This is a genomic window from Loigolactobacillus iwatensis (assembly GCF_003950295.1).
Lineage (GTDB): Bacteria > Bacillota > Bacilli > Lactobacillales > Lactobacillaceae > Loigolactobacillus > Loigolactobacillus iwatensis.
Genome location: NZ_RHNP01000001.1, coordinates 114,600 through 172,270, shown reverse-complemented (window position 1 = coordinate 172,270; position 57,671 = coordinate 114,600). Strand labels below are relative to the sequence as shown.

The 57,671-nt window shown below is 40.9% G+C and carries 51 protein-coding genes (1 of these 51 only partly in view); 41 read left to right on the top strand and 10 right to left on the bottom strand.

The window, feature by feature from the left end; genetic code table 11:
- Both EKM98_RS00790 and hemH read left to right on the top strand, forming a co-directional pair.
- Positions 1-1,669 carry the 3' portion of an oleate hydratase gene (locus tag EKM98_RS00790; RefSeq protein ID WP_068279503.1) on the top strand. It extends 11 nt beyond the left edge of the window, so 1,669 of the gene's 1,680 nt are visible here — the last part of the coding sequence; the start codon falls outside the window, past its left edge; its stop codon occupies positions 1,667-1,669.
- A 312-nt stretch (positions 1,670-1,981) separates the two neighbouring features.
- The gene (gene hemH / locus EKM98_RS00785) at positions 1,982-2,944 is read left to right on the top strand and encodes a ferrochelatase (protein ID WP_068279506.1); all 963 of its coding nucleotides are present in this window, start codon (positions 1,982-1,984) and stop codon (positions 2,942-2,944) included.
- Here hemH and EKM98_RS00780 read toward each other — a convergent pair.
- Both EKM98_RS00780 and lpdA read right to left on the bottom strand, forming a co-directional pair.
- Positions 2,886-3,413: a GNAT family N-acetyltransferase gene (locus EKM98_RS00780; RefSeq protein WP_068225974.1), complete on the bottom strand. Its 528-nt coding sequence runs from the start codon at positions 3,411-3,413 to the stop codon at positions 2,886-2,888. The two genes, hemH and EKM98_RS00780, sit on opposite strands and share 59 nt — an antisense overlap.
- 72 nt (positions 3,414-3,485) lie before the next feature.
- Complete coding sequence (lpdA, locus tag EKM98_RS00775; RefSeq protein ID WP_082918555.1) at positions 3,486-5,378, bottom strand: dihydrolipoyl dehydrogenase; 1,893 nt, start codon at positions 5,376-5,378, stop codon at positions 3,486-3,488.
- 103 nt (positions 5,379-5,481) lie between these two features.
- Between lpdA and EKM98_RS00770 the strand changes: the two genes are divergently transcribed.
- A complete protein-coding gene (locus tag EKM98_RS00770; protein ID WP_068225975.1) occupies positions 5,482-5,883 on the top strand; it encodes an organic hydroperoxide resistance protein in 402 nt (133 codons plus the stop codon).
- A 448-nt stretch (positions 5,884-6,331) separates the two neighbouring features.
- Here the strand turns inward: EKM98_RS00770 and EKM98_RS00765 are convergent, their stop codons facing one another.
- Together EKM98_RS00765 and EKM98_RS00760 are read right to left on the bottom strand one after the other, a co-directional pair.
- Positions 6,332-9,760 (bottom strand): beta strand repeat-containing protein, encoded by a 3,429-nt coding sequence (locus tag EKM98_RS00765; RefSeq protein ID WP_125979776.1) that lies wholly within the window; start codon positions 9,758-9,760, stop codon positions 6,332-6,334.
- A gap of 47 nt (positions 9,761-9,807) precedes the next feature.
- Positions 9,808-12,954, bottom strand: coding sequence for a KxYKxGKxW signal peptide domain-containing protein (locus tag EKM98_RS00760; protein WP_125979774.1), 3,147 nt, complete (start codon positions 12,952-12,954; stop codon positions 9,808-9,810).
- Between the two features lie 612 nt (positions 12,955-13,566).
- Here EKM98_RS00760 and EKM98_RS00755 point away from each other — a divergent pair.
- From EKM98_RS00755 to EKM98_RS00735, 5 genes are all read left to right on the top strand, one after another.
- A complete protein-coding gene (locus EKM98_RS00755) occupies positions 13,567-14,580 on the top strand; it encodes a lipoate--protein ligase (protein ID WP_125979772.1) in 1,014 nt (337 codons plus the stop codon).
- A gap of 77 nt (positions 14,581-14,657) precedes the next feature.
- Positions 14,658-15,272 (top strand): histidine phosphatase family protein, encoded by a 615-nt coding sequence (locus EKM98_RS00750; RefSeq protein WP_125979770.1) that lies wholly within the window; start codon positions 14,658-14,660, stop codon positions 15,270-15,272.
- Between the two features lie 363 nt (positions 15,273-15,635).
- Positions 15,636-15,968: a PTS lactose/cellobiose transporter subunit IIA gene (locus EKM98_RS00745; protein WP_125979769.1), complete on the top strand. Its 333-nt coding sequence runs from the start codon at positions 15,636-15,638 to the stop codon at positions 15,966-15,968.
- Between the two features lie 410 nt (positions 15,969-16,378).
- Positions 16,379-16,777 (top strand): Spx/MgsR family RNA polymerase-binding regulatory protein, encoded by a 399-nt coding sequence (locus EKM98_RS00740; protein ID WP_125979767.1) that lies wholly within the window; start codon positions 16,379-16,381, stop codon positions 16,775-16,777.
- 381 nt (positions 16,778-17,158) lie between these two features.
- Entirely contained in the window at positions 17,159-18,151 is a 993-nt protein-coding gene (locus EKM98_RS00735) for an aldo/keto reductase (protein ID WP_125979765.1), read from the top strand.
- Positions 18,152-18,254: 103 nt separating this feature from the next.
- On the opposite strand, the gene EKM98_RS00730 is transcribed toward EKM98_RS00735, so the two are convergent.
- Complete coding sequence (locus tag EKM98_RS00730) at positions 18,255-18,701, bottom strand: Hsp20/alpha crystallin family protein (protein ID WP_125979763.1); 447 nt, start codon at positions 18,699-18,701, stop codon at positions 18,255-18,257.
- 578 nt (positions 18,702-19,279) lie between these two features.
- Between EKM98_RS00730 and EKM98_RS00725 the strand changes: the two genes are divergently transcribed.
- The 16 genes from EKM98_RS00725 (at position 19,280) to EKM98_RS00650 (ending at position 35,701) form a co-directional block, all read left to right on the top strand.
- Positions 19,280-20,524, top strand: a complete 1,245-nt coding sequence (locus EKM98_RS00725; protein ID WP_125979833.1) for a betaine/proline/choline family ABC transporter ATP-binding protein — start codon at positions 19,280-19,282, stop codon at positions 20,522-20,524.
- Complete coding sequence (locus EKM98_RS00720) at positions 20,521-21,153, top strand: ABC transporter permease (RefSeq protein ID WP_125979761.1); 633 nt, start codon at positions 20,521-20,523, stop codon at positions 21,151-21,153. The genes EKM98_RS00725 and EKM98_RS00720 overlap by 4 nt, the downstream gene beginning before the upstream one ends.
- Before the next feature lie 14 nt (positions 21,154-21,167).
- Entirely contained in the window at positions 21,168-22,091 is a 924-nt protein-coding gene (locus tag EKM98_RS00715) for an osmoprotectant ABC transporter substrate-binding protein (protein ID WP_125979831.1), read from the top strand.
- Positions 22,091-22,753, top strand: coding sequence for an ABC transporter permease (locus EKM98_RS00710; RefSeq protein ID WP_125979760.1), 663 nt, complete (start codon positions 22,091-22,093; stop codon positions 22,751-22,753). The genes EKM98_RS00715 and EKM98_RS00710 overlap by 1 nt, the downstream gene beginning before the upstream one ends.
- A 709-nt stretch (positions 22,754-23,462) precedes the next feature.
- On the top strand, positions 23,463-23,951 hold the full coding sequence (purE, locus tag EKM98_RS00705) for a 5-(carboxyamino)imidazole ribonucleotide mutase (RefSeq protein ID WP_125979758.1): 489 nt from the start codon (positions 23,463-23,465) through the stop codon (positions 23,949-23,951).
- Positions 23,932-25,065: a 5-(carboxyamino)imidazole ribonucleotide synthase gene (gene purK / locus EKM98_RS00700; RefSeq protein ID WP_125979757.1), complete on the top strand. Its 1,134-nt coding sequence runs from the start codon at positions 23,932-23,934 to the stop codon at positions 25,063-25,065. Before purE ends, purK begins: the two co-directional genes overlap by 20 nt.
- Position 25,066: 1 nt before the next feature.
- On the top strand, positions 25,067-25,798 hold the full coding sequence (gene purC, locus EKM98_RS00695) for a phosphoribosylaminoimidazolesuccinocarboxamide synthase (protein WP_125979755.1): 732 nt from the start codon (positions 25,067-25,069) through the stop codon (positions 25,796-25,798).
- Positions 25,798-26,061 (top strand): phosphoribosylformylglycinamidine synthase subunit PurS, encoded by a 264-nt coding sequence (gene purS / locus EKM98_RS00690; protein ID WP_125979754.1) that lies wholly within the window; start codon positions 25,798-25,800, stop codon positions 26,059-26,061. Before purC ends, purS begins: the two co-directional genes overlap by 1 nt.
- Complete coding sequence (gene purQ / locus EKM98_RS00685; RefSeq protein WP_125979752.1) at positions 26,058-26,741, top strand: phosphoribosylformylglycinamidine synthase subunit PurQ; 684 nt, start codon at positions 26,058-26,060, stop codon at positions 26,739-26,741. Before purS ends, purQ begins: the two co-directional genes overlap by 4 nt.
- Positions 26,734-28,953: a phosphoribosylformylglycinamidine synthase subunit PurL gene (gene purL, locus EKM98_RS00680; RefSeq protein ID WP_125979750.1), complete on the top strand. Its 2,220-nt coding sequence runs from the start codon at positions 26,734-26,736 to the stop codon at positions 28,951-28,953. Before purQ ends, purL begins: the two co-directional genes overlap by 8 nt.
- Positions 28,938-30,398: an amidophosphoribosyltransferase gene (purF, locus tag EKM98_RS00675; RefSeq protein ID WP_125979749.1), complete on the top strand. Its 1,461-nt coding sequence runs from the start codon at positions 28,938-28,940 to the stop codon at positions 30,396-30,398. Before purL ends, purF begins: the two co-directional genes overlap by 16 nt.
- Positions 30,385-31,398: a phosphoribosylformylglycinamidine cyclo-ligase gene (gene purM / locus EKM98_RS00670; RefSeq protein WP_125979747.1), complete on the top strand. Its 1,014-nt coding sequence runs from the start codon at positions 30,385-30,387 to the stop codon at positions 31,396-31,398. The genes purF and purM overlap by 14 nt, the downstream gene beginning before the upstream one ends.
- On the top strand, positions 31,399-31,983 hold the full coding sequence (gene purN, locus EKM98_RS00665) for a phosphoribosylglycinamide formyltransferase (protein WP_125979745.1): 585 nt from the start codon (positions 31,399-31,401) through the stop codon (positions 31,981-31,983).
- Position 31,984: 1 nt separating this feature from the next.
- The gene (purH, locus tag EKM98_RS00660) at positions 31,985-33,514 is read left to right on the top strand and encodes a bifunctional phosphoribosylaminoimidazolecarboxamide formyltransferase/IMP cyclohydrolase (protein WP_125979743.1); all 1,530 of its coding nucleotides are present in this window, start codon (positions 31,985-31,987) and stop codon (positions 33,512-33,514) included.
- A gap of 17 nt (positions 33,515-33,531) precedes the next feature.
- Complete coding sequence (purD, locus tag EKM98_RS00655; RefSeq protein ID WP_125979741.1) at positions 33,532-34,788, top strand: phosphoribosylamine--glycine ligase; 1,257 nt, start codon at positions 33,532-33,534, stop codon at positions 34,786-34,788.
- Between the two features lie 463 nt (positions 34,789-35,251).
- Complete coding sequence (locus EKM98_RS00650; protein ID WP_125979740.1) at positions 35,252-35,701, top strand: hypothetical protein; 450 nt, start codon at positions 35,252-35,254, stop codon at positions 35,699-35,701.
- 111 nt (positions 35,702-35,812) lie between these two features.
- Here the strand turns inward: EKM98_RS00650 and EKM98_RS00645 are convergent, their stop codons facing one another.
- The gene (locus EKM98_RS00645; RefSeq protein WP_125979738.1) at positions 35,813-37,861 is read right to left on the bottom strand and encodes a glycosyltransferase family protein; all 2,049 of its coding nucleotides are present in this window, start codon (positions 37,859-37,861) and stop codon (positions 35,813-35,815) included.
- 203 nt (positions 37,862-38,064) lie between these two features.
- Between EKM98_RS00645 and EKM98_RS00640 the strand changes: the two genes are divergently transcribed.
- The 3 genes from EKM98_RS00640 to EKM98_RS00630 are packed head-to-tail and all read left to right on the top strand — an operon-like array spanning position 38,065 to position 42,561.
- Entirely contained in the window at positions 38,065-39,357 is a 1,293-nt protein-coding gene (locus tag EKM98_RS00640; protein ID WP_164512639.1) for a glycosyltransferase 87 family protein, read from the top strand.
- On the top strand, positions 39,354-40,469 hold the full coding sequence (locus EKM98_RS00635) for an acyltransferase (RefSeq protein ID WP_125979734.1): 1,116 nt from the start codon (positions 39,354-39,356) through the stop codon (positions 40,467-40,469). The genes EKM98_RS00640 and EKM98_RS00635 overlap by 4 nt, the downstream gene beginning before the upstream one ends.
- A gap of 4 nt (positions 40,470-40,473) precedes the next feature.
- Positions 40,474-42,561, top strand: a complete 2,088-nt coding sequence (locus EKM98_RS00630; protein WP_125979732.1) for a glycosyltransferase family 39 protein — start codon at positions 40,474-40,476, stop codon at positions 42,559-42,561.
- Between the two features lie 74 nt (positions 42,562-42,635).
- Here EKM98_RS00630 and EKM98_RS00625 read toward each other — a convergent pair whose 3' ends face one another.
- A complete protein-coding gene (locus EKM98_RS00625) occupies positions 42,636-43,151 on the bottom strand; it encodes a peroxiredoxin (RefSeq protein ID WP_125979730.1) in 516 nt (171 codons plus the stop codon).
- A 361-nt stretch (positions 43,152-43,512) separates the two neighbouring features.
- On the opposite strand from EKM98_RS00625, the gene EKM98_RS00620 reads away from it, so the two are divergent.
- The 9 genes from EKM98_RS00620 to EKM98_RS00585 all read left to right on the top strand — a co-directional run bounded on the left by EKM98_RS00620 (position 43,513) and on the right by EKM98_RS00585 (position 51,799).
- Entirely contained in the window at positions 43,513-44,700 is a 1,188-nt protein-coding gene (locus EKM98_RS00620) for an ABC transporter substrate-binding protein (RefSeq protein WP_125979729.1), read from the top strand.
- Positions 44,701-44,966: 266 nt separating this feature from the next.
- Positions 44,967-45,845 (top strand): branched-chain amino acid ABC transporter permease, encoded by an 879-nt coding sequence (locus tag EKM98_RS00615; RefSeq protein ID WP_125979727.1) that lies wholly within the window; start codon positions 44,967-44,969, stop codon positions 45,843-45,845.
- Between the two features lie 9 nt (positions 45,846-45,854).
- Positions 45,855-46,808 carry a branched-chain amino acid ABC transporter permease gene (locus tag EKM98_RS00610; protein ID WP_164512638.1) on the top strand — a complete coding sequence of 318 codons (954 nt, stop codon included), beginning with the start codon at positions 45,855-45,857 and terminating at the stop codon, positions 46,806-46,808.
- The gene (locus EKM98_RS00605) at positions 46,809-47,585 is read left to right on the top strand and encodes an ABC transporter ATP-binding protein (protein ID WP_125979723.1); all 777 of its coding nucleotides are present in this window, start codon (positions 46,809-46,811) and stop codon (positions 47,583-47,585) included.
- The gene (locus tag EKM98_RS00600; protein ID WP_068279568.1) at positions 47,585-48,292 is read left to right on the top strand and encodes an ABC transporter ATP-binding protein; all 708 of its coding nucleotides are present in this window, start codon (positions 47,585-47,587) and stop codon (positions 48,290-48,292) included. The genes EKM98_RS00605 and EKM98_RS00600 overlap by 1 nt, the downstream gene beginning before the upstream one ends.
- A 4-nt stretch (positions 48,293-48,296) precedes the next feature.
- A complete protein-coding gene (locus EKM98_RS00595; RefSeq protein ID WP_125979721.1) occupies positions 48,297-48,944 on the top strand; it encodes a CBS domain-containing protein in 648 nt (215 codons plus the stop codon).
- Between the two features lie 254 nt (positions 48,945-49,198).
- Positions 49,199-50,068 (top strand): ribonuclease H family protein, encoded by an 870-nt coding sequence (locus EKM98_RS00590; RefSeq protein ID WP_125979720.1) that lies wholly within the window; start codon positions 49,199-49,201, stop codon positions 50,066-50,068.
- Positions 50,069-50,359: 291 nt separating this feature from the next.
- Positions 50,360-50,521 carry a hypothetical protein gene (locus tag EKM98_RS12035; RefSeq protein WP_156520006.1) on the top strand — a complete coding sequence of 54 codons (162 nt, stop codon included), beginning with the start codon at positions 50,360-50,362 and terminating at the stop codon, positions 50,519-50,521.
- A 207-nt stretch (positions 50,522-50,728) separates the two neighbouring features.
- Positions 50,729-51,799, top strand: coding sequence for an LCP family protein (locus tag EKM98_RS00585; RefSeq protein ID WP_125979718.1), 1,071 nt, complete (start codon positions 50,729-50,731; stop codon positions 51,797-51,799).
- A 76-nt stretch (positions 51,800-51,875) separates the two neighbouring features.
- On the opposite strand, the gene tpx is transcribed toward EKM98_RS00585, so the two are convergent.
- Together tpx and EKM98_RS00575 are read right to left on the bottom strand one after the other, a co-directional pair.
- Positions 51,876-52,361, bottom strand: a complete 486-nt coding sequence (tpx, locus tag EKM98_RS00580) for a thiol peroxidase (protein WP_125979717.1) — start codon at positions 52,359-52,361, stop codon at positions 51,876-51,878.
- An 86-nt stretch (positions 52,362-52,447) separates the two neighbouring features.
- Positions 52,448-53,041 (bottom strand): hypothetical protein, encoded by a 594-nt coding sequence (locus EKM98_RS00575; protein WP_125979715.1) that lies wholly within the window; start codon positions 53,039-53,041, stop codon positions 52,448-52,450.
- Between the two features lie 330 nt (positions 53,042-53,371).
- Between EKM98_RS00575 and EKM98_RS00570 the strand changes: the two genes are divergently transcribed.
- The 5 genes from EKM98_RS00570 (at position 53,372) to EKM98_RS00550 (ending at position 56,693) form a co-directional block, all read left to right on the top strand.
- Positions 53,372-53,911 (top strand): GNAT family N-acetyltransferase, encoded by a 540-nt coding sequence (locus tag EKM98_RS00570; RefSeq protein ID WP_125979713.1) that lies wholly within the window; start codon positions 53,372-53,374, stop codon positions 53,909-53,911.
- A 361-nt stretch (positions 53,912-54,272) separates the two neighbouring features.
- Complete coding sequence (locus EKM98_RS00565) at positions 54,273-55,571, top strand: Y-family DNA polymerase (RefSeq protein WP_125979712.1); 1,299 nt, start codon at positions 54,273-54,275, stop codon at positions 55,569-55,571.
- Positions 55,564-55,899, top strand: a complete 336-nt coding sequence (locus tag EKM98_RS00560) for an acetyl-CoA carboxylase (protein ID WP_125979710.1) — start codon at positions 55,564-55,566, stop codon at positions 55,897-55,899. The genes EKM98_RS00565 and EKM98_RS00560 overlap by 8 nt, the downstream gene beginning before the upstream one ends.
- Complete coding sequence (locus EKM98_RS00555; protein WP_125979709.1) at positions 55,896-56,276, top strand: hypothetical protein; 381 nt, start codon at positions 55,896-55,898, stop codon at positions 56,274-56,276. The genes EKM98_RS00560 and EKM98_RS00555 overlap by 4 nt, the downstream gene beginning before the upstream one ends.
- 126 nt (positions 56,277-56,402) lie before the next feature.
- Complete coding sequence (locus EKM98_RS00550; RefSeq protein WP_125979707.1) at positions 56,403-56,693, top strand: LSm family protein; 291 nt, start codon at positions 56,403-56,405, stop codon at positions 56,691-56,693.
- 85 nt (positions 56,694-56,778) lie between these two features.
- Here EKM98_RS00550 and EKM98_RS00545 read toward each other — a convergent pair whose 3' ends face one another.
- Positions 56,779-57,633: an aldo/keto reductase gene (locus EKM98_RS00545; RefSeq protein WP_125979706.1), complete on the bottom strand. Its 855-nt coding sequence runs from the start codon at positions 57,631-57,633 to the stop codon at positions 56,779-56,781.
- Between the last annotated feature and the right edge of the window lie 38 nt (positions 57,634-57,671).

Here is a 57,671-nt window from a genome sequence, read left to right as displayed (position 1 = left end):
AGCTTATATGATCGGTACTGGAATCGGTAATTTAGCTGCAGGTATCTATTTGATTCGTGATGGTGGTTGGCGTGGTGATCAGATTACTATGTTTGGCCTGAATAAACATGGTGCTAACGATGGTGATACGGTCGCTGCCTATGAGGATGAGTACGGGATTACACCACTTGGAAACAGCCAGGGCTATTTGGCCGAGGGTGGTCGAATGTTAAATGAGGAGACGTACGAAAATCTTTGGGATCTATTGCGGGAAGTTCCGTCATTAGATAATCCTGGTCAATCAGTAACGGATGATATTTTAGATTTCGATCACGCACACCCAACGCATGATGTTGCCCGTTTAATGGATAAGTTTAACGGTATTCGGAATAAAGGTGACCGCCAGGATTATAATCATATGCAGTTTAATAATCACGATCGTTATTTGTTAAGCAAATTAATGTTGTTACCTGAAAGCAAAGAGCAAGAATTAAATGACGTGAGTATTAAGCAATGGTTCAAAACTAGTCAGCATATTTTTCAGACTAATTTCTGGTATATGTGGCAAACTACCTTTGCGTTTAAGAAGGAAAGTTCTGCGATGGAATTACGCCGTTATATGAACCGGATGATTCTTGAATTTAGTCGGATTAATACACTTGCCGGAGTCACCAGAACGCCTTACAACCAGTATGAAAGTATTATATTACCAATGCGCAAGTATCTAACTGATCGTGGTGTTCAGTTTGTGAATAACCGTAAAATCACGGCGTTCCAATTTAAAGACACACCACTTCGTGACGATATCATCGTGACCGGTTTAGAATACGAAGAAGTTGATAATGACAACCAAAAGGGCAGTGTCTCGATTGAAGAAAATGATCTTGTCTTTGATACTAACGGTGCCATTACTGACAGTACTTCAATTGGTGATCTAGATACGCCAATTAAGGAAAATATGGAGTATGCGCCGAGTGCTCAATTGTGGAAACAGGCCACCGAACACTTTTACGATTTAGGTCATCCTGACAAGTTCTTTAACGACCGATCGCAAAGTGAGTGGATGAGTTTTACAATCACAACCAGTGATCACTACTTGCTGAACCAGGTAACGCGGATTACGCAGCAACAACCTGGCAATGCCCTAAATACTTGGATTGATAGTAACAACTTGATCTCAATTGTTGTTCATCATCAGCCTCATTTTAAGGCGCAAAAAGAGAATGAAACTGTCTTTTGGGGCTACGCAATGTATCCACGGCGGCAAGGGGATTACGTTAAGAAACCATTTATCGAGATGACTGGCCGTGAAATGTTGCAGGAATTACTGGGTCACCTAGCAGAAGTCGATAGCAGTAAAGATAATATTCGGCAACACACGGATAAAATTATGGCCAGTATTATTAACGTTATTCCAGTTTACATGCCGTATGCCAGTGCCCTCTTTAATCGCCGGGCAGTTGGTGACCGACCAGCCGTTGTACCGAAGCATTCCAAGAACTTAGCTTTCATTGGTCAATTTGCGGAAATGCCATTTGATATGGTCTTTACTGAACAATATTCATTCCGTTGTGCCCAGCGCGCCGTTTACCATTTCTTGGGCATTCCTGCTAGTGAGTTAACACCATTACACCATTATGAAAAAGATCCAAAAGTAATGGCACGAGCAACCAAGACAATGTTCCGTTAAAAATGGGTAAAGTGATGTTAGGTAGTTAATTTTATACGGAAACTACCTAACGAATTACGTTCTAATTAGCGCGTGGTTTGAAATTATTTGTTGCAGAAATTGTGACACTAAAGAGGTCGGGACAAAAATCCTGGCCTCTTATTTGTTTGATCATTGCACTAGAACGTGCGCCAAAAGTCTGGATTTAGCTGTAGTTACGCAGTAAACCCAAAACCGACTTTTGTCCCACTTTCTTTATCCGAAGTAGGTCATTCACTAATACCGGGCCAGTTTAATTTATGGGATAATTGAATACCTAAGGAGTTGTGAATTGTGAAAAAGGGAATTTTATTAGTTAACTTGGGAACACCCACTGCACCAGAAGCGAAGCCAGTCCGTGTTTATTTAAGTCGCTTCTTAGCCGATCAGCGGGTCATTGATACACCACGTTTTTTATGGTGGCCGATTTTACATGGTATTATTTTGCGTTTTCGACCGCGACATTCGGCGGCGCTTTATAAAAAAATTTGGTCGGCGGAGGGATCACCATTATTACTATACACGCAGCAGCAAACACAGCAATTACAAGAATTACTGCCTAACTATGTTGTTCGTTTTGCTATGTGTTATAGTGCACCATCCGTACCCACAGCGCTCAGTGAACTAGCTAATCAGGGCGTTGATGAGTTAACGGTTATTCCGCTATACCCGCAATATTCAGGGACGACAACTGGTTCGGTTTTTGATCAGGTAATGACTTATTTTCAAAATAGTTCCAATATTCCGCAGTTATATTTTCAACAAAGTTTTTTCCATGAACCACTCTATATAGCAGCCTTGGCCAATCAAATCAAACTAGAATTAAAAAATCAGTCGTATGATCAACTGATTTTCTCTTATCACGGTATTCCGCAAAAATATGCTGATAACGGGGATCCATACCCACAACAATGCACTGAAACAACGCAGCAAATTATGCAATTGGTCGGCGATCAGCCATACCAGCAAAGCTATCAATCTAAATTTGGTCCTAGTCAGTGGCTATTACCGGCAACGGATCAGACGTTAAAAAATTTGGCCAGTAATGGCTGTAAAAGTGTTTTAGTTATTACACCAAGTTTCGTAGCGGACTGTTTGGAGACACTACAAGAGATTAACCGCGAAAACCGGCAGTACTTTATGGAAAGTGGTGGGCAACGCTTTACCTATTTACACCCACTTAACGGTAGTACAGACTTTACCGCGATATTGGCAAAGCTTGCAGTGAATAATGAACGTGTTCAGCAGACTCATTAATTAGTGACTTAAACCCAACTCGCTCAAGTAATTTTTGAGCGGGTTTATTTTTTTTCGTTGTAATTGCGGTTAATTCAGTTAATTTAAGTTCTTCAAAACTAAATTGAACGATGTGCTGTAAAACTTCCGTCATGACGCCTTGCCGTTGAAATTGAGCTAATAGTTCATAGTGGACACTGGCCGATGTGGTTGTTTCACTAAAGGGTCCTAATTCAAAAGTACCTAGAAAAGTATTACTTTTGCGATCTTGAATTGCCCAGATCAACATTTCATTGCGCATAACGCGGCCCATTGCAGAATTAACGTAACGGGCCGTGTCCATAATTGTCGAGTCAGGTTGACGATCCGCTGCCTGAGCAATGGATTTGTCGTGACGCAATGCGAAAATCTCTTTGATGTTACTCCCAGTCAACCAGTCAAGCGTGTAGTGCGCGGTCATAATTGGGTGGTACTTTTCAAATATTGTCATTGGTTATTCAGCTCTTTCTTCAGGTAGTCTAATTGTGTTTATGCTACCGCAGATTATAGTGTAAATAAACATTTAGATATTTATTGGAAGGTCGAGACCGACCTCGGCCGCATCAACAATTGTTTCGGCAAGCGTTGGGTGAGCGTGAATTGTGTTAGCAACGTCATCTAAGGTCAGTTCGTTTTCAATCACTGTAGTGAGCTCGGCAATTAATTCACTGGCGTTGGGACCAACAATTTGCGCGCCAATAATTTGGTTAGTTTTATCGTCAAAAATAAGTCGTAAAAAGCCTGTGGTGACATTTAACGTTAAGGCCCGGCCATTAGCGCCAAATGGGAATTGTGCGGTTGCGGCGTGATAGCCAGCCTCGATAGCCGCTTTTTTCGATAAACCAGTAACGGCCATTTCAGGATCGCTATAAACAATTTCAGGTAGTGCCTTGTAGTTAACGTGAGTTTCCTTACCGGCCAAAATGGCCCCCAAAACACGAGCCTGATTTGTTGCCCGGTGTTCTAGCATAATTCCCGGCGTAACATCACCAATTGCAAAAATGTGTTCGCGGTTAGTTTGGCACTGGTCATTAATTATAATTTTGTTTTGTTTAGTTAGGTTAAGCCCTAGGTTTTCTAAACCAAGATCTTCAGTATTGGGCAAACGACCAACAGTGACTAGTAAATAGTCGCCATTAATTATTTGTTGCTCCCCATTCTTTTCATAAGTGACTGTGACCGCTGTTTTTGTGTTTTCGACCTTTTTAATTGGTGCCTCAGTAATTATTTCCACGCCTTTACGTTGCAGGTTAGCCGTAACTACTTTAACAAGACTTTCGTCAAATTTAGATAAGAGTCGCTTGGAGTGTTGAATAATTGTGACCTTAGCGCCTAGATCTGCATAGGCCGAGGCTAGCTCGGTACCGATGTAGCCACCACCGTCAACCAATAAATGTTCTGGAATCTTAGGCAAACTAAGCGCGCTCGTTGAATCAATAACGCGCTTTTCAAACGGAAAATCTGCTAATGGTCGCGGTCGCGAGCCTGTTGCAATTACAGCGCGCTTAAAAGCTAGAATAGTCGTTTTAGTTCCACTAACTAAGCGTAAATGATGCAAATCAAGAAAATCTGCGTTACCATAACGTAAATCAACCTGATGTTCTTTAATTAAATCCTGAACGCCACCGACTAATTTATCAACAATACTTTGTTTCCACTGTTGGGTTTTAGTGTAGTCCAGATTCTTTTTACCACCCTGCGTCATACCTAATTGCTCATCACTAGCCATAGCGGCAAAACGATGACCAGCGTTAATTAAAGCCTTTGAGGGAATACAGCCAATGTTTAGGCAAGTTCCGCCAACTTTATTTTTTTCAATGAGGGTTACTTGTTCACCTAACTCACTGGCGCGGATTGCTGCCGTATAACCACCAGGGCCAGCCCCGATAATAACGGTGTCGATATTCTCGGCTTCAGGATAGTCTTTTTCTTTGGCCGGTTGTTTGCTGAAGAGATTACGAAAATTAATTTGGTTATCAATATCCGTCTTTTTAATCATTTTTGCGGTGTTACCTAACACAATTTTACTAAGATCAACATTATTATGAAGTGCATAACAGCGTAACGCTGGTGTTATGTTAACGCCGGCTAGAGTTTTTGCCTCTGCCTTTGCGGCGTCATCCCGGGCCTTTTGCGCTAATTGCGTTTGTTTCTTTAAGTTAGCAGCCAGGTTTTGACCAGGTTCCTCGTCAATTTCAAATAGAACATCAGTGTAACTGAAGGGTTCACCTTCCTGGATATTTATTTTTTTTACTGTACCGGCTAAGGGTGCCTTTAGATCGAGGACCAATTTGTGGCCCTCTAATTCCAACATGTCCTGATTAAAATCTAGATGCTCGCCGGCCTTAATTCGCCAAGCGATAACAGTACCATCAACGGATTTAGTATAAAGATCGGCCAAACGTAATGAACGCATAAAAAGCACTCCTTTTTTTAATAAAATGTAAAGGCTATCATTGATAATTTGATATAAATTGTGTACAATATAATTATACGATAACTAAAGGGGGAATTCAATTTTGAACAAACTTTACACAACAGTTATGACGAACGAAGGTGGCCGTGAAGGTCAAGTATGGTCCAATGACAAGAAATTAGACTTAAAGATTACGGCCCCAGGCGAAGGTAAGGAAGGTACGAACCCAGAACAGCTCTTTGCTGCAGGCTATGCATCTTGTTTTAATAGTGCACTGAGTGTCGCTTTAGAACAAGGCAATGTTTCCGGTAAGAGCACAATTCGTGCTGAAGTTTCATTATTCCAAGGTGATGGCCCTGATTTTAAGATTGCAGTTAAATTAATCGGCCACATTGATGGTTTAGACAAAGAAGAGGCAGCAAAGTATATGCAGATTGCCCACCAAATTTGTCCTTATTCAAAGGCAACTAGTGGTAATGTTGACGTTGAATTAGTAACTGAATAATTTTAGCCTGGCGTGTATCAAAGTTTTGGTAAAATAACTTTGGTGCACGCTTTTTTGCTTAATTAAAATTCTGATGAACAGCATTTGATTATTTTCTACTATCCTATTAAGAAAACTTGCGCTTTTTAAATAACTAAGTGTGCACCTTAGCAAGTGACTCGTCGGTTATTATTTAGGCAGTCTTTTAATCGAGAAGCTTGCTTTTTTCTTTGATTTGAAATACAGAGATCGGTTAAATTACATAAAATCGTCAGTTCGATTGACGTTGAAAATGTATTACGTGCCGGGTTTCATTGCTAATATTAAGCAATTTTGTGAGTTTAGTAGAGTGGTTTTGATTTTTATTTGAGTGTCCATATAAAAAATAGTAAGGAGGCTGGGACAAAAGTCCTAACCTCCTTACTATTTCTGATCGCTACTCTAAGAATGTGTGCCAAAAGTCTGGTTTCTATTCTTTTTCATGTTTACGTTTTTGATCAAATACACCTAGTATGCTTGTCAATAACATAACGCCAATTGTTGCCAAAAGTGTTCTTTCACCTGTAGCCTCACCAGTTTGTGGTAATTTACTAAGCGCTGAGCCGGCAACGGTTGTGTTTGTTTTCTTAGTTGGCTTTTCCCTAGTCAAAGTAGTATTACCAGTTTTCTTTTGGGCCAAATTAATTGTGCCAGTGGTGTTATTGTTAGTAACTGTATCAATATTGTTGCCAGTGGTCGTACCAGCCGTGTTTTCGCTAGTAATGTTATTACCAGTAACTGTATCAACATTGCTACCAGTGGCGTTATTGCCAGTAATTGTACCAACGTTATTACCAGTGGCGTTATTGCCGGTAACTGTACCAACGTTATTACCAGTGGCGTTATTGCCAGTAACTGTGCCAACGTCATTACCAGTAGTGTTATTGCCGGTAGTTGTGTCAGTGTTACCATCAGTGTCAGTGCCAACATTATTACCAGTAGTTGTGCCAGTATTGTTGTCACCAGTAGTAGTTTTTGCCGGTGCGATGGTTAAGGTTCCATTTTGTAAGGTAACAGTGTAGTTACTATTCATCGCATTATTTGCCATTAACGTCAGAGTTACGGTATTACTACCAACATTGGTTCGACTGTTGCCAGTAACACTATAAGTTAATGTATCGCCATTAAGCAGACCAGTTGGTGTAATGGTTAACTGATGCGCCTGTCCATCATAAACGTAACTGGCTGAGTCTGCCGTTAAAGTAGCCTTTGCTTGCGTAATGGTAAATAGCCCACCTTGGACATCAGCGGCCGTGAAATTGTAGTTTGGATTGGCGTTTTGTAGTTTAGTTATGCCAGCCGTACTTAATTTAACGGTGTAACTGCCAACATTTTGACTTGTAATGCCACTTAAATCAAAGTCATTTGCAGTTAATTGTGGCACGACAAAATCCTTATCAGCACTTGGCGCCAAAACAGTATAGGTTGTTGGGTCCGTACTGGCAGTACCGTCGTAAACCTTAGTCGCACCTTGAACCACTAAGTTAGTAGCTAACTGTGAATTATCACTAGGATTAGTTGGGTTAACTGGCGCACTAGGATCGTTTGGGTTGGTCGGCGTGGTTAGGGCCACTGGTGTAACGGTTAAGGTTCCATTTTTTAAAGTAACAGTGTAGTTATTATTGGTCGTGTTATTTTTGGCCAACGTCAAAGTAACGGCATTACTGCCAGCATTGGTTCGACTGTTGCCAGTAACACTATAAGTTAACGTATCGCCATTGAGCAGGCCAGTTGGTGTAACGGCCAGACTGTGTGCTTGCCCATCATAAACGTAACTGGCTGAGTCTGCCGTTAACGTGGCTTTAGCTGGTGCGACGGTTAAAGTTCCATTCTGTAAAGTAACAGTGTAGTTACTATTGATCGTGTTATTTTCGGCCAATGTTAAAGTAACGATATTACTGCCAGCATTGGTTCGACTGTTGCCAGTAACACTATAGGTCAATGTATCACCATTAAGTAGGCCAGTTGGTGTAACGGCCAGACTGTGTGCTTGCCCATCGTAAACGTAACTGGCTGAGTCTGCCGTTAAACTAGCCTTTGCGGGCGTAATGGTAAATAGCCCACTTTGGACATCAGTAGCCGTGAAATCGTAGTTTGGGTTGGCGTTTTGTAGCTTAGTTACGCCAGCCGCACTTAATTTAACGGAGTAACTGCCAACACTTTGGCTTGTAATACCACTTAAATCAAAGTCACTTGCGGTTAACTGAGGTACGACAAAGTCCTTATCAGCACTTGGCGCCAAAACAGTGTAAGTTGTTGGATCGGTACTGGAAGTACCATCGTAAACTTTAGTTGAGCCTTGAATCACTAAGCTAGTGGCCAATTGTGGATTATCACTAGGATTAGTTGGGTTAACCGGTGCATTAGGATCATTTGGGTTGGCCGGTGTGGTTAAGGCCAACGGTGTAACGGTTAAAGTTCCATTTTTTAAAGTAACAATGTAGTTACTATTGATCGCGTTATTTGCCGTTAACGCTAAGGTCACGGCATTACTACCAACATTGGTTCGACTGTTGCCAGTAACGCTATAGGTCAATGTATCACCGTTAAGCAGGCCAGTCGGTGTGATGGCTAGGCTATGCGCCTGTCCATCATAAACGTAACTGGTCGAGTCCGCCGTTAACGTGGCCTTTGCCGGTGTAATGGTAAATAGCCCACTTTGGACATCAGTAGCCGTAAAGTCGTAGTTTGGATTAGCATTTTGTAACTTCGTTATGCCAGCCGCACTTAATTTGACGGTGTAGTTGCCAACATTTTGGCTTGTAATACCACTTAAATCAAAGTCACTTGCGGTCAACTGGGGCACAACAAAGTCCTTATCGGCACTTGGCGCCAAAACAGTGTAGGTTGTTGGATCCGTACTGGCAGCACCATCGTAAACCTTAGTCGCGCCTTGAACCACTAAGCTAGTGGCTAACTGTGGATTATCACTAGGATTAGTTGGGTTAACTGGCGCACTAGGATTGTTTGGGTTGGCCGGTGTGGTTAAGGCTAACGGTGTGACGGTTAAAGTCCCATTCTGTAAGGTAACAGTGTAGTTACTATTGGTTGTATTGTTTTCGGCCAATGTCAAAATCACGGCATTACTACCAGCATTGGTTCGACTGTTGCCAGTAACACTATAAGTTAACGTATCACCATTAAGCAGACCAGTTGGTGTAATGGTTAGCTGATGCGCCTGTCCATCGTAAACGTAACTGGCTGAGTCTGCCGTTAAACTAGCCTTAGCTGGTGTGATAGTGTCTGTTGCCGCGTTAGTTTCCAATGCCGTTGCATTTTTTAAATTCAGTGTTGGTTCAGCGGCAGCAAGGTGCTTCAATCCTTGTGCAGTTAGGGCTAACGTGTAGGTACCTACTGTAATTGGAGTCACTTTAGATTGTCCTGGTTGTGTGAAGATGTAGTCGCCAGTCTGCAACTGATAGGTTGTAGTAGTCCCATCTGCGGCGGTTAATGTCAAAATTGGCGCGGTGGTGAAAACTGGCGTATTAGCGTAAACTTTTGTGTCACCTGGAACATTACCAGTAGTGTTTAATTGATAGTAGAAATTAACGACCCCATTAGGAGCGAAAGTACCCTTTTGTGTAGCGGCACCGACTAAAGTATAGTTGGCAATATCGGCAGCAGTAGCCGTATAAGCTGTGCTGTAGTCACCAGTCAAAGTTGTACTGGCGGCTAATTTAGTTGTAGTGCCAACTAAATAATAGTTAACCGGTAAATTTTCTGTTGCTAAAGCAAGTTGTGCACCGATCGTATTTGTCGCTGTAATTTTATTGCCAGTACTATCGGTTGCTATTGTATTGGCTTGGGTTAAATCAATTTTGCCTACAGCGGCCGCTGTTGCATCGACCGCTACTTGCATTGGCGCACTTAGTTCAATTGTATCTTTGGCGCCAAGATTAGTTGCCGTTATGATGAATGAACGTACTTGTGACCAATTTTTAATTGAACTAACCGGAAGGTAGCCGATGTATTGGTTGGGTCAGTGGTATCGTACACGCTGTAGGCATTATCTGTAGTATTTTTTAATCCATCTTGAGTTACTAATTCGGATGGTGCACTGATTAACCAAGTAACGTCATTGTTGTCCATATACAACTGATTATTTTCAACGGTCCAATCACTACCAACCACTTGTGAGTCGGCATTACCGGCCACGTTGATCGCATAGTCATGATTAGAGTATGTGTACTTAGCTAGATCCATCGCCGAGGTAACGAAAATAGTGCCGCCATCGTTATCACCACTGACGGTGATTTTATCACCAGGTAGCTCATCTGCGTTGACAATGAAATTTGCCTGTAAATTGCCGTTGATCACTGGTGAAATACCAGTGCCAACCCAATTAAGCTCGATCACTTGACGCCCGTTAACAGTATCTTTCAATTGCGTTACTTTGGCGGCCTTTAAATCAGCAGTACTCATATTAATTGCTTTAGATAAATCACCATTACCGGCAAAAGAAGTACCAGCTGGGGCTACAATATAGACAATTGGTTCAAACGGTAAAGCTTCATTTTCTGGGCCTTCATACGTGTTGGCGACATTAGTGATTGAATAGTAGGTGGCCGTAATTGTATCACCATCATTTAAAACATTATTGTTATTTTGAGTGGTGTAAGCGATCGAATTACTGATTACGGAAACTGGTACATCAGTGGCTGTGATTGTGTGAGAGTCCTGGCCGGCCGTTCCTTTGGGAGATAAATCCTTTGCCGTGATGACTAATGCGGTTCCGGGAGTAACTGCAGTTCCATTGCGATAATTTTTAATTACATAGCCATAATAATGGAAATTTTGAGTGCCATCGTTGCTACTGACATATAATGCAGTGTAGCCAACACCAGGTGCTAGATTAGTTGTTATTTCAAAACTGGCCACTCCTTGATCGGATGCAAAGGATGGTTGAAATAATTCGCTTAAACCCAGTGTTTTCGTTTCCGTAGTTGTTCCATCCCAGGCCGTTGCAGTAACGGTAAAGGTTGTACCAACTGGATAGCTGTCTGAGTTACTACCAGTACTTGGTGTCCGCATACTTGTAACGTACAGACCATCCGGTACTGTAACTAATACATCACTTTTTGCGGTGTAATTACTCAGATTTTGAAAATCAGTCATGAAAAGTAGATTATTGTCCTCACCAGTTTGTGTTGTATCTTGATTAGCATAAGCAGTCTGATTCAATAATAAGGAGGAACTACCTTCGTTGGGTGCTAAGACGTAAACTCGTGAAGCATAAGTTGGTGTAGTTAACTTGTCAGTGAGAGGCGTGGTAGCCGTTATGGTTAGTGGTGTGCCCAAAAAAGTGCCAGTAACACTAGGCGCGCTGGTTGCACTGATATCACCAGTAGGAGTACCAGTAACATACGAACCTAAAATTCTAACGAAAATATCACTTTTCAATGTTGTAGCTGGATAGGTTACAATCACGTTATTACCGTTTTGTGTGAAAGTTGCCTTATTTGCTGTATCAGAAAGTCCGTTAGTTGATAATAAGGTTGAATTAGCGGTATCTAATTGGAAGCCGGCTGGTACCGGAATTGTTACGACAATGTTGGCTAATTGGGTCCGGTAACTATCAGAAATACTTCCATCGTACGCATAAGTTGCTGCGGAAAAACGAACCTGATAGCCATATTCTTCACCAGTAGTTACGGTTGGTGTATTAGAAGTAGTTGGCTGTACTCGCGTAATTTCTTGAGTTGTTGTGTAGGCCGTTGGATTAGTAAACGTAATTGGAATGGTAGCCAAAGTTGTTGTGCCACTGACTAGATTTAGGCTGGCCTGTGATTGGTCAGCAATTTGAAGGTAATCATTTGCGGCCTCAACGTAAACGTTAATGCCAAAACTACCAGACGAATCAGTGGCAGTAAAAGTCAGCGTTTCTGGATTGGTTTTACTAGTAGCACTACCAGATGGCGTTACGGTAAATAAATTATGATCATCACCGACGACATGTAGGCCATAGGGTAGGACAAGCTGGAAGGTATCGCCAGCCGCTACGTGACCAGAGATAACAATGTGAGCCTCACCACTAGCTGTATCACTAGTTAGTAAGTTAATTGCCGCGCTGGTACTGCTGCCATTGAGCGTAATTCCGACGGCACTAGTGCTGGCCAGATCAGTTGTTGGTGCTGTTGCGGAAGTAGCATTTAACGTAACGGCCACTGGTGAAGTGGAAAGCAAGGTTTCTAATCGCTGCAATTCTTCCTCAGAAACACCGCTATTTAAATTAACAATTAACTGATTATTACTGGTTGTTATACTGACACCAGCAGGTAATTCACTTTGAATTGTTGTTGCGTAAGTCGCAGCAGTATTAACGCTGGCCGTTACTTTATTGGCGCTACTAGTTGCTGCAGTTAAAGTGCTAGTTGCAGTGCTTTGTGAATTTGTAGCAGTGCTGGCTGAAAGGTTGGCACTGGTTTTATTTGGTGTGCTGGTGGTGGCCGTACTAGTGGTGGCAGACACTGTTCCAGTTGTTGCGGTAGCGTCTGAACTAGTACTAGTTGAACTGACTACTGTTGAAGAATTGTTACCGGTCGTTGCACCACTAACTGCGGCGCTAGCGGTACTAGTTGTCGGTGTGTTATTAATTGCTGCGGTGCTTGTCGAGGAAATATCGTTGGAAGCCGTTGCGGTCGCTGTGCTGCTAACCGCCGTTGACTTATTGGTTGCGTTACTAGTTGCTGCAGCGGTGCTGGTAACTGCACTACTAGCCTGACTCGCAGTAGCGGCCGAACTTGCAGTGGTACTGGCAGTACTTGTGGCGCTGGTCTTGGCTAGCGTATTAGCACTGGAATCCGCTGTACTTGCACTAATAGCTGTGGACTTAGTAGCAGGTAAAACTGTAGTTGCCTGCTGTAGTGTATCAGCAGCGGTACTTGTTGTGGACACCGTTGCAGCCGTAGTATCGGTAGTTGCTGCATTAACTTGATCAACTGCTAAAAAGGAACCTAAAGCGACTACGGAAATACCAGCAACTAACCAGCGTTTCCCCGCCTTATACATTTTGTAATGTTGCTTAGTGTCTAATTGACTAAATTTATTATTCAATAAAAATCCCTCCAAATATTAATCTACCCAAGTTCCAGTTTAATGAGATATTATTCATTACGGGTCGTTTATATAATGGACGGAAAACTTGAAATAAGCGGCTTAAATTTACTTGCTTCGGCAGAAATGAATCACATTAGAAGCTTTCATTAAAATAAACTCATCAAATTAGCATATGAATCTAATCACAACTTACTTATACTAAATTAATAAAACCGTGTCAAGTCAGCTTTGCGGGCACTATAATTAAGTATTAACATTAAATGCTTCAATATTGTTCGGCCTGAATAATTAGCAGCACCTGTAAGCGGTATAAACTCTTACTTATAATTTATATATTATGTTATATTAACGATAATTAAATAAATAAAAAAGTCAAATATTAAATAAATTTTATTAAAAATAGATATTTTTTATGCCAACTTTTTAACCGTTATTTTATGATGTCATTTAATTTTTGACACCGTTTGAAGGCAAAAATGCAATCAGGATTGAGGCCCACATGATTTATTTAATGACTTTATAGTTCACTTGGGTGTGATTTCTAAAATGCTGTGTCGTTTGAATGTAAGTTATTGTAAGTAGCTATCTTTTATGGGAAAAGGTGATTCTATGTATTATGTTTTAATGAAGTCCCACGATATTCGCCAAAATTTGGCAACTGAGCAGTATTTAATGAATCAGAAAAGCTTTATAGAACCATTGGTACTTTTTTATAGTGAAGGACCGTCAATTATTGTTGGACGTAATCAAAATACCATGGCGGAAATCAACCAGAAATACGTTGCGGAACATAAAATTGTGGTGACGCGGCGACTGTCTGGTGGCGGTGCAGTTTACCATGATCTAGGGAATCTTTGTTTTAGTTTTGTGGTCGACGCTGCCGACGAAAAATTTGGTGATTTTGAAACTTTTACGCAACCAATTGTAACGGCCTTGCAAAAAATGGGGGTGCAAGATATTGAGGTCTCTGGGCGGAATGATATTTTAGTTGCTGGGAAAAAATTCTCTGGTAGTGCAATGTACACTAAAAATGGCAAGATATTTTCCCACGGGACTTTAATGTTAAATGTTGATCTAGACGTTGTCACCCATGCGTTGAATGTACCGGCCGATAAAATTGCGTCAAAGGGCATCAAGTCAATTCGTAGTCGGGTTACTAATTTACGACCCTATTTAGCACCAGAATTTCGTGATTTAACAACTGAAGAATTTCGCGATAAGTTGTTGCTTCAATTATTTGCTGCGCCAAATTTAGCCGCAATAAAAGAAAAAGAATATCAAATTACGGCCGCGGATCAAAAACAAATTAATCAAATTTACACGAGTACTTATAGTAATTGGAATTGGATTTACGGTGAATCACCAGACTTTACATTACAAAAAAGACAACATTTTACGATGGGAACAATTGATGCACGGTTGCTAATTCAACAGGGTAGAATTAACGAAGTGACCTTTTACGGTGATTTCTTTGGTTCAGAAGATGTTAAGGCCGTTGCGGACGTTTTAAGCGGTGTTATTTACGATCGCCAACACATTAGCCAAGCGATTGCCAAGTTAGATTTAGCAAACTACTTCAAAGGTATTGAGCCAGCAGCGATTATTGATTTATTGGCCCAATAGGACTTTTTAACCGCCGTTATGTGGTATATTGAAATCTAATGTTAAACGATACGATCGCTTTTTATAGGAGGTTCATCTTGACTGAATTTTATTTTATTCGCCACGGGCAAACGCTTGCTAATACACAAGGTGTTAAGCAAGGCACCACAAATACACCGGCGACTTATTTGAACGAAACGGGAAAAGCTCAAGTAATGAGGCTGCACGAACACTTCGATATTAGTTTTGCCGATCGGTTACTTAGTAGTCCGTTAGAACGAACTAAGCAAACCACGGCGATTTTAAACGCCACGGCTAAATTACCGGTGAGTTATGATGAACGCTTAACGGAAATTTCCTATGGTGAGTGGGATGGTTTGCCGAACGTCTCCTTGCAAAAAAAGTTTCCAGCTACTTTTTCTTTGGCTACTGGAGATGTTTTACCTAGCTACGCCGCTCTTGCCCATGGTGAGACGTTTGCGGCGGTTGAGCAGCGGACGGCAGCCTTTATGGCGGAAATGGTGACGCGCTATCCAACCCAGCGACTTATTATTGTTACGCATGGATTTACTGTCCGCAGTTTTACTTATAACGCCGTCCAAGCTAGCGATCCACTAGCAATTCTTGAACCAGACAATGCCAGTGTGACCAAAATAACAGCTGACGCTCAAACAAAACAATTAGCGTTAATTTACTATAATCGCCTTTTCTAATGTAATTGGAACCGGAGTGGGACCAAAGTCGGTTTTAGCGCACGTTCTAGATTAATGCTCGGAAATAGTAAGGGGCCAATAATTTTGTCCCAACCTCGTTTGTCCAGTTAGTACTAATAATTACTTACGGCATAATTTTTAATGACGATAGAAATTATGTTTTTTGATTACGCTGATATTTTTATTATATGGTGGGATTGGTTATTAATTTTTTAACTGCAATTATAGATTGAGCAACAATGGTCACTTCATTTTGGTGAGTGGTATAATAGCCTGTCAGGTTAACTTTGTCTGGTTATGTTAATTAATGAATATGGAGCGTTGACTGCTGTTGCAGTTATCTAAAAAAGGTTGGGGTTTGTAATGATGGAGACTAAGAAAAATGATGTTATTGAGAGTGTAATGGCATTAATTAATGACGCGGCAACAATTAAGGCGATCATTCTAGCAGCAATTGAAGATGCAAAAAAAAATCAATTTACCGCCGCCACAACAAAATTAGAAGAAGCCGATAAAAAATTAGTAGCAGCCCATGAAATCCAAACACATTTGTTATCCCAAGAAGCGGCCGGCCAGAAAATTCAAGTGACGTTATTGCTGGTGCACGCGCAGGATCATATTATGAGTGTGTCAACTTATCGAGATTTAGCAAGTGAAATTATTGATTTATACCGGCGCTTAGCGGAGACCAAGTAAGCCTAAAGTAAGCGACATTTTTAATCATTAGTTGAGATGAATTTGTTTTCTCACCTAATGATTAAAAATGTCGTTTTTTTATTTAGAACACCTGAATTTTGCTGCCTACTAAAATCGTTTTCGTCAGCCGGGTGCCAGTACCTTTTTAAATATATTTATGTTGAATTAGTCAGAAAAATGACGATAAAGGTGATTCTTAAAAATAGTACCGCACAGAAATCCTAATAAATAGCGGTTTATAAGAAGTGGGCCGCTCCAATCAGTTCTAATTGTGAAATAAGATTGAAGAAAAAAGGTAAATTCTGTATAAGTTATGGATTACATAAGATTATGGTGATATATTAAATTCATCGACAAAACAAGCCACTAAGTTTAAAAATACACAAAGAAATTTTAGGAGGAGTAAACTTATGATCACATTATTCTACAGCTCAAACTGCACATCATCCCGGAAGGCTCTAAAATGGTTGGAACAGCAGCAAATTCCCTTTGTTAAACGTTACATCAAGAAGGCACCGCCGACAGTTAATGAAATTAAGCAAATCATGCAATACGTTGATAACGGAATTGATGATATCTTAGCAACACGTTATAAAGGTTATTCGGCCTTTGCACGTGAAATGGGCGAAATGACAACTAGTCAAATTTTCCAACGACTTCATGAAGAACCTGAATTACTCAGACGACCAATTATATTAAGTGAACGAAAAGTTAACATTGGCTACAATTCGGACGCAATTCGGACATTTATCCCGCGGGAACGCCGTCATTTTGATCGAATGGTTGCACTGTTGAATAGCGGTATGTAAGAGAGTGCTTGAAAAAGCGGTTAGATTCTACTTCGCAATTGAGGATTATTAGCCTAAATCACTAATAATCTTGATGTTACGAACGATGGCCATTCTTGTGGCAAGGCACATGCCGCAAGAAGCATGGCTCTGAGGATTAGCCTAGATTGACAAATTATCTGTGCAACAGATGATTTGGCGATCGTAGCTAACCGCAGGAATCTGCTTTTCCAAGCACGTTTAACTAAATTGGTCAAAAAAACACTACTAAAAGCAGTCGCTAAATATTTTCCTATTGTAAGATTGCTAAATATTTCACTAAATTGGCCGAATAGCTTGACCAAAGCAATCTCTTTTTCTAGAATTAATAATGTAAGTGATTTCTTGAAAGGGGAAAATAACGTGTATTTAGCAAATAATGAACGCTACACACAATTACCTTCTCGTCGTGTAGGGCGGACTGGTTTACAATTACCAATTATTACTTTAGGGCTTTGGCATCATTATAGTAGTACGGACCCAATTGCAGATCGTAAAAAGGTACTGTTGAAGGCTTTTGATTCAGGGGTCTTCAGCTTTGATGTTGCTGACCATTATGGCGCACCGGATTTTGGCTCCGCGGAAGAATTACTCGGCAGTGTTTTGCAATCTGATTTAAAACCTTACCGGCACGAATTAGTTATTGCAACTAAGGTGGGCTACAAAATGTTTGCTGGCCCATATGGTGAAATGTTGTCCCGTAAGGCAATTTTGCAAGGCATTGACGCGAGTTTACAGCGTTTAGGCACGGATTACGTTGATATCTATTACGCGCACCGAGTTGATCCTGAAACGGACATGCAAGAAACAGCACAAGCTCTTGATCAAGTTGTCCGTGAAGGCAAAGCACTTTACATTGGAATATCTAACTATGATCCAAAACAAACTGCGACGATGGTTAAGTTATTCAAGGAAATGGGTACGCCGTTTACGGTTAACCAGGCTTCCTATAATTTGTTTAACCGGACGGCCGAAACGAGTGGTTTGCTGACGGAGCTTGAGAAGGACGGCGCTGGTTTAGTAGCTTATGGGCCATTGTCTGAGGGTTTACTTAGTCAACGTTATCTAAATGGTATTCCGAATGACTTTGCGATTCATCCAACTAATCAGGCAACTTTGGCCCAAGGAAAAGATGTTGTCGTTAAAAAGTTAAACGCACTAAATGATTTAGCTAAGAATCGGGATCAGACCTTGCCACAGATGGCCTTAGCGTGGTTACTAAGGCATCAGACAGTTGCAAGTGTTATTATTGGCACAACCAGCGAAGAGCATTTGGCTGCTAATCTTGCTGCCGCAAAGCATTTGGATTTTTCGGCGGATGAACTAGCTGAAATTGAACGAATTTTACAAGCTTAACTGTTTTAGACAAAAAAATTGGTACGACGGAATTTCTATTTTCGTCGTACCGATTTTTATTTTTAATTAATTTTCAGAGCCTAAACGTTTTTTGAAACTCATGCTAATTAATTTCAATTTTGTGTTCGCTGTTTTGATCACTAGATTTTGGTAAGTTAATCTTTAAAACACCACCATCGTAGTTTGCAGTGATCTTCTTTTGATCAATATTTGGTAAACGGTATTGGCGACTAGATTGACCATATTGACGTTCGCTGCGAATAATGGCACCGTCTTTATCAGTCTCGTTTTTGCCGTGTTCCAATTTGCCACTTACGGTTAAGATGTCATGATCATAATCGATGTTGATATTTTCTTTCTTTAAGCCTGGTAAATCAATTGTAACTGCGTAGGCCGCTGGAGTTTCAGTGATATCTGTTTTCATAGCGTTGGCAGCTTCACTTGGAAATGAAAATGCATTGCCAAAGAAGTTATGTGCCAAACGATCGAAGAAACGATCTGCACCTGTATCCATTAAATCATACTGACGATCCATCATATCATTTGCCATAAAAAAGACTCCCCTTTTCAAAATTTAATTATGCGTGGCACAAAATGTAAGTTTTGCACCAACCTTTAAGCTGTTGTACTTCCTTATCAGCTTACAAATTCTATTATAGTCAGTATTGGTCAAATGTAAACCAGTTAGCACAAAAAATATTAAGTGACAGAAAAATTTTCATTTGAATTAAATTGTCATGGGTATTATAGTTAATAGCTTATATAAATTTATTATAGTGGTAGACTATTTACTGAGTATTGTTTTTTTTATCTAGATCGTGTTTGGAAAACACCCTTACTAGCAGTTACCTGACTAATTTTGGATAAATGTGTTTGAAAAAGCAGGCTCATGTGTATTTTTCCAAACACTTCCTAGTTGTTGCGGGAAATAGTAGTGGTCTCTTTTTTAGACGCGTTTAGGCCAATTTTGCGCAGTATCTTTGTAAAAATAATTTTGGCACGTGCTAGATAATAAGCTGTTTTATAGTTTAATTCTCATGTGATCCTCATATTCTTTTGCAATAAGGGGTCTACTATTGTTAGCATTTAAACATGATTCAAATTCTAAGCGAAGGCGATGGTAAAGGTATGTTACTATCAATGGAACACTTAACCAAAGTTTATCCGGGTGGCAAAACTGCCGTTGACGATTTCAATCTCGAGGTCGAAAAAGGAGAGTTTATTTGTTTTATTGGCACTTCCGGTTCAGGTAAAACAACAACGATGCGAATGATTAACCGGATGCTAGAGCAATCTTCTGGCACAATTAAAATTAATGGTGAAGATATTGCACAAATGAATCCAGTTAAATTACGGCGTAAAATTGGATATGTTATTCAGAACGTTGGTTTGATGCCCCATATGACAATTCGGGACAACATTACGTTAGTTCCAAAATTACTTAAATGGCCCGTTGAAAAACGTAATGAACGGGCTAAAGAGATGATTAAACTAGTTGAATTGCCCGAAGAATTTTTAGATCGTTATCCTTCTGAATTATCTGGTGGACAACAACAACGGATTGGTGTTATACGGGCTTTAGCGGCCGATCAGGACATTATTTTAATGGATGAACCATTTGGTGCCTTAGACCCGATTACGCGTGAATCACTGCAGGATTTGGTTAAGGATTTGCAGGAAAAATCCGGTAAAACCTTTATTTTTGTAACCCACGATATGGATGAAGCATTGAGTTTGGCAACGAGGGTTGTGATCATGTCTTATGGTAAGCAAGTTCAAGTAGATACACCAGACAACATTTTGCGGCATCCCGCCAATAAATTTGTTGCCGACTTAATTGGTCAAGATCGCTTAATTCAGGCACGGCCAAGTATCACAACGGTTGGGCAAGTGGCTACAAAGGCCATTTCTGCACGGGAAGATCAGACTTTGAAGCAAGCCTTAGGTGAAATGCATACAAAACGTGTTGATACCTTGTTGGTGACTAATAACGAGGGTAAACTGACTGGCTTTGTTGGTATTGAGCGTTTGAACCATTACTACGGCTCAGGTAAACGAATTGGCGATATCATGGATAGCAATGTTTTTTATGTTAGGAAGGATTCCGTTATTCGCGATACTGTTGATCGGATTTTAAAACGTGGTTTTCGAAATGTTCCAGTTATCGATGATGACGGGAAATTAATCGGAATCGTAACGCGAGCTACCTTAGTGGATATAGTTTATGATGCTTTATGGGGCGAGGCCGACAAGAGTAATTCCAACGATAGCGGTCAAACAAAAGAAACAGAAGATAACCCAGATAAAGAAGCAGGTAAGACTGAATCACAGGCCGAAGTAACGCAAACAACGGAGGATGGTGATCAGAAATGATCAACTTCTTTAATCAATTTGGCTCTCAACTTATATTTAAGACTTGGCAGCATATCTACATTTCAGGGATCTCGTTGGGACTTGGTGTGATCGTTGCAATTCCACTAGGAGTTGTTTTAACGCGGTACAAACGAATTTCTGGTTTTGTTATTGGCCTAGCCAGTGTTTTGCAGACAATTCCCGCAATGGCACTACTAGCAATGATGATTCCTATTTTTGGGATTGGTGCCAAACCGGCGATTGTTGCGTTGTTTATTTACTCATTGTTACCCATTCTACGGAATACTTATTTAGGAATGGAGAATGTTGATCCAACCTTACGGGACGCCGCTAAAGGAATGGGAATGAGCAATTTTCAGTCAATTATGCGCGTTGAGTTGCCTTTGGCCGCACCGGTGATCATGGCGGGTGTCCGCCTGTCCGCCACCTATGTAATCGCGTGGACGGCGTTGGCTTCATATATTGGTGCTGGCGGCCTTGGGGATTTCATTTTCAATGGCTTAAATCTATATCGTTCTGACCTAATTCTTGGTGGTTCAATTCCAGTTATTATTTTGGCCCTAGTCGTTGACTTTCTATTAGGCCGGCTGGAACTGTTACTAACACCAAAGACAACAGAGGAGGGTTAATGATGACAAAGAGAATGAAACGTGTTATCAAGTTGTTTTTACCCCTCGTGGCTTTAGTGGTTACCCTAAGTGGTTGTAGTTTACCTGGTTTAGGTGGCACTTCTGATGATACTGTACGGATTGCTGCTCAAAACACAACTGAGCAACAAATTATGGCGGCAATTATTCAAGGGATGATTAAACATTATTCTAATTTAGATACCACCGTTATTAATAACCTTGGTTCGGCCACCGTTAGTTTTCAGGCTCAAAAAAATGATGAGGCTGATCTAACTGCAATTCGATTTAACGGTACAGATTACCAAACAATTTTGAAAAAATCGGCGACTAAAGATCCTAAGGTAATCGCAACTACTGTAAAACGCGATTTTCAAAAGAAATACCACATGACTTATTTCCCAAGTTACGGTTTTGCTGATACTTATCAATTTATGGTGACGCAAAAGTACGCCAAAGAACACAATTTAAATACTGTTAGTGATCTGAAAAAGACTGCACCACAAATGCAGGTTGGGATTGATCAAATTTGGATGAATCGTAAGGCTGATGGTTACGGTGCCTTCCAAAAGGCGTACGGCTTCAGTTTTGGTCACGTCTACCCAATGCAAATTGGCTTGGTTTACAACGCTTTAGCTAGTAATAAGATGGATGCTATCTTAGGTTATTCTACCGATGGTCGAATTGGTAGTTATAATTTGAAGTTGTTAAAAGACGATAAACAGTTTTTCCCACCTTATCAAGCTAGTGTAGTTGCCAACGATAAGGCGTTGAAGCGGAATCCACAATTGCGACCAATTTTAAAACGTTTAGACGGTAAAATTCCATTGAAGACAATGCAGCGTTTAAATTATCAAGTTGATAATAATTTACAGGAACCAGCAACAGTGGCCAATAAGTTCTTGAAAGACAACAATTATTTTGAAGGGGGACAAAATTAATGCAAAATATGAATATTTTTCAACAACTATTCTATTACTTTGCCCACAATGGTATGTACGTCCTCAGTCAATTTGATCGGCACTTTTTAATCTCAATTTATGGGGTTGTTTTTGCGGCGATTGTTGGCATTCCAATTGGTATTTTTATTGCTAAACATCGTAAACTCAGTGGTTGGGTGATTGGAATTGCAAACGTGATTCAAACCGTGCCATCGTTAGCAATGTTGTCGCTCATAATGTTGGCACTTGGGCTTGGAGTTAATACGGTTATCGTGACGGTCTTTCTCTACGCATTATTGCCAATTATCAAAAATACTTATACAGGGATGTTAAATGTCAACGCTGATGTTTTAGATGCCGGTAAAGGTATGGGGATGACCCGGGTTCAGATTTTACGATTAATTGAAATACCGCTATCCTTATCAGTCATCATGGCCGGTATTCGAAATGCGCTAGTATTAGCTATTGGGATTACCGCCATTGGTTCTTTCGTTGGTGCTGGTGGTTTAGGTGATATTATTATTCGTGGAACCAATGCCACAAATGGTGGGGCAATTATTTTAGCAGGTGCGCTACCAACCGCCTTAATGGCGATTATTTCTGATAGTGTACTTGGCTTTTTTGAACGAAAATTTGATCCAACAAATAAAACTAGTCAATAAATGAATGTTTAAATTTAAGGGAGTGGTCCAAAAGTCGGTTTTGGGTTCACTGCGTAACGTAAGCCAATCCAATAACCGTACTATGGTTATTGGATTGGCTGTAGTCGTGTTTGAAAAAACAGATTCCTGCGGTTAGCTACAACAGCCAAATCACCTTTTTCAAAGGTAATTCGTCTGTTCAGGCTGCGACTCGGACTTTGTTTTATCCTAGTCCGATCGACAACGTCAGTAATCCTCAGAGCCATGTTTCTTGCGGCACGAATTTTGCCACAAGAATGGCCATCGTTCGTAGCATCAAGATTATTAGCGGTCTAGGCTAATAATCCCCAATTGTGAAGTAGAATCTAATCGTTTTTTAAACACTTCCGTTAGGCACGTGAACCCAGACTTTTGGCGCACGTTCTAGAGCAATGATCGAAAATAGTAAGAGGCCAGGACAAAAGTCCTGGCCTCTTTTTGGTTCCTATAGAAGGTTGCCTGGATGTTGAAAGTCAATTATGTAGTTTGAAATAAAATAAATTTTTTATTAGCTAAACGTTCGGATTAAGGCCTTATTCACCGCTTAGCTAAGTAACTAGGGACTGCTTTATAATGAAAAATGCAATAATACATAAAATACGAACTATTTAGTGTTGACAAAGCAAAAATGTTAAGTATTATTTGAACTATAAACCTGTAAAGGCTTTTAGTTAGAAAGGAAGACAAACTAATGACGAATGATGTTGGCGTTGTTATGGGATCGATTTCGGACTGGTCAACGATGAAATTGACCTGCAATTGGTTGGATAAGTTTGGAATTGGCTACGAAAAGCACGTTATTTCTGCTCACCGAATGCCAAATGAACTGTACACTTATGGTAGTAATGCCGTAACTAAGGGCCTAAAGGCTATCATTGCTGGAGCAGGTGGTGCCGCCCACTTACCAGGTATGTTGGCGGCAAATACAACCTTACCGGTAATTGGTGTTCCAATAAAAACACGAACATTAAATGGTGTTGACTCTTTATTATCAATTGTTCAGATGCCCTTTGGTGCTCCGGTTGCAACTGTCAGCATTGGTGAGGCAGGGGCGAAAAATGCGGCCTTGTTGGCCATACAAATTCTGGCGATCGATGATTCCAAGTTAACGGCTAAATTGGTGGCGTTTAAGGAACAGCAGCGGCAGGAGGCGATTACCAGTGAACAGCAATTCAACTAAAGTAATTTTGCCACCAGCAACGATTGGAATTGTCGGAGGTGGGCAATTAGGCCAGATGATGGCTTTAAGTGCCAAGGCAATGGGGTATAAAGTTGGTGTTCTCGATCCAACGCCCCATGCACCAGCCGGTCAGGTAGCCGATTTTCAAATTAAGGCCGCCTACACTGATACAGCAGCCTTAATGGAATTGGCACGGCGCAGTGCGGTCCTAACCTATGAATTTGAGAATGTTGATGAGCAGGCCTTGATTAAGGCCCAGACGGTAACTGAATTACCACAAGGAACTGAATTATTACATATCACTGGCGATCGATTGAATGAGAAAAATTTTCTACGTTCGGCTGGCCTACCGGTAACTAATTTTGCCGCCGTCACTGATAGCGAAAGTTTGACGGCCGCCATTAATCAAATCGGTTATCCGGCAATTTTAAAAACGGCCGCAGGTGGCTACGATGGCCACGGACAGCTTGATCTTAATGTAGCCGCGAATTTACCTGCTGCTGCAAAGCTTTATCAACAAGCGGGCTGTATTCTTGAAGCGCGGCAAAAGTTTATTGGTGAAGCGGCCATGATGGTCACGCGAACTGCGGCCGGTAAAATTATTACTTTTCCATTAGTGGAAGATTTTCATAAGCACCATATTTTGCACACCACGATTGCACCAGCACGCTTTGGCGAAACGATCGCGGGATTGGCTAAAGCGGCCGCCGTTAAGATTGCGACCGAATTAAATTTACGCGGTGTTTTGGGTATCGAATTTTTTATTCTTGATGAACAGCATCTGGTAATTAATGAGTTGGCGCCACGCCCCCATAATTCTGGGCACTACAGCATTGAGGCCTGTAATATTTCTCAGTTTGAGGCCCATATTCGTAGTATTTGTGGCCTACCTATTCCGGCAATTGAACAAGAAAGAACGGCTGTAATGACTAACCTTTTGGGGTCTGATTTGACCAAGGCTCGGCGGCTTTTAGACGATCATCCAGAATGGCACTTTCACGATTATGGTAAAGATGCGATTCGGCCGCAACGTAAATTAGGCCACATCACTGTTTTAGGCGATAACGTTGAACAATTATTGGCAAGTACGCAGGCATTAAAGGGAGACGATTAATATGGTGGATTACGAGAAAAAGGAATTATTGTATCGCGGTAAGGCCAAAGAAATGTTTGCCACTAACGTTGCGGATGTTGTTTGGGTTCATTACATGGATCAAGTCACGGCCTTAAATGGTAAAAAGAAAGTCCAAATGACTGATAAAGGGACAACGAATAACCAGATTTCCAGTTTGATTTTCTCTGATCTAACGGCAAATGGTATCCCCAATGACTTCATCAAACAAATTGACGCCAATAATCAACTAGTTAAAAAAGTACAAATAATTCCGTTAGAGGTAGTTATTCGCAATTTTGCTTCTGGTAGTTTCGAACGCAAATTTGCGGTTGACCATTTACTGAAATTTGAACAACCGGTCAAAGAATTCTTCTATAAAAGTGATAAATTAGATGATCCATTTATTAATGATTCGCAAATCAAGGCGCTAAATATTGCAACACAGCAACAATTAGACCAAATACGTAACCTGGCACTTAAAATTAACCAACGTTTACGAACAATTTTTGCCGCAATGCAAATTGAGTTAATTGACTTTAAAGTTGAATTTGGCCTGGATCAAACCGGTGAAATCATTTTAGCGGATGAAATTTCACCGGATAGTTGTCGTTTAGTTGATCAGAAAACTAAAGAATCCCTAGACAAAGACGTTTTTCGTAAAGGTTTAGGTGACTTGGTTCCCGTTTATAAAACTGTTTTGCAACGTTTGCAGAAAGTGGAGGGACATAACTAATGTATTTAGCGAAAATCCACGTTAATTATAAGCGTTCAATCTTGAATCCTGAGGCACAGGCGGTTCAGACGGCCTTGTTGCGTTTAGGTTATCAGGACGTTACTTCCGTCCAGTTGGGTAAATATTTTGAATTGAAATTGACCGGCTCGCAATCTAAGGAGCAGGCCGCAAAAGAAGTAGACGAAATTTGCGATCGACTACTCGCTAACGTGAACATGGAAAGCTACCACTATCAACTTGAAGAATTGGCGGTGGCAGAATGAAATTCGCAGTTGTTGCCTTTCCCGGTTCCAATTGCGAAATGGACTTAGTTTACGCAATCGAGGACGTAGTTAAGGAGCAAGCAGAATTAGTTCCGTCTACGGCCACCGATTTGAGTGACTACAGCGCCGTGTTACTTCCTGGTGGGTTTTCTTACGGTGATTATTTACGTAGTGGGGCAATTGCGCAGTTGGCGCCGATTATGTCGGCCGTTAAAAGGTTTGCGGCGGCCGGGAAACCTGTACTGGGTATCTGCAACGGTTTTCAGATATTAACTGAGGCCAGGTTATTACCTGGTAGTTTGCAACGAAATCAACAGTCCAAGTTTATTTGTAAACTTGCTGATTTAGTCGTTACGAATAATCAAACGATGTTTACAACTGATTACCAAACGCAACAAACAATTCAACTACCCATTGCGCACGGTGACGGCAATTATTATTGTGATCCAACAACTTTGGCGGAATTAAGAAAAAATAACCAGATTATTTTCACCTATCAAAATAATCCTAACGGTAGTGTTGCAGATATCGCCGGGATTTCTAACCGACAAGGTAATGTCTTGGGTATGATGCCCCATCCAGAGCGTGCAGTAGAAGCAATTCTTGGTTCTACTTCAGGCCGCGAACTTTTCAGCTCGTTAGTCAATTCGGTAAGAAAGCGTGGGCTAATTCATGAGTGAAACAGTGGAACTTACACCAGAAGCAATCCAAGCTACGAAGTACTATCAAGGTTTAGGGTTGACGGATGCTGAATATCAATTAATTACGACGAAAATTTTACAACGCTTACCAACTTACACCGAAATAGGTCTGTATTCTGGTATGTGGAGCGAACACTGTTCCTATAAAAATTCAAAACCAGTTTTGAAGAAATTTTGGACCAAGGCCAAACAAGTCGTTGAAGGACCTGGCGAAGGTGCGGGAATTATTGATATTGGTGATAACCAGGGAATTGTGTTTAAGGCCGAAAGTCACAACCATCCGTCGGCAGTTGAACCATTTCAGGGTGCAACTACAGGCGTTGGTGGTATTTTACGGGATATCTTTTCAATGGGGGCCCGGCCAATTGCTTTATTGGATAGTTTACGTTTCAATGAACCTAAAACTGCCCACGATAAATATCTAATTAACCAGATTGTTGACGGAATTGCTGCCTACGGAAATTGTATTGGGGTACCAACGGTTGGTGGCGATACAGCTTTTGATGCAACTTACGCTGCTAATCCTTTAGTAAACGTTATGTGTGTGGGTTTGATGGATTTAACTAATCGTGAAAAAGGTCAAGCAACTGGCGTAGGTAACAGTATTATCTACGTTGGCGCAAAAACTGGTCGTGACGGGATTAACGGGGCCTCCTTTGCATCGGCGCAATTTGATTCTAAACATAAAAGCCAACGTTCCGCTGTTCAAGTGGGTGATCCATTTACGGAAAAATTAGTGATGGAGGCCTGTTTAGACGTTATCTATAAGCATCAGGATGCATTAGTCGGCATTCAAGACATGGGCGCTGCTGGGCTAGTTTCTTCATCCGCCGAAATGGCTTCCAAGGCCGGTAGTGGTATGACCCTGGACCTTGATCTAGTCCCACAACGTGAAGCCAATATGACTGCTTTTGAATTAATGTTGTCCGAATCACAAGAACGGATGCTGCTTTGTATCAAGTCTGGCAGTGAAAATGAAATTTTAGATCTATTTAATGATTATGGACTTACTGCCGCCGTTATTGGGCAGGTCACAACTGGCCATCAATACCAATTGAGTCACCATGGTGAAATAGTAGCGGATGTGCCAGTGGACTCGCTGGCAACTGCTGCACCAGTTTATCACCGTGAAAAGACTGTCCCGGAGCATATTTTACAACAAGCAGCCATTCAGTTTTCACCAAACATTACAGAACCAACTCAAATTTTGAGGCAAATGCTCCAACAACTGACGATTGCGTCTAAAAAAATGATTTACGAAACTTATGATACGCAGGTTCAAACGAATACAATCGTTCAGCCAGGTTCTGATGCGGCCGTCGTGCGAATTCGCCATACCGACAAGGCCTTGGCAATGACCACTGATGTTAACGGCCGTTACCTTTACTTAGATCCCTATGTGGGCGGCGAAATGGCTGTTGCTGAAGCCGCACGTAATATTGTGGCGACTGGTGGCGTTCCGTTGGGCATTACTGATTGTCTAAATTTTGGTAATCCAACAAAACCTGATCAATTTTATGAATTGGATGAAGCAGTTATGGGAATGACGGCGGCCTGTAAAGTGTTTAATACCCCAGTTATTTCCGGGAATGTTTCGCTAAACAATGAATTTAACGATGTTGCTATTTACCCAACACCAATGGTTGGCATGGTGGGTTTAATCAAAGGGTTAAACCAGATTACGACGCAGGACTTTAAGCAGGCCAACGATAATGTTTACGTTGTTGGTCGAACTGGTAATGATTTTAATGGCACGGAAATTCAAAAATTATTGACTGGCAAAATTGGCGGCAAGCTTTTTCCCTTTAATTTAGATGAAGAACAGCGAATTCAACAATTAATTTTACGTGCAAACCGGCAAGGCCTAATTGCTAGTGCTCACGATATTTCTGAGGGTGGCCTAATTGTGGCGATTGCCGAAAGCTGTTTTGGTAAAGATTTAGGTGTGGCACTGAGTAGTACGTTAACCACGGCACAGTTTTTTGCCGAAACGCAAGGTCGGTTTCTGATTTCAGTTAAACCAGAAAATAAATTGGGTTTTGAACAATTAATGGGCCGTGACGCAACACTTCTTGGGAAGGTAACTAACCAGCAGCAACTCTTTGTTGCAGCAACTGATGGCGAATTTAAGCTGGCACTTTCTGAAGCCAAAAGATTATGGGAAGGAGCTTTGGCATGCAGTCTGAAGTGAAGAGTCTTAATGAAGAGTGTGGCGTTTTTGGTATCTGGGGAACACCGGACGCGGCCCAATTAACCTATTTTGGTTTATTTGCACTGCAACATCGTGGTCAAGAAGGTGCGGGTATTACGGTTAATGAACAAGGAAAGTTACGTACTGAACGTGGTTTAGGTTTGTTAACTGATGTGTTTTCGTCCCAGCAAAAGATTAACGATTTGCACGGAACTGCTGCCATTGGCCATGTCCGCTACTCAACTGCAGGAGCTAATACGTTAGAAAATGTTCAGCCGTTGCCGTTTAATTTTAGCGATACACAGTTTGCTTTGGCGCATAATGGTAATTTGACTAACGCAATTTCTTTAAGAAAAGATTTAGAGGCAAGTGGGGCAATTTTTCATTCTAGTTCGGATAGTGAAATTTTAATGCACCTAATTCGCTGTAGTAAGGCAGCCACTTTGGATGAGCAGGTTAAATCCGCCTTGCGAAAAATTAAAGGTGGTTTTGCCTACTTATTACTCACGAAGGATCGCCTATACGCGGCACTGGATCCCAACGGTTTTCGACCGTTAGTGGTTGGTCAGTTGATCAATGGCGCCTACGTTGTTTGCAGCGAAACTTGTGCGCTGGATGTTGTGGGTGCCACCTTTAAGTGTGATGTTCATCCAGGGGAACTTTTAATTATTGACGCGGCCGGCCTAAGAATAGAACAGTACACTAATAAAACGGAACTGGCTATTTGTTCAATGGAATTCATTTATTTTGCTCGTCCCGATTCGGAAATCTACGGTGTTAACGTTCATTCTGCCCGTAAACGAATGGGTAAGCTTTTGGCCCGAGAACACCCAGCAGATGCGGATATGGTTATCGGTGTTCCCAATTCTTCCCTTTCGGCGGCCAGTGGTTACTCTGAGGAAAGTGGGCTACCTTATGAAATTGGTTTGGTTAAGAATCAATATTCAGCCCGAACTTTCATCGAACCAACGCAAGAATTACGCGAACAGGGTGTTTTTTTAAAGTTATCTGCGGTTAAAGGGGTAGTTGCAGGAAAGCGAGTTGTGCTGGTAGATGATTCGATTGTTCGGGGAACAACTAGTCGCCGGATTGTTAAATTATTAAAGGATGCCGGTGCCAAGGAAGTTCATTTACGAATTGCGTCACCACCGTTACGCTTTCCTTGTTTTTACGGAATTGATATTCAAACTGCGCGCGAATTAATTGCCGCCAACCAAAGTGTTGCCGAAATGACCGCCACCTTTGGCTGTGACTCTTTGGCCTTCTTAAGTACCGCCAATTTAATCAAGGCAATTAATTTAAAATCCACTGCACCAAATCATGGTTTGTGCGTTGCTTATTTTAATGGCGATTATCCAACACCACTTTACGATTACCAAGAAGAATATGATGCGGAACAACAACAATTGGCACATGAACGAGGTGAACTCAATGGATGCGTATAAAAGAGCTGGCGTCGATATTGCGGCGGGCAATCAAGTCGTCACTGATTTAAAAAAATTATCTGGTAATCAAGCCCTGGGCTCATTTGGCGGCCTTTTTCCCTTAGACTTAGCTGGGTATAAACAGCCGGTTTTGGTTTCCGGTGCGGATGGAGTTGGAACTAAACTATTAATCGCCCAAAAGGCTCAGGAACACGCCACAATTGGGATTGATTTAGTTGCAATGTGTGTTAATGATATTGTGGCCCAAGGCGCGCAACCGCTATTTTTCTTAGACTACTTAGGTGTTGGTCATTTGCAGCGGGCACAAACCCAGGCGATTTTAACGGGAATTGTTGCTGGTTGCCAAGACGCACAAGTTCAGTTAGTTGGTGGTGAAACCGCCGAAATGCCAGACATGTACCACGCTGGCCACTATGATTTAGCTGGTTTTGCGGTGGGGATCGCTGAGGCCCAGCAACTAATGCAACCTGCAAAAATGGCGTTAGGTGATATCCTGCTGGGCTTGCCGGCCCAGGGACTTCATTCAAATGGGTTTAGTCTCGTTCGGCAGATTTTATTTAAGCAACATCACTTTGAATTAAGTGCCCAATTACAGCACTGCAAAATGGATTTAGCCCATGAATTATTACGGCCCACTAAAATTTACGTTAAGGCGGTATTACCCTTAGTTCAGCAAAATTTAATCAGTGGGATTGCCCACATTACCGGTGGTGGTTTGTTGGAAAACGTCCCGCGAATTTTACCGACTGACCTTGATGCAGTGATTGATTGCTCAACTTGGACACTTCCTGGAATTATGCAGGACTTAGCTAGTTTAGGTCAACTTTCATTTACTGATCTTGCCAGTACGTTTAATTTAGGAATTGGGATGGTGTTAGCCGTTCACCCTGAAAATGTGGCGCAAGTTAAGCAGGTACTAGCGGAAAAACAACAGCCAGTTTTACAAATTGGTCAAGTTACTACGGGTCAGCAAAAAGTTATCCTACAGGAGCAAAAGTAAATGGAACAAGAAAAGAATATTGCAATCTTTGCATCTGGTGAAGGAACTAATTTTACGGCCCTAATAACAGCCTTTCGCCAGCAAAATTTACCTTTAAAGGTTGAATTACTTATTTGCGACCACCCAGCAGTTAACGTCCTACGCCGAGCAGCAAAAGAAAAGGTACCAAGTTTGGTGGTCGATTTTAAAGCATACTCTAATAAAGCGGCCGCCGAGCAGCAAATTATTAAACAATTACAGGCTAAACGGATTGATTTTATTTTGTTAGCCGGATATATGCGGATTATTGGTCCCACCTTGCTTGCTGCTTACCCACGTAAAATTATCAATATTCATCCTGCCTTGTTACCGCACTTTTCTGGGCGGCACGGTATTGAAGATGCCTTTGCTGCAGGCGTTACAACAACTGGGGTGACGATTCACTGGGTTGATTCTGGAATTGATACGGGTAAGATTATTGCTCAACGAACAGTTAAGGTTTTACCGCAAGATGATCTTGCCTCGTTGGCTAAACGAATTCATACAACTGAGCACCAGTTATACCCGCAAGTGGTTGAACAATTATTAAATGAAGGAGAGATTTAAATTGACGAAGAGAGCTCTTTTAAGTGTTTCAGATAAAACAGGCTTGGTGGATTTTGCCAAACAGTTGCTGCAGTTAGGTTATGAATTAGTTTCAACTGGGGGTACTAAAAAAGTGCTAGAAGCGGCTGAAATTGCTGTCACTGGGGTTGAAACCGTAACGGGCTTCCCTGAAATGTTAGACGGGCGGGTAAAAACATTGCACCCAAACATTCATGCTGGTATTTTGGCCAAACGTGATAACGCTGATCACATGCAACAACTAAAAGAAGCACAGATTGTGCCAATTGACCTCGTCGTGGTTAATCTTTACCCATTTAAAGCAACAATTGAAAAACCAACAACAACCCAGGAACAGGCAATTGAACAAATTGATATTGGTGGACCATCAATGTTGCGGGCTGCGGCAAAAAACTTTGCTGGCGTTATCCCCGTTGTTGATCCGGCCGATTACACTAAAGTAATTGCAGCTTTACAAGCAGGAACCGTTGATCAGAATTTTTGTAAACAGTTAGCGGCCAAAGTTTTTCGCCATACTGCGGCTTATGATGCATTGATCGCTAATTACCTCACAACTGAAGAGTTTCCCCAACAGTTAACGCTGACGTACGAGAAACAGCAGGCATTACGTTACGGTGAAAATAGTCATCAAAAGGCCGCTTTTTATCAAAATGCTATTCCATCAGCCTATTCAGTGGTCACTAAGCAGCTCCACGGTAAAGAATTGTCCTACAACAATATTAAAGACGCCGATGCAGCAATGAAAATGATTCGTGAGTTTGAACGGCCGACTGTGGTTGCAATGAAGCACATGAATCCCTGTGGAGTTGGTGTTGCTACTACATTGAGTGCAGCCTGGGACAAGGCTTACGAATCAGATACCATGTCGATTTTTGGTGGAATTATCGCGGTTAATCGTGAAGTTGACGCAGTAACTGCTAGCAAAATGCACGAACTCTTTTTGGAAATCATTATTGCACCTTCGTTTAGCGATGAAGCCTACGCCATTTTGGCCAAAAAGAAAAATGTTCGTTTACTACAGGCTGATTTTAGTCGTAAGGACCAAGCTGATCAATTTGAAACTATTTCCGTTAGTGGTGGTCTTTTAATACAAGAAGTTGATAAAAAAGTCGACACCACGGCTGATTTTACAGTTGTTAGCCAAAAGCAACCAACCAAGCAACAGTTGGCGGCCTTAGCCTTTGGGCAGCACATTGTGAAACACGTTAAAAGTAACGCCATTGTTGTGACCACGGACACGCAAACTTTAGGCATTGGTTCTGGTCAGCCTAACCGAATTGATTCTACTAAAATTGCCGTTCAAAAGGCAATGCCTAAGGCCGGTTATGAAAACGCGATTATGGCCTCTGACGCCTTTTTCCCAATGGATGACTGTGTAGCTTACGCTGCCAAACATGGTATAAAGGCGATTGTTCAACCAGGTGGTAGTATTCGTGATCAAGATTCAATTGATATGGCCGATAAATGGGGAATTGTTTTAGTAACGACGGGCATTCGTCACTTCAGACATTAGTAAAGGTGGGGACGCAGATGGCAAAAGTACTTGTGATTGGTTCAGGAGCGCGGGAACACGCGATTTGTGTGGCCTTTCTAAAGAGTTCGCAAGTAACGACGGTTTACTGTGCACCGGGAAATCCTGGCATGCAGCGGGATGGTATTAACTGTGTCGATATTGCAATGCTTGCCTTTGCTGATTTAGCAGAGTTTGTCAAGGCCCAAGCGATTGATTTAACATTTGTTGGATCAGAAGAACCATTGGCTGCTGGGATTGTTGACTATTTTCAGGCGCAAGAATTGACTATTTTTGGTCCGCATAAGGCCGCAGCCCAATTGGAAAGTTCAAAAAAATTTGCGAAACAATTTATGCAGCAGCAACATATTCCAACGGCAAATTTTCGTGCCTTTAGCGATGAAGCACAGGCGTTAAGTTATGCTCAAGAACGTTCACTACCGCTAGTGGTTAAGGAGAATGGTTTGGCGGGTGGTAAAGGGGTGACAATTGTTAGGGCTAGTACCGAGCTTGCAGCGGTTATTCATAAAGGATTGCAACACGCCACCGAAATATTAATTGAGGATTATTTAAGTGGGGAAGAATTTTCGTTAATGTTATTTGTTGGCGGCACCCAAACGGTTCTCTTACCGCTCTCCCAAGACCATAAGAAACTTAGCGCAGGTGATAAAGGACCCAATACAGGTGGTATGGGAGCGTACTCACCATTACCGCAGATGCCAACCACTATGTACCAGCGCGCATTAACGCAAATTGTGCAACCAACAATGGCCGGTTTAGTGGCAAATAAACTGACCTTTGCAGGTGTCATTTATATTGGTTGTGTGGCAACTACTGCTGGACCAAAAGTAATTGAATATAATTTACGATTAGGCGATCCAGAAACCCAGGTCATTTTGCCGCAATTACGCAGTGATTTTTATCAATTAATTATGGCCTTAATTGCCGGTAAATTGCCTCAAGTTGAGTGGCAAAAGGCAGAAAGTTATTTAGGGGTGGTCGTTGCTGCACCAGGGTACCCCCAAAAGCCACAAGTAGGTTTAACGCTACCGCCATTACCGCAAAATGTCTATTACGCAAACGTAACGGCCAAAAATGGTCAATTGTATAATGCGGGCGGACGTATTTTTACATTAGTCGTGCACGGAAAAAATTTAGCGAGCGCCCAAGAAAAGGCCTACCAACAACTTGAACAGTTAAAACTGGCCAAGTTTTACTACCGCAAAGATATCGGATTTAGAGGCTTGAGAACTACTCAGAGTCTATTTGGTAAATAAGTGACGAGCATTGTGGTGTGACAGTTACAACGATAATGGAGGTAGGCCCATCTCATTAATTGGCTAATTTATTAGTTATTATTGAATTCTAGGCCTTAATAAAATTTGTGTTAGCATATTGATTGTATCCGTTTCCAATTCATGCTATATTACAGTTAAGGAAGATGGAGAGACTAATTAACGGTGATGATTATCATCACTGCAAGGCGCCAACGTGAGATTGGTAGGTTAGTAACGATCAGCGTTGTGCTCAAGTTAGCTCTGGCGAATAGGAATAACAAACGTATCGTACTACTTGAGGTAGTGTAACGGCGCTAGTTGCAGAACTAGGTTATTCCGAAAGCTTCGTGTAGTAAGGATTACACTATAAAATTGGTCTCGGAAGTAGTCTTCCGCAAGTATCAATCCGCGAATCGATCTGGTTCGCGGTTCTTTTTTGTCATTTGGATGAGGAGGATGAGCTATGTCAAAATTACCTGAAGGAGTCTGGAATCAGCAACCAAAAGAAAAAACATTTATTTATCATGGTTATAAGGCTACAATTCGCCAAAATAAACTGGGCGCCATGTACGGCTACGTCACTATTCCAGAAACCAACGTTTACTACGAAAAATCGCGGTTGGCCGACTGGGCTAGTTTTGACGTTCATGGCGGAGTGACACATGTTAGCTATAGCAAAGGGAATTTGATTGTGGGCTTTGATGCAGAACACATGAATGACTTGGTTCCGGCTAAGTTGGAAGCACAACAACAAATGATTGAAAATGAATACCGAAATGCGGTGGAATTACAAAAGGAATTTGGATCAGGAGAGCAACCTGATGCTACTTTATTCCAACTTTCATACAAGGATGCCGGTTTTATTAAAAAAGAGCTCAAACATTTAATTGACCAAATGTTTGTTTTGGAATAAAGGATCAGGCTATAATTTACCGAAAAATTATTGTTATCATTAAAGTAGTTCTAAGTCTAAATAGGGATTACGCCAAAATTCAATTTTTGGCGTAATCCCTATTTTAGGGTTCTATTTTTTTGAATAATATAAGTAGTAGCCAGAACCGATCAACAAAATTTCTATCGTTAATAAAATAATTAAGCGCGCTGAACGATTGACTAGCGGCCGATTTTGCTGTGAAGTCACTGAGAACTTAAAGTAATAATTGGGCGCCTGTTCTATTGGATTAGTAGTTAACCGAATAATTGGGCTGTGAGCTACTGACACGGCCACTGATTGTTGACTGACATTCTTTAGTTTTAGTTGGTACTGTCCAGCTGCCAAGTACGCAGGACTAGTGATTAATCCCGGATAGCGCGCTTGGCCAACTTCGTGTGAATTTTTGATTAAGGTTAACCGGACTTTCGTGCCTGTTTTGGCAATATCAGAACAGTTAATGGTATTAAAACGTTCTGAAATCTGCAATGGCTGCGTTAGGTGTTGCCCGGGTTTTAGTGTAAGTTGGCTCATTTGAAAATAACCTGGGACTGATTGGTTGGTAACGGGAGTGCTGATCGATTGTGGCCGTGACCACGATCGAGTTAATAAGAATGGCCCAAGATTAGCAACCAGCAGCACAAGAAGCAAACTGAAATTAATTTTCTTTTGTGGTTTAAGCAGTGCAACTTGGGTAACCAATTTTGGTGCACCACTGGCCGCCAATGCCAGCAAAAATGGAATGACTAGTAAAGCGTAGCGCGCTTCAACTTCCCAGAAGAAAAGATGTAGAAAAAGTATGCCAAGGAAGCCTAACTGTAATAGTAGTTGATCAAAGTGGGGATTACGGATTTCCAACAGTGTTGCAATTAAAGCAGTAGTTAAACTAAATAAGTACAATACTTGTGTGAAATTAGCGACTATCGTTTGGAAGGCGGCCTGATGTTTAAGGTAAGTTTTTGGGACCTGCTTAAAATGATCTGGCCAAAGAAAAGCGCCCACGGTACCTGTAGACCACATCGTGATTATTTTTTTGCGGAATTGTTTGAGCAGGCCAATAAAGCCTAGTTGTTTCAAGCGCGCTTTAAGCGCCTGATTGACTGCCCGCTGATTTGCGGTTGCAGAACCAAGGCGAGTTGTTTGATCAATATCCGTTTGTGAATAGGCACCAAAGGATTGTGGATTCAATCCCATTAAGGTCCATGAAGTAGTTGGAAATTCACTAGCCGGATTTGGCGCGTAGCCAGTTGTTTTGGCCAATTGCTGAGTGAGGTGGCCACCAGCAATTAAAAGTAAGCCACCAATGATCGCCATTAAAATTAATTGACCAATTAGACGTCGACTAGTTGGGCGGCTGAGTCCCCACGCAAACAAAGCAGCAAGGCCGAAAACAATGGTGTTGCCTTTAATTAAGTAACCGAGGGTAAAGAAAAGAAATCCTAAGGTCAGCCAAATAAGTCGTCGTTTTTTTGTCCGACTATTGGCGGCCAAATCTACGCAAGTTAATAATAGTGTTGGGTAGATAATGACAATAATATCTGTATAAAAATCTAAGGCGTACCAATAAAATGGAACGAAAAGAAGACTAAGAATCAAAAATATGTTGGCAGAAAGCTGACCACGGTGGCGCTTTAAGAACCACCAGATTAATAGAATCGTGCCATCGATGTGAATGAAACCGATCAAATTTAAAAAATGACCAAATCCATTACCTTGAACTTGGCCAGTTAATTTCATTAAACCGGCCAAAATTAAAGTGATATTGACGTTATTGGGGTACCAAGAAAAATAGCGGAACCAGTGCTGCCCGCCTTGTGCAAGAGCAGCCGCTTGTAAACGAATTGCTGCCGGATCTAACGACCCCATGGCCACAATGTGTAAGCTTAACCAGACTTGGATTAGTAGCGCAATCAATGTACTAATGATTAATAAAATATGGATTATTCGTGGCTTAACCAAATTCAATTTTAAATAAGCCAGAAAAAGTAGCCCCAAACTTAACGTTAAAATGAGTAGCGCTAAGGCTGGTAGCCAGGCCAAATGTACCTGCCGATCGATTGGCGAAGTTAGGGCAGTAACTATTATTATAATGAGTGAAAGTGCTGTAATACCAGCAACACAGCGACGTAGGGTAAGTTGCATAAGGACGATCCTTCTTATAGTTTAATGATTGAGCAAACGGATTTGATCAGAAAAAAGGTTGATAAGTTCTTAATAAAATTTATTATACGCGTGAATGAAATTATTTATCAATTCACGGCCAAATTAATTTGTTAATGAAATTCTATCGATAGTGTGATTGTGGTATGCTTGATAAAAATTGTTGTGAAGTGAGGTACATAGTTGTGGAGCTTAAAAAAACTCACGCTAACGCGATATTTATCACGATGTTGTTTAGCGCAATTATTATTGAGTCAGTTTGTGCGGCGGTGTTCTGGGGCAAGCTGGATATTTTAACGTATAACTTTCCTTGGGCACAAATTTCAGCACACCAATGGGCGGGAATGTACCGACCACAGTTTGCGGGTACCTATCAGGTTAACTACCCGCCATTAATGCCAACTCTGTTGTGGCCAGTTGGCAAGCTAATCAATCATTTTGGCCTGAGTATCTCGGCTGGATCCAGTTTGCGTTTAGCAACATCCTTTTTACTGATTAAAGGATTGGGAATGCTGTTTCAGTGGTTGACTGCAGGCTTTGTTTACTGGAAAAGCAAACGACCAGTTTGGGGCTTACTTTTAAGTGGTTTAATCTTATTGAATCCTAGTATTTGGTTTAACGCTGCTTTTTGGGGTCAGCTGGATTCAGCGTTGATCTTTTTTATTGTCGTTAGTTTCTATTATTTAAAACAGGAACGTTATTATTTGGCTAGTATCTGGTTTGCGCTAGGCTGCCTAACAAAGCTTCAATTTGTTTACTTAGTTCCAATTTTTGGATTAGAACTTCTAAGTCACGTTAAGTGGCAGAAAGTTTTAAAATTAGTTGGCACTATTATTGGAATTAATTTAGTTGGTTGGCTACCTTTTATGATTAATATGAAAACGATCTTTTTACCGTTGAAGGTATTTGGTAGCGGGACAACACAGTATGCCGATATTGTGGAAAATGGCTTTAATTTTTGGGCAGGGGCGTTAAAGGCGCGAATTTGGAATAAGCAGTTACGAACAACTGACCACATTGTTGGTTGGTTAACGTACGGCCATCTAAATACGCTAATTCTTGTTTTGATTGTACTTGCTCTATGTGTTTGGTACTGGTTAGTGGCAAAAAAGCGTGTTCGTGCAATTGGCCTAGAATACGTGGGCGCCATTTATAGCGGTCTAATTTTCTTTTTCACCATGTTGCAGCATGAACGCTACCAATTAAGCATGTTGGCCTTTATTATTTTACTGTTATTAACTTCAGCGAATAAGGCGACTTTGACGAATCGAGATTTAAGTTGGTACGCTGTTTTGACTTTAGGGACGTTTGTTAACCAGGCCGGATTTTACTTAGCTGTTTATTTGAATATGCAACCGCTTCGTTACGTTCATCTTATTCGATTAGGTGGTATTATTAACACGTTAATTTTCTTGCTTATGGTAGGTTTGTTTTGCTTTAAAGAATATCATGACGGCGAAAAGAGGCGGTTAGCGTGATAACCGAAGCAAAAGTTCTAAAGCGTAATCCAGGTCTAGATGCCGTGCGTACCTTGGCGATACTGTTGGCCGTTTTCAGTCATGCAGTTCCCGCGCATATTTCGTTTCAGCGTTTTTCACCAACGGGACAAATAATTAATTCAATGTTAGTTGCGTTAGGGCATATTGGTGTGCCAATTTTCTTCATTTTATCGGGTTATTTGTTGTTAGACCGAACTTATTCAGATAAGCAAGCTATTCAGCGGTTTTACCGCCAAAAAGTGTTGCCAATGGCTATTGCCTTTACTGCTTGGGTGTTGATCTATGATGTATTTCTCAAACTTTTACTGAAGCGACCAACAGGTATTCTGCAAGTGTTGGAAGATTTAACGTTCATTTCCCGGCAAAATGGTAATCCTAATAATTTAGGTAATTTCATGTGGAATGCTTGGTTTATGCCGGCAATTCTTGGGCTATACTTGGCAATCCCATTTATTTCCCGGGCAATTCATCAATTTCCGCGGCGGGGACTGTGGGCAATCTATTTGTTAGTAATCAGTCAGACGATGTTGATTCCAACAATTAACTTATTTTTAAATGCGGCTGGCAAGGTGGGATTCTCTGCCTCGCAGCTTGATCTTTCCTATTTTGGCGCTCGTAGCGCAACCTATTTTTTTGCCGGTTATTTGATCCGTACTGGTGCATTTGAAAAATGGCGAACGAGTTTATTGGGACTCTTTACGGTAATAACGACTGGGTTAATTATGTATACGCAGTATGCTTTTCAATTTACGGATTATACTCGCTTTAATGGCGGTCAGCTAAACATGCCCTATGAATACATTCTTTTGTTGCCGTGTGCTGCTGCTATAGTTGCTTGGGGTAGTCGCTGGAAAATTACGTCAATTTGGTTGCGGCGCTGTTTTTACACAACGGCGCAGCTTTCTCTAGGCGTCTTTCTAATTCACCGAATGGTCCAATTAGTGATTGAAAAGTTAGGTTGGTTTGCTGGTATGACACTGACACAACAGACATTTGCCCTTTGGGGTTGCCTAATCATTATCAGTTATTTATTGACGTATCTTTTAAGTAAATTGAGCTTTGTTGATCGTTGGTTATTGTTGGGACGGTGAAAAATTGAAAGATAAAAAAATAGTTTGGCCATTTCTGTTAGGCTTAACCGGGTTTCTACTTACCATGATTAGTGTGGTTGCCTTGGCGGAAATTCCCGATGCATTTCATCACGTGTTACGCTTTGGACCACTACTAATTTTACTAAGTGTACTGGCACTGATTAGTGTTTTAGTTCAATTAATTCGCTGGCTAAACCGGCAAAATCAACGATTAATTCGGCTGATTGGTTGGATTGTGGTGTTAATTAGCATTGGTGTGCAGCTCTTTTTGGCCTTTCGAGTTATTGGTGACAATATTTATGATGGCATGGATATTCGTTTTCAGGCAGTTAACTTACTCAATGGTTCACGCCACTGGATTCCCTATTTTCATGAATTGGCCCAAAATAATGTGCCAATTACGATGGTGGAATATGGATTATTAGCAATATTTAAGTTGTTACATATTAATGGTTGGCTTGGGTTAAATTTAGTCATGTTTGCTTGGATTGATCTGACAATTGGTTTACTTTGGTCGTGGGTTAGCCACCGGTGGGGTCAGCCCTATGCACTAATTTTATTAATACTTGCCGCAATTTATTTTCCATTTTATGGTTATGCATTATTTTTCTATACAGATGGGGTTGCTCTTTTATTTCCAGTACTGACCTTATGGCTTTTAGAGCGTTATTTTAAAGCGGATAAGCGTGGCTGGATTTTACTGATTATATTAGGAATTGAACTTTGGCTTGGTTTTTGGTTAAAGGGTAATAATGGTGTATTACTTATTGCGACGATCTTAGTTTTGCTTGGTGACCATTACCGGCAGGGGTGGCGAAAAACCGTGACCGCCATTGCGCTACTTTTAGTTCTTTTTGGCGTTGGCGTTGCGGCCACTCCACATTTGGAGGCCACAGTTGGCTACGAGCAGCCACAAAGCAAAAAAATGCCTTTACTCACTTGGACAATGATGGGCCTGAATTACGGAACACAAGGCTCAAGTAGTCATGCTGATACAGGTATGATCCAAAAACAGCCAACTTACGCTAAGAAGCAAGCACTAGCAATGACAACAATTAAAGCACGTGTTCGGAGTAAAGGTGTAGCTGGGCTTGCCGGTCACTTATTAAATAAACTTAATTTGATGTGGTCGGATGGCAATTTGGATGCCACTGAGACGATCAATCAAGCCCACTCATACGGCAAATTATTTCAATACCTATACGGCTCTAATAAGCTATTAATTAGTTCGTTAAACCAAGTTATTTACGTTACTGTTTTAGGACTTAGCGTAATTGCTGTTATTGGTTTTAGTGTGCTACCTAAGCAATTAGATTTAGAAATGAAATTTATTATTCTAACTATTTTGGGTATATTCAGTTTCCATTTATTGTTTTGGGAAGCTGAGGCCCGTTACGTCTTACTAATTTTCCCATTATTACTAGTATTAGCTATCTTTGGGCTGAAACAATTAGCGGTATTGTCGTTTGAGGATTTAGTGGGCCCGAAACTTATGCAGCAGAAGAGACTATTTAAAACAGGTTTAAGCCTCTTACTCGTTGCAGTTGCAGCAATCGGTATGCTAAGCGCGCGCCGATTTGTTGAAGCGCCAGTAACACAGAGTGAGCCGGTAGTTCAGCAAACGAAAGATTACGGTAATTATGTTCTTAAATCCGGGCACCAAGTGACACAACAGATTTGGCTATCTAAGGCGGCTAATGCAATTAGTATTCAAAATCCCCGTCATAATGGAACCAAAGATATCAGTGCTCGCGTAGTTCGCGGGGCAACTAGTTGGCGGCTTAAGGCCAGAGCAACTAACTGGAGCAGTCAACATAAGTTTAAAGCTGGTACTTATAAGCTGACTTTATATAATCACAGTCACAGAACAATTAAATTAGCAATTTTAGATAGTCGTAGCTATAATGCAGTGCCTGCCGCCAAGCCGCTTAACCAAAATAAGTGGCACCGCCAGTACTTGTTATTTAAGGTAGAAAATAAATGGCAACAGCCACTTTTCAGTGCAAAAAAGTTAGCACTCTTAATCATCTTAATTACATTAGTAGATGTTGGTTTTATCTGGTTACCTAAAAGTAACCGAAAAGGCGATTAGCTAAAAATAATTTCCAAATACGACCAAAAAAATAACGATTTAAAGGTTTTCACTAGCCTTTAGATCGTTATTTTTTACTCTAAATGATTAAGTACGCAGAATTTGCGAATAAAGTTTAACGCCGCTAAATAATCGGGTTCATTAGTTTGTTCGGTCATAAATTCCCGATAAATAATTTTCCCACTAGGGGCAACAATGAAAACGGCGCGTGCAAGCGTTGCGTTGGTAGGAATGTAGAGTGCCATTGCTTCACCAAATGAGGCATCAGCATCAGACAGCATTTCCATACTAGTAACGCCCCTAATTCCGCACCAATCAAGTTGTTCGGCACAAGTATTTGTTGAGATAGTGACGAAGCGTGCCGCTGTGACCAGATCACTGGCACGATTAAATTGAATGGTTTGCGTTGTGCAAACCCGGGTATTGATATTTGGGACCACGCTTATTAATAATGGCTTGCCCAACAAATCCTTGGTTGTTAAGCGTGTTTCTTCGTTTGCACTTTTTAACGTGAAATTTGGTAATAGATCACCTATTTCGGGTGGCGTTCCAATAGTGGCAAAGGGTTTGCCATAACGGTTAATTTGCATTGTAGGCCCTCCTAAGTTCATTATTAAACCTTTTACGCAAGCATAGCCTATTCGAAATAAAATGAGCAATTAATAAGCTTGGTTTGGAAATAATTATGAACAAATAAAAACGTAAGATTGGAATTAAATTAGTTTTAAATGAGTTTAAAATGTGAAAAAAGTGTAAATTTTAATTTTATAAATATTGGATTACTGTTATACCAGCTTTTAACACGCTAATAAACACTATTATATTAGTATTTACGGTTAAATGTATCCGCTATCAAGGCGTCTTTTGGCCTATAAAACGTTGACGCTTCTAATTTGTTATGTTAGTTTATTAAAAACAGATTAGAATTAAATTTACTTAGGAGATGGGCTTATGCGCGGGAAGAAATTAGCAACTGTACTGGGAACAGTCATGTTGGCTGGGTCATTATTATTGGCTGGATGTAGCAGTAGCGCCACTAACGGTGGTAACAAGCAGTCCGGTAATACAATTAAAATTGGTGGTAACTTTGAGCTTTCTGGCGCTGCTGCGGCTTATGGACAAGCAATGCAGCGTGGGACCGAGCTTGCCGTCTCACAGATTAACAAAGATGGTGGGGTCAAAGTTAACGGTAAAAAGCTAAAACTTCAATTAGTTCAAAAAGATAATAAATCCGATAATTCGCAAGTTGCGTCGGTTGCGTCAAACTTAGCAACGCAGAGTAAAGTAGTTGCCTCAGTTGGTCCGATCACTTCCGGTGCTGATTTAGCGGCCTTACCTAATTACACTAAAGCAAAAGTTCCGTTAATTACACCAGGTGGTACCCAAGACTCCTTGACAGTTCAAAAGAACGGTAAAGTTCAACCCTATATGTTCCGTTCATGTTTCGAGGATAGTTATCAAGGTAAGGCCTTGGCCAAATACGTTTATAGTAATATGAAATTAAAACGGGTTGCCATTTTGGCTGATAAGTCAACCGATTACGCACAAGGATTAACGAAGGCCTTCAAGAAAGAGTTTAAGGGCCAAGTTGTTCAAGTTCAGTATTACCAAGCCGGCGACAAAGACTTCAATACCTTGTTAACTAAGCTGAAAGGTAAGAAGTTTGATGCATTATTCGTTCCAGGTTATTACTCTGAAGCTGGTTTAATTGTTAAACAGGCTCGACAAATGGGAATCACGCAACCAATTGTTGGTGCTGATGGGTTCGCCGACCCTAAATTAGTTCAAATTGCGGGTAAGAAGAACGCAAGCAATATTTATTACACAACGCATTTTGATTCTAAGGCCACCAATAACGCTAAAGCAACAGCTTATATGAAAGCATACAAGGCTAAGTACAATGAACAAGCCGGTACGTTTGATGCTTTAGCTTACGATGCAACTTACATGATCAAGGATGCAATTGAAAATGAAAAGTCAGCTGATTCAACGAAGATTGCTACTGGATTAGCCAACTTGAAGAACTTTAAGGGTGTTACGGGCACGATCACGATGGATAAGAAACATAATCCACAAAAGCCAGTTATCATTGCAAAAGTTGAAAATGGCGAAGAAGTTCAGGCTACCTCCGTTAAATAAGAAGTGCGGCAAAGAAAAGTAATGCTCTGAATAGAACTTTTTATCCAGCGGCGATGATTCTATTGTCCAGCAAAATAAAGTACCGTAGTTTTACTTTGAGATGTGGGCCAAAAGGCAAATTTCCCGTGTAATCTCAGCTGCTAATTTAGTTACTTGCTAACGAATTAGTAGGTGAATTAGGCCCGAAATTCAACCTCCTTTTGGCCCATTCTCAATTTAAAAGTTATGTTAGTTTCGGAAGTATAAAGAAATGGAAGTGAAGCACTGTGCATACAGTTTTACAACAATTAGTTAATGGGTTATCGCTGGGTAGTATCTATGCACTGTTAGCACTTGGTTACACCATGGTTTATGGGATTATCAAGTTAATTAACTTTGCTCATGGTGATATTTATATGTTAGGTGCCTTTTGGGGCTATTATGTGATTAATCAGTGGCACTTTAGTTTTTGGCCAGCGCTGATTTCGGCGATGATATTCTGTGCATTGGCAGGGGTTATTATTGAATATTTGGCCTACCGACCATTGAGAAATTCGCCACGAATTGCGGCATTGATTACTGCAATTGGCGTGTCATTCTTATTGGAAAATGGAATGTCATACTTGTTTAGTTCAAATGTACGTAGTTTTCCGCAAGCTATTGCGGTTAAGCAGTACCATCTAGGTTCAGTAACGATTTCAAATATTCAATTATTGATCTTGGTTGTTTCAATTGTTTTAATGATTTTATTGCAATTAATTATTAAAGAAACCAAGATGGGCAAGGCAATGCGTGCTGTTTCAGTGGACGCCGATGCGGCTCAATTGATTGGAATTAATATTGACCGGACAATCTCCTTTACCTTTGCTTTAGGTTCAGCTTTGGCCGGTGCCGCAGGTGTCTTGATTGGTTTATATTACAATTCCATTGATCCGTTGATGGGCATGACCCCTGGGATTAAGGCCTTTGTTGCCGCAGTTCTAGGTGGGATTGGCTTAATTCCTGGTGCCGCTCTTGGTGGTTTTGTAATTGGCCTAATTGAAACTGCCGTTCAAGCACTTGGGTTCTCTGCCTTTAAAGACGCAGTTGTGTATGCCGTTCTGATTTTAATTCTATTAGTTCGACCGGCTGGTATTTTGGGCAAGAACGTCAAAGAGAAAGTGTAGGTGCCGAACATGAAGAAAAATTTGAAATATAATTTGACCTGGCTTGCCATCATGGTTGTCGGCTATATTTTAATTGATGTCCTTGAATTGGTGGGTGTCATTGATCAATTTGCTGAAACTACTTTAGTTTTAATCGGAATTAACATTATTTTAGCGACTGGCCTTAACTTGATTATTGGTTTCTCGGGGCAATTTTCATTAGGGCACGCTGGTTTTATGGCAATTGGTGCTTATACATCAGCACTAATTACTCAGGCGATACCAAATGGTGGGGGCATGGTACTTGGTTTAATAGCCGGAATGGCACTTTCCGCCTTAGTTGCTCTTGTCGTTGGGATCCCAACGTTACGTTTAAATGGGGACTATTTGGCGATTGCAACAATGGGAGTTGCCGAAATTATTCGGATTATTATGAATAACTTGAAGATCACAAATGGGCCAGCGGGCTTATACAACATTCCCCAATTAGCTAACTGGTCGGTGGTTTACCTCTTCGTTTGTTTAACAACAATTCTGATTGTTAACTTTATTCATAGTCGTGATGGTCGTGCGGTTATGTCCGTCCGTGAAGATGAAATTGCCGCTGAATCCATGGGTGTTAATATTACCAAATGGAAGGTTATTGCCTTTGTTCTTGGTGCAGCAACTGCCGCGATTGGTGGTGCGTTACACGCCAGCTATATCCAAACAATTGCACCGAATGATTTCGGTATTATGGAGTCAATTAACATTTTAATCATCGTTGTTATGGGTGGTATTGGTAGTATTACCGGAACCTATGTAGCCGCGATCGTTCTAGGATTATTGGACATGGTTTTACAAAATTTTGGGACTTTAAGAATGGTACTTTATTCGTTAGCCTTGATCTTAATCATGGTCTTTAAGCCTTCTGGATTGTTAGGTACTTGGGAGTTCTCAGTTCGCCGCATATTTACGAAGTTTAAGGCAAAGGGGGACGCTTAAATGACTTTACTAGATGTTAAGGGTTTAACGAAAAATTTTGGTGGCTTGACGGCCGTTTCCGATGTTTCGATGCATTTGGATGATAATGAACTGGTTGCCTTAATTGGACCAAATGGTGCCGGCAAAACGACGCTGTTTAATTTATTGACTGGCGTTATTGTTCCGTCTGAAGGAACCGTAACCTTACAGGCCGATGCTGGTTTGGAGGTTTTGAATAAAAAGAAGCCTTATACGATCGCGCAAGCAGGATTGGCCCGAACCTTCCAAAATATTCGTTTATTCAAGGGCCTGTCAGTTGAGGATAATGTGTTGATTGCCATGACAAGTAAAAATAAAGAGGGCTTTTTAGAAAGTATCTTTCGCCTGCCTTCTTTTTATAAAAAGGAAGATGAGTTGCATCAACAAGTATTAGATTTGTTGAAAATTTTTGATATGCAAGATGACGCTGATAAATTAGCAAAAAACTTGCCTTATGGTGCCCAACGGCGTTTGGAGATTGTGCGTGCACTAGCAACCAAACCGAAGATTCTCTTTTTAGACGAACCTGCTGCGGGGATGAATCCTGAGGAAACTGCGGACCTAACGCGGCTAATTCGCCAAATTCAAGAAGAATTCCACATCACTATTTTACTAATTGAACACGATATGTCATTGGTTATGAACGTTGCCGAACGAATTTACGTTTTGGAATACGGTCAATTGATCGCTGAAGGGACACCAGAAGAGGTACAGAAGGATCCAAAGGTTATCAAGGCATACTTGGGAGGTGAAGCGTAATGCTGCTACAAGTTAGCGATTTGGCTGTTAATTATGGCGTTATTCACGCAGTTAAGGGCGTCAGCTTTGACGTTAATGAAGGTGAAATCGTTTCACTGATCGGTGCCAATGGTGCTGGTAAAACAACGATTTTAAAAACAATCTCTGGTTTAATGCGTCCAGCCAGCGGTAAAATAATCTATGAAGGTAAAGAAATTCAAAATAAAAAGTCACAAAAAATTGTGGCCGATGGAATTTCACAAGTCCCTGAAGGCCGCCATATTTTCCCGGGATTATCCGTTTTAGAAAATTTACAAATGGGCGCCTTTTTACGGAAAGATCGAGACGGAGTTAAGGCGGATTACGCCATGGTTTTTGAACGTTTCCCCGTTTTAAAGGAACGGCGTGATCAGGACGCCGCAACGCTATCTGGTGGTGAACAGCAGATGTTAGCCATGGGCCGTGCGTTAATGGCTAAGCCGAAGTTATTGTTGATGGACGAACCTTCAATGGGCCTGGCGCCAATCTTTATCAATGAAATCTTTGATATTATTCAAGCAATCAAAAAACAAGGTACCACAGTATTATTAATTGAACAGAATGCTTCTAAAGCCTTATCCATTGCTGATCGTGGCTACGTTTTATCCACGGGTAATATTATCTTGTCCGGAACTGGTAAGGAATTGTTAGCCAATGATGAAGTCCAGAAAGCATATTTAGGGGGATAAAAGTATGAGTGTTGCAGATTTTATGACAAAAAAGTTAATTACGGCACAACCAACGACGCGAATTAATGATGCCGTTGATTTAATGAAGGAGCACGATATTCATCGTTTACCGGTACTTGATGGTGGCAAACTAGTTGGGCTTGTCACTGAAGGAATCATTCAGCGGGCATTGCCATCAAAAGCAACAAGTTTATCAGTTTACGAAGTTAACTATTTACTGACTAAAACAACTGTCGCTGATATCATGGAAAAAGATGTGTTGACGACGCCGTCCAATGTTGTTTTAGAAGACGCAATTTACACAATGCGTAAACATAATATCGGTGTGCTACCAGTTGTTGATGACGGGGCTTTAGTGGGCATTATTACAAATAACGATATTTTTGATGCCTTCTTAAACGTTGCCGGCTATAACGAAGGTGGCACAAGTGTTTCGGTGCGGGTTACTAAGGATGAAGCTGGTTTTCTTGCGCGCGTGGGCAATGCGTTGGCCACTAAGAATTACAATATTCTTACGTTAATGGTGACGAAGCGAGATAACGAAAAAGAAGTGGAGTTACACGTAGATACTAAGGACGCTGCTAGCGTGACTAAAGTTTTGCAGGATGCTAAGTTTGATGTTACGGCCGTTACTTCAGCTCAAAAAGCTTAGAGAGTGTTTGAAAATATATAGGAATATGCTTTTTTAAATACATTTATCTTAAATTGATCAGGAAAGTAATTGTAAAAGTATTTTCTAAATCTGATTTAAATTAATGGATTAAAGCGACACTGTTTGCAAGGTGTACTTTGGTCCATTTTTTTGTTGTTAAGTGGTGGGCTGGGTCATAAGTTGTAATGTGTTTGAAAAGGCACGCGCTATGCTAAAATTAGTAGATAGCTTTTTAACGGAATGGAGTGTTGATCTTGGCAGCAGAAAAATTTTATGCAATTGCGCGCGGACGTAAACAAGGCGTGTTTAAAACAACCTGGACACAGGCAAAGACGCTTGTTGAAGGCTTTAATGGTGCCCGCTACAAGGGTTTTAAAAGTCAGACGGAGGCCCGGGCTTGGTTAGCGGAGCAGCAAACGACAAAGCCAAAAGTGGGCGCCAAAACTAGCCCAATAGCGCCAGTCCAACACCAACCGGATACAATTTATTTATATACCGACGGCGGTTCACGTAATACGGGAAACGTTAACGGTCAGCACGTTAAGGCTGGAGACAAGGCGGCCTGGGCCTACTTGATTCAGTATAATGATCAAGAAGTGAGCGATTCGGCTGGTGAATTTGGAGCGACAAATAATAAAATGGAAATTACGGCACTGCTAGAAGGGCTGCGGTATATTGCGCAAACTTGGCCAGTGACAATACCAATTGTTGTCATAGCTGACTCACAATACGTTCTTAATGCGATTACTAAACGTTGGCTGGCAGGTTGGCAGCGAAAAGGATGGACGCGGGGGCCGGGTAAACCGTTGGCCAATAAAGAATTATGGCAGGCCTTGGTGCTACTATTACCACGCTTTAGTCAGATTAGTTATCGTTGGACTAAAGGTCATGCCACCAATCATGGGAACGTTTTTGTTGATCATGCACTCAATCAAACGATGGACGCCATGTCGGCCGATAATCCAAGTGGTCGGCAAGAAAACGTGTCAGGTAAACAAACAGCTAAACCAGTTAAATCGGCTGCTAAATCGCAACGGCCTTCACCGGAGTCAATGGCATCAATTCGTAAAACACTGAAAGAAATGGGTTATCTTCAGAATAAGGGTGAATCAGAGGATAATTAGATTTTGATAGTCATTATTGGTGAATAAAAGAGGGATGGTTAATGCTGTCTTCTTAATCCTAGCTCCTGCTATACTGAAGAAAAGAGCAGGATGTGGTTAATATGTGGCGTTTCTTTAGTGTTTATCATCAACCATTAGAATTATCTTTAGGAATAGCTGGGGCGTTGGTTTTTGTTTTATTTGCGCTTCGGGCATTAAGAATCAGTCGGTATTTTCTATGCGGGTTATATATTGTATTAGCCATCCTAGTGCTTGGAATTGCGATCAACCTTTGGCTAAGGGGGTAAATTAATGAAGCGGCTTCTTCAGAGTGGTCTCTATTTACTGGTTTTATTTGTTATTGCAGGGAGTTTATTTCGTTACGGCGGTTGGTTTTGGACGTTAATTTGTATCGGATTAATGTTATTTAGTCGCCAACTGGGTGTCTATTTTCAAAATAGGCGGAAGAAATAAGAAGTGGGGTAAAAGCTAGCTCTTTGCGTGTTATAAATATTTGTGCGGTACACCCGCTATTCAACAGTAGGTGTAGGCTATTTTTTAAAAGTGAATTTAACTTTTAAGTCGTAAATTTATCATTAAGTTCATTGAATTTAGCGGGAGAATATTTATTTTTGTGGTACGCTAAGAGACGTAAATATTTTTTGGAGGAGCTCAATTTTTATGAATAGGACATCACGGCGACAGCAGAGGCCAGCGCGTAAAAAGCATCATTGGATTTTATGGACACTGTTGGGAGTATTATTAGTTTTACTTCTTGCTGGCGGCGGTTTTGCCTACAGCATCCTACACAAAACACAAGCATCGTTTGATAAAATGTATTCGCCAGCTACGACAAAGGCGCCCCAGGTAATTGAACAAGGCAAGCCGGTTTCAATTTTATTTTTAGGGGTTGATACTGGTGCTGATGGGCGGGTTGACCGGGGAAATTCGGATACTTTGATCGTGGCAACTTTGAACCCGAAGACCCACAAAACAATGATGTACAGTATTCCCCGGGACACGCTTGCTGAAATGTCTGGTGATAAGAAGCGTAATATGCAAAAAATTAACGCGGCTTACAACATTGGGAGTTCAACGATGGCCAAGAAGACCGTTAGCAAGTTATTAGGGATTCCGATTGATTATTACGTGACCGTTAATATGGGTGGTTTGCAGAAGGTCGTGGATGCTGTTGGTGGCGTGACGGTTAACAGCCCGATGGTGGTTTCCCTTAACGGCATAACGATTCCAAAGGGTAAACAGCATTTGAACGGTAAGCAGGCGCTAACTTATGCACGAATGCGTTATGAGGATCCCCGTGGTGATTATGGCCGCCAAATGCGGCAACAAGAGGTTATCCGGGCAGTTATGAAAAAGTTGGCTTCACCTAAGGGAATTAGTCATTATGATGCCCTTTTAAAGTCGCTGCAACCTAACGTACGCACGGATCTACCATTTAATAATATTATTCGGTTGGGGCTCAAGTACCACAAAAACGCTGACCACATTTCTTCGCAACATTTACAAGGGCAGTCTGCGTGGATTAATGGTAGTTCCTACCAGATTGCGTCAACTAGTCAATTAACCAAGGCTTCGAACAAAATGCGTGCAGAAATGGCTTTACCAAAAAAGCAACTTGATAATGATGAAACGCGCTTAAACGCTTTGAATCCAACCTTTAATGGCACAAGTAATCAAACCTATAATACTTTCGGGCTTGATACCGTCTACTATACGTATAATACCTATTAAAATTCGGTATCTAAAAATGCTCCGCGCGATGGTTGTCGTGCGGAGCATTTTTACGCGCAATTAAATAACAAACTAGTTAATTAAGAAAATCTAAGGCTGCCTGGTAATTGGGCTCGTTGGTCTGTTCGGTAACAATTTCGGAGTATTGAATAATTCCTGCAGCGTCAATAATAAAGATTGAGCGCGCTAAGGTATTATTGCTAGCGACATAGATGCCAAAAGCATCCCCCAAAACGTGTTTTTCGTCAGCCAACATTTCCATTCGGGTAACACCTGCTGCAGCGCACCAAGTAGCCTGTTGTGCTGGTGTGTTAGTTGAAACCGTAACGAAACGAATGTTAGGAATTTTATCAGCATCGGCGTTAAAGTGTTTTGTTTGAATACTACAAACGCGAGTATTGATATCCGGTACAATACTAATGAGCGTTGTCTGGCCAGTTAGATCAGTATTGGTCACTGCGTGATTATTTTTATCTTGAACGACAAATACTGGCAGCTTATCACCAATCTTTGGTGGCTGTCCGTTAGTTAATAGTGTGTTACCGTGACGTGTAATTTCCATTAAAGTTCACCTCATAAAATTTAGTCTATCCTTATACTAATAGAAAATAGTTAATGTGGGAAATAATATTACTTAAACGTGGCGGGTTATTTAGTAAACTCAACGACGTATTGACCTTGACCATCTGACGATACGTGGAAGTTACTGAAATTGCCCATGTTTTGACGTGCCCAATTAACGGCGTCAGTAACGTTTGAAAAGGTTTGGCCACTACTTGTACCTGTTGAGCTAGTATTGCTGCTAGCGGCCGCCGAATCACTTTCAGCGGCTGCTTGACTAGCCGCTGAAGCTGACTGTGAATCAGCAGTGTCGTCATTAGCGGTAGTGTCGTTAGTTGTATCACTGGTATTATCAGTTGTTTCGGATTTAGTGTTTGCCTTTTTGGGCTCGGAGGAACTACTACTTGTATTTTGACTGGAACTACTTGTATTGGTTGTTGTGGAGTCAGCGTTGTTTTCAGTAGTAATACTAGAAAATTCAGCGTAAATACCAAAAATGACAATCAAGATAACGATAACAACCAACCACCACTTGTTTCGTGAAAAGAATGAAGGCCCACCAGGCTGCTTTTGGGGCACTCTTTTACTTGGTCTAGCCGGCTTTTTTTCTTGCTTACGCTGGTCACTGCGGTTAGCGTGACGGCGAGCCATTCGACTATTTGGTTCATTTGGATTTTTCATAACAAAAACTCCCTTACTGCTTGATCAAATACTGTAATAACGATGATAGTTTATATTTGGAATAACAACTTTTTTGCGAAATAGTGAAGTCTGTTTCTAAACACTTAGTTTACCATGCTTAATTGAATAAATTTTAAATTTGTTTTTTACTTAGTTTAAATTTAGGAAATTCAGAGAATCTTTAGAAATTGATGATAATCTATTTTTGCTGGATTAGTAAATAACAATTAAAATACTTTTTGGTTGAAAATCTGACAAGCAAGTCGCTTGCAATCTAACGTAACGACGCCTAATCTAGTCATTATTGAATTGAAATGGAGTGATTTTACTATGGCAGTTATCGAAACCCCGCGTTTGCGGTTACGTCCGATTACTATGACGGACGCAGTTGATCTATTCCAAGTATTGCGGGATGCAGATGTTGTGAGGTATTTACGTTATCAACAGGCAACTAATTTGGCTGCTATCCAACAGGAAATTACGGACCATTTTGGTCGTGACATCAGCACTGTTTTTGGAATTGAGCTAAAATCCAGCAAAAAACTAGTTGGTTTTTTTGAATTTCATCCAAATGGAAATAGCGGAATTCTAACTTATGCGTTGGCACAGGCCGATTGGGGCAAAGGGATCGTTCCTGAAGCTGGCCAAGCATTAGTGCGTTATGGATTTGAAACACTGAATTTTCAGCGCTTAGAAGCCCATTATGCAGCGATAAATCAGAAATCAGCACGCGTGATGGAGAAATTAGGTATGATTGATCGCGGAAAAATACAAGATTTTCGTTCCCAGACTGGTGAAATTATTAGTGTAAAAGCCTACGATTTAACTAAAGAGCAGTGGCAGGCTGAGCAATTGAGTGCACTGGGCTAGAGTGTATTTTGAAAAGCGCTCTGAATTATCAATTTTGACGGAGTGGTGTCCTTTTTGAAATAATTGGGAACCAAACAGATTAGCCCTTATCAACAAGGTTGGTAGATTGAATACCCACTGCAACTTGCTAATAGTTTAAAGCAAAATGTAGTTGGGATAAACTTAAATGCTGTTTAGTTTCACGTGAAACGCTATTCAGTCAATTATGAATCAAACGATATTTTAGTGAATTTTACTAGCATATCGGTTGATTCTTTTTTATTTTGGCTTGCACTTAATACCTATTCGGCGTATGATGAATTCAATTAGAACATATGTTCCCTAAAAGCTTAAGTGCTTTAGTTTTAAGGTGGTGGAGAAAGTGGATTATTCACATGAACCACACGGTGTTTATTTTTTAATTGATAATAAATCCTTCTACGCTAGTGTTGAGTGCGTTAGTCGAGGATTAGAGCCACTCAAGACTTGTCTGGTTGTGATGTCAGAGGCGGATAATACTAATGGTGGTCTGATTTTGGCAACATCGCCTATGGCTAAACAACTATTTCATATTACTAACGTTAGTCGCAGGCGTGATTTACCCGATGATCCCCGCTTAATAATTGTGCCTCCACGGATGAATTTATACATTAAAAAGAATTTACAAATTAATACAATTTTTCAGCGTTTTGTTGCGGATGAAGATCTTTATCCCTATTCAATTGATGAATCAATTCTGGATCTAACACATTCATGGCGCCTGTTTGGTTCATCGCCGCAACAAGTTGCTCAACTAATTCAAGACACCGTCCATAAAGAATTGGGTTTACGATTGACCGTTGGAATTGGTGAAAACCCACTGCAAGCAAAGATTGCACTAGATGTTTACGCTAAGCATGATCAGAATTTTATCGGTCAAGTTACTTATGCAACAGTACCAACGAAGCTTTGGACAATTTCAAATTTAGTCGATGTTTGGAGTATTGGTAAAAGAACGGCTCGACATCTAACACGACTTGGGATTACGAATCTATTTGAGCTGGCTCACAGTAATCCGTATATGTTGGTGCAAGAAATGGGAATTATTGGTGCTCAATTATTTGCGCTGGCTTGGGGAATTGATCGGAGTAAGCTTTCCCAACGAATTAAGCCTAAGGATAAGAGTCTAGGAAACTCGCAAGTTTTGCCGCGTGATTATAGTCAACAGACAGAGATTGAATTGGTGATTAAGGAGATTGGTCAGCAAGTGGCCGCACGAGTTCGACATCACCATCAATTAACAAGTTGTCTTAGTTTGAGTATTGGTTTTGCTTATGCCGCAGATACTGATACTAAGCGCAGTGGGTTTTCCCACGAGTGTAAGTTGGAACCAACAGATGAAAGTCGTTTAATTACCGAGCAGCTACTGCGATTATTTCGCCAGTTTTGGCAGGGCGAGGCGATTCGAAATATTGCTGTTTATTGCTCACGATTGTGTGCTAACACCGGGGAACAGTTAGATTTATTCACTCCCCTTCACCGCCAAATTAAACAACAGCAATTTGATCACGTCGTTGATCAGGTTAGAGCTAAGTTTGGGACAACATCACTTGTCATGGCCAGTAGCCTGTTGCGAGGTGGAACGCTTATTCGGCGAAGCGCGTTGGTTGGCGGCCATAATGGAGGTAATAGCTTTGAATGATCAAATTTTAAAGCGGGAAGCAAAATTAATTGTTCAGCGCTGCCAGGATCAATTTAAGCAGAGGCGACAAACGCGCTACTGGATAAAAGTTGTCAATGACCGCTATGATCAGACGTATAATTTTTTCTTTAATTATCAACGCCTACACCAAGTTGAACGATCAGTGCCAGTACGAACGATTACTGAATTTGACTTGCATCGGTTAGAACTATTGATTCAAGAAATTAAACGTTTAACGGAATTTAATATTGAATATGAAGGTTTTTATCATTTCTTATGGCCTAGCTCACAACGGCAAATTCAGAAAAGAGGGAATCAGGTCGAATGAAAGCAAGTTATCAATTTTCAGATAAGGTCGTTCAGCACTTCTTTGATTTCGACTACCATGATCGGGGCATGCTTAAGTGGGGTGGATTTTTCCTATCGGATCATACCCGGGCACTGAAACAGTTGCTTCTTGCCGAACAAGAAATTCAGCCTAAATCTGAACAATCATTTGCTGAAATAACTAGGCGACTGGAAAAAGGCTGGCGTAAACAGTGTTTAGTTTACGTTCAACAAAAAGTTGTGCAAAATGGAGCCTATCTACCTGATGTAGTTGGAATTGTTGTTGGCTATGATGAGGCCAATATTGTCCTGAAAATTAGTCAGTTGACAAAGACAGTGGCACTCACCGATATCAGAAATGTGTCGTTTCAACCATAAAAAGCTCTGTGCTGCTTTAATTAAATTTACTACGTTATTCGCTAATTTTTTAGAAATGTATATTCGGATACTTTTTCAACCACGGTTTTCAGCCACAGTCTAGCATGAGGTAAAGGGAGTAGGGTAATGCAAGCAAAAATTGTACCAGGGGATTTCTTTAGTTGGTTTTATAATATTGTGCCAAAACAAAGTTCAAATGAATTAATAGCGGTACTAGAACAGGCAATGGAGGAACACTATTTGGTAACAGTGTGGTTGTCGGCCGCCTGGTCTGGGAAAAAATGTCAGGGTTATCTAGTTGATTTTGATCCACGAGGATTTTTGATTATCGAACAGGCAGGTAAGCCAATTCAACTACCATTTAAAGCAATTAATTATGTTCGGTTGGCTAATAAACAGCGGCGGTTAGCTTATTGATTGCAAATTTTTTAATAAAAAATAGCCTGAGAATTACTTGGTAAATACGACTATTTACCGATTAATCCAGCGACTATTTTTTTGATTATTTTAGATTAGCAATTGCTTGAAAGTCATCATCAGATAAATTGATTGCAGTTGCAGCAACATTTTGGGCCAGATGATCTAAGCTAGCAGTTCCTGGAATTGGTAACATTACTGGTGAGCGTTTTAATAGCCAAGCAAGGGCGATTTGTGCAGGACTTGCCTGATATTTATCCGCAATCTTTTTAAGCACGCTACCCTCATTAGCTAGCTTACCAGTTGCTAATGGGAACCAAGGTACAAAAATAATTTTGTGTTGTTCAGCGTAATTCAAAACGTCCTCATCGCTGCGATCTGTAACGTTATATAAGTTTTGTACAGCATCAATGTGAGCAATCTTTTCTGCGGCTTGCAATTCAGGAATTTTAACTTGGCTTAAACCAATGTGTTTAATTTTTCCCTCGTCTTGCATTTTTTTCAGTTCGCCTAATTGATCTTCTAGAGGAATCTTAGGATCAATTCGGTGCAGAAAAAGAAGGTCAATACTATCAACGCCTAAAGTGCGTAAGTTAAGCTCGACTTGTTGGCGTAAATAATCTGGTCGACCATCAGGAGTCCAAAGATTTGGTCCTTGCCGAGTTTGACCAACTTTAGTTGAAATAAAGATATTCTTGTAGTTACCTTGGTAAGGTGCAAAAGTGTCACGCATAAGTAAGTTAGAGGTGAAAGGACCGTAAGCATCAGCGGTATCAAAAAAGTTGATTCCTAGGTCTACCGCCTTAGCTAAAACGCGGCGCGCATTTTCTGGGTCTGCAGATGGTCCCCAAACACCAGAACCAGGTAATTGCATTGTACCGTAACCGAGGCGATTAAACGTCTTATCGCCAAGTGTCAAAGTACCAGCAGTTGTTGTCATAAAAAAGCCTCCTTAATAATTTACTACACTGTAAGAAT

What these genes read in the sequence shown, in the direction of transcription:
- EKM98_RS00780 (WP_068225974.1), bottom strand. Translation starts at nt 3,413, where the DNA reads ATGACAATATTTGAAAAGTACCACCCAATTATGACCGCGCACTACACG.
- lpdA (WP_082918555.1), bottom strand. Translation starts at nt 5,378, where the DNA reads ATGCGTTCATTACGTTTGGCCGATCTTTATACTAAATCCGTTGATGGT.
- EKM98_RS00765 (WP_125979776.1), bottom strand. Translation starts at nt 9,760, where the DNA reads ATGCAAGTAGCGGTCGATGCAACAGCGGCCGCTGTAGGCAAAATTGAT.
- EKM98_RS00755 (WP_125979772.1), top strand. Translation starts at nt 13,567, where the DNA reads ATGTATTATGTTTTAATGAAGTCCCACGATATTCGCCAAAATTTGGCA.
- EKM98_RS00745 (WP_125979769.1), top strand. Translation starts at nt 15,636, where the DNA reads ATGATGGAGACTAAGAAAAATGATGTTATTGAGAGTGTAATGGCATTA.
- EKM98_RS00740 (WP_125979767.1), top strand. Translation starts at nt 16,379, where the DNA reads ATGATCACATTATTCTACAGCTCAAACTGCACATCATCCCGGAAGGCT.
- EKM98_RS00730 (WP_125979763.1), bottom strand. Translation starts at nt 18,701, where the DNA reads ATGGCAAATGATATGATGGATCGTCAGTATGATTTAATGGATACAGGT.
- EKM98_RS00725 (WP_125979833.1), top strand. Translation starts at nt 19,280, where the DNA reads ATGTTACTATCAATGGAACACTTAACCAAAGTTTATCCGGGTGGCAAA.
- EKM98_RS00720 (WP_125979761.1), top strand. Translation starts at nt 20,521, where the DNA reads ATGATCAACTTCTTTAATCAATTTGGCTCTCAACTTATATTTAAGACT.
- EKM98_RS00715 (WP_125979831.1), top strand. Translation starts at nt 21,168, where the DNA reads ATGAAACGTGTTATCAAGTTGTTTTTACCCCTCGTGGCTTTAGTGGTT.
- EKM98_RS00710 (WP_125979760.1), top strand. Translation starts at nt 22,091, where the DNA reads ATGCAAAATATGAATATTTTTCAACAACTATTCTATTACTTTGCCCAC.
- purE (WP_125979758.1), top strand. Translation starts at nt 23,463, where the DNA reads ATGACGAATGATGTTGGCGTTGTTATGGGATCGATTTCGGACTGGTCA.
- purC (WP_125979755.1), top strand. Translation starts at nt 25,067, where the DNA reads ATGGTGGATTACGAGAAAAAGGAATTATTGTATCGCGGTAAGGCCAAA.
- purS (WP_125979754.1), top strand. Translation starts at nt 25,798, where the DNA reads ATGTATTTAGCGAAAATCCACGTTAATTATAAGCGTTCAATCTTGAAT.
- purQ (WP_125979752.1), top strand. Translation starts at nt 26,058, where the DNA reads ATGAAATTCGCAGTTGTTGCCTTTCCCGGTTCCAATTGCGAAATGGAC.
- purL (WP_125979750.1), top strand. Translation starts at nt 26,734, where the DNA reads ATGAGTGAAACAGTGGAACTTACACCAGAAGCAATCCAAGCTACGAAG.
- purF (WP_125979749.1), top strand. Translation starts at nt 28,938, where the DNA reads ATGCAGTCTGAAGTGAAGAGTCTTAATGAAGAGTGTGGCGTTTTTGGT.
- purM (WP_125979747.1), top strand. Translation starts at nt 30,385, where the DNA reads ATGGATGCGTATAAAAGAGCTGGCGTCGATATTGCGGCGGGCAATCAA.
- purN (WP_125979745.1), top strand. Translation starts at nt 31,399, where the DNA reads ATGGAACAAGAAAAGAATATTGCAATCTTTGCATCTGGTGAAGGAACT.
- purD (WP_125979741.1), top strand. Translation starts at nt 33,532, where the DNA reads ATGGCAAAAGTACTTGTGATTGGTTCAGGAGCGCGGGAACACGCGATT.
- EKM98_RS00650 (WP_125979740.1), top strand. Translation starts at nt 35,252, where the DNA reads ATGTCAAAATTACCTGAAGGAGTCTGGAATCAGCAACCAAAAGAAAAA.
- EKM98_RS00645 (WP_125979738.1), bottom strand. Translation starts at nt 37,861, where the DNA reads ATGCAACTTACCCTACGTCGCTGTGTTGCTGGTATTACAGCACTTTCA.
- EKM98_RS00625 (WP_125979730.1), bottom strand. Translation starts at nt 43,151, where the DNA reads ATGCAAATTAACCGTTATGGCAAACCCTTTGCCACTATTGGAACGCCA.
- EKM98_RS00620 (WP_125979729.1), top strand. Translation starts at nt 43,513, where the DNA reads ATGCGCGGGAAGAAATTAGCAACTGTACTGGGAACAGTCATGTTGGCT.
- EKM98_RS00610 (WP_164512638.1), top strand. Translation starts at nt 45,855, where the DNA reads ATGAAGAAAAATTTGAAATATAATTTGACCTGGCTTGCCATCATGGTT.
- EKM98_RS00605 (WP_125979723.1), top strand. Translation starts at nt 46,809, where the DNA reads ATGACTTTACTAGATGTTAAGGGTTTAACGAAAAATTTTGGTGGCTTG.
- EKM98_RS00600 (WP_068279568.1), top strand. Translation starts at nt 47,585, where the DNA reads ATGCTGCTACAAGTTAGCGATTTGGCTGTTAATTATGGCGTTATTCAC.
- EKM98_RS00595 (WP_125979721.1), top strand. Translation starts at nt 48,297, where the DNA reads ATGAGTGTTGCAGATTTTATGACAAAAAAGTTAATTACGGCACAACCA.
- EKM98_RS12035 (WP_156520006.1), top strand. Translation starts at nt 50,360, where the DNA reads ATGAAGCGGCTTCTTCAGAGTGGTCTCTATTTACTGGTTTTATTTGTT.
- EKM98_RS00585 (WP_125979718.1), top strand. Translation starts at nt 50,729, where the DNA reads ATGAATAGGACATCACGGCGACAGCAGAGGCCAGCGCGTAAAAAGCAT.
- tpx (WP_125979717.1), bottom strand. Translation starts at nt 52,361, where the DNA reads ATGGAAATTACACGTCACGGTAACACACTATTAACTAACGGACAGCCA.
- EKM98_RS00575 (WP_125979715.1), bottom strand. Translation starts at nt 53,041, where the DNA reads ATGAAAAATCCAAATGAACCAAATAGTCGAATGGCTCGCCGTCACGCT.
- EKM98_RS00570 (WP_125979713.1), top strand. Translation starts at nt 53,372, where the DNA reads ATGGCAGTTATCGAAACCCCGCGTTTGCGGTTACGTCCGATTACTATG.
- EKM98_RS00555 (WP_125979709.1), top strand. Translation starts at nt 55,896, where the DNA reads ATGAAAGCAAGTTATCAATTTTCAGATAAGGTCGTTCAGCACTTCTTT.
- EKM98_RS00550 (WP_125979707.1), top strand. Translation starts at nt 56,403, where the DNA reads ATGCAAGCAAAAATTGTACCAGGGGATTTCTTTAGTTGGTTTTATAAT.
- EKM98_RS00545 (WP_125979706.1), bottom strand. Translation starts at nt 57,633, where the DNA reads ATGACAACAACTGCTGGTACTTTGACACTTGGCGATAAGACGTTTAAT.